Origin of the sequence: Variovorax atrisoli (assembly GCF_014195185.1) — a bacterium.
GTDB classification, from domain to species: Bacteria; Pseudomonadota; Gammaproteobacteria; order Burkholderiales; family Burkholderiaceae_C; genus Variovorax; species Variovorax atrisoli.
This window is the reverse complement of record NZ_JACIBG010000010.1, coordinates 1-55991: the sequence shown is the minus strand read 5'-3', so window position 1 is coordinate 55991 and position 55991 is coordinate 1. Positions and strand designations below refer to the sequence as shown.

The window sequence follows — 55991 nt, the reverse complement described above, 5'->3', positions numbered from 1 at the left end:
GCTGGCGGTGCAGAGGCGGTCGATCACGTAGCGGATGCTCACCTGCGCGGTGCTGTCCACGATGTCGTTGGTCGTCTTGCCCAACGCGGCGAAGGCGGTGTCGTCCAGCAACGCGGTCGGCATGCCTTGTGCGTTGGTGTCGAGCTTGCTTGCCTTGAAGTTCTCCGCCGGCACGTCTGCCGTCGCGGTGGCCAGCGTGCCGCCGGTGGCGAACTTGGCGAGCACGGTCGAAACCGCCCTCTCGCCCTGGTTGACAAGGTCGCGCCTGAAGGCCAGGTTGCCGGCCGATGTCAGCGAAGTTTGCATGGAACGCACGACTGCGACGCCTCCCGCAAGCAGGATCACGAGGACGATGAGGCAGAAGAGCAGTACCACGCCGCGCTCACGCTTCGCCAGTCTTCCAGGCACGGACAGATTCTTCATGGCAGCAGCAGCATGTTTCGCAACGGAACCGTGAAATCGACAACCCTGTAGCGGTAGTTCAGGTCGTCCGTGCCGGTCAGCTTGACGGTCTGCGCGAGCGACTTCTTCGATGCGTCCACGGCGTCGGAAAACAACGTGATCGAGCTGGCAGAGACGGTGTCACGCTCCTTGCTCGCGCTGCGCAACACAAGCGCGATACGCACCGCCACGATCTGCCTGATGGTGGCGGTAGTGGCCATGACGGTGGCGATGTCATAGCCGGTTGCCCCAGGATCGGCCCACGCATCAAGGATGCCATCGCCGTTGGTATCCAGGCCGTAGAGGGCGTGCATCTCGATCACGCCATCGGCGAGCGCCTGCGCACTTGTGATACCTCCGATCTGCAGCAGGTCGTAGCCGTAGAGCGTGCGGTTGTCCCCCACGCCGAAGAACTGGAACTCCACGTTGCCATTTGCAGGGTTGCCCAGCGGAGTGACGTAGGTCGAGGTGCTGGCCGCAAGGCCTTGCAACGAAGTGCTCTTGCCAGCGGTGTAGTAGGTACCACCGAGCGTGAGCACCTTGGCCGAGGTGCCCGAGACCTGCTCGATCAGGCAGTCCGCGGTGCCGTTCTGGCTCACCAGCACGAGATCACCGGTGGAAATGCCGACTGTGTTGTCCATTGAAAGCGTGGTGGCACTGCCAGGGTCGGTGAGACCGCGCGGCACGCCGCCGGCCACCGCATCACCACCCATCACCACGAGCACGTCGGAGCCTGCGTCGGACTGATTTTTTGCAATGAGTACCGGTGCGACGCGCAGTTCGTTCGCTGACTTGAAGTTCTTCGCAAAGGGAGCGGGAAAGGCGCTGGCCGGCAGCAGAGAGGCCGCGTTCAGCTTGCAGCCGAACACGCCTCGATCCGTCGGCAGGGTGGACTGGGCCAGGCTCGATCCGGCACTGCGTACCGCCCGATCTAGCAAGTAAGCGGCGTATGCGCCGGCTTGGTCCATGTCGTTGGTCGAGGTGGTGGTGCGCCTCTTTCCTTCCCCGATCGTGATCACGCTCGTGACGGCCAGCGTCACAATCAGCCCGATGGCCATGGCCACCAGCAGTTCTATCAGCGAGAGACCGCGCTGCCGCACCGGCAACGGCCTGGAGAAGGCAGGCCTCATGGCAGCGTCACCCGAGTGATGAAAGTGCTGCTTTGCTCGGTGCCCGCGCGCGAGGGTGCCTTCCAGGTGATGACGATATCGGCGCTGTTGGCGCCCGCTGACTTCACGGCGATGGCGCCATTCGGCAGCCCCCCCTGGTCCGGCGCGCTCGCGCGTTTCTGCCAGGGCGATCCGGCGCTTGTGTCCACGGCGGAGACGGACTTGGCCAGCCACATCGCGCTGGCGGCATCGCTGGCGAGCAAGGCAGCGCGATTGCGGTCTTCGGCATCGGTCGACAACGTGATGGCACGCGCCTGCAAGCCGACGAGGCCGAGCACGCCGAACGAGAAGATCAGGATCGAGACCAGCACCTCCAGCAGCGCGAAACCCTGCTGCGGCAGGTTCCCCCGCATGGAGCAGCGAGTAAAAGCAGGAAGTCTGTTCTTCTTCATGGGCAGCCGTCGGGAGAATCGCTGAGCTTGCGGGCCGGGTCGCACATGCGGATCTGGCCGCCGAGCGTCAATAGCACCCGCAAGGGGCGGTCTGCGCCCGGAGACAGGAAGACGTCGTAGGTCTGTACAGGGTGATCCGTATCGCAGCTCGCGCCGTTCACGCCGGTATCGGTGTTCGCAACCACGCGGCCCATGGAGTTGAAGCAAACGGCAGCGGGGCCCGTGATCTGCACGCCTGAGGCCACATCGGAAAGCACGCCGGACTGCACGAACGCACTCTTCGCGTCCAGGCTCGACTTGGAGACGTTGATCGACCAGCCGCTGCCGTTGGCGGCGGCCGTGAGGCTGGTCTGAGGTGCTGCGCTGTTGGTCAACGAGAACACCATAGGCCGGCTGCGGCGCAGTGCCTCCGACTGGGCGAAGCGCAGCCCGTTCTGCAGGGAGTCTCCTACGGTACGCACCTTGTTGTTGTTGACCCAGGTGGTGAACGCGGGCATCGCCAGCATCGCGAGGATGCTCAGCAGCACGATCGTCACCATCAGCTCGATGAGAGTGAAGCCCGCTGGCAAGCGAGCGTTCACGCGGGACACACCTGCCCCCTCCGCGTGACCCAGGCCGTAGCGCAACCTGTCCATCCCGACACGCCCGTTATCGTGGTCGCCTGTACACCGAGTTGGTTCACCGTGAACGTGAATCCGGCGGTCGGTCCGCTACCCACGGCCTGAAGCGTATAGCTCGTCGAATCCGAGGCTGCGCACGACAGCGTGAAGTAGCCGGCAACGTTGCTCTTGCTGCAGGGAGGAACGAATGCACCGGTCTTGAGGTAGGTGCGGTTGTCCTGGTAGAAGCGCTCCATGTCGGCGCGCAGAGCCGCGAGGCCATTGGTGCCGTCGACCAGTTGGCCGCGCAGCACGTAGTCGCGATAACTGGGCAGTGCGACTGCCGCGAGGATGGCAACGATGGCCACTGTGACCATGACCTCGATGAGCGTGAAGCCGCCGTCCTTCACTCGGCGCACAAGCTCCCCGCTTTCCGACCGTTCCGCCGCCCTCAACGACCTTGTCCGCATCCGCTTTCCTCCGTGGACCAAGAAATTCATTCAACCCCGAACCCAGGGAACTCATGAAAATGAATGAATTGGTCCTGCGTTCGAAAGCTCTTCCAATTCAGAAAACCCATGTATGCCCGCATGAACGAGCGAATTGGATTCGCCGATGCACAAGCCTTAAGCCCGATGGCAGGTGACAATTGTTTACTGTTGTGTGGCTTTCTACTAGCGATCTGGATGAGATTCAGCCGCTCAACTTTCGAACCAATTGACGAGCGAGATCACATCGAGCGCACCAAAACAAGGCGAGGCACGCCAATTTGGTTCATCGCTGCGCTATCTCGAATTGCGCATGGATTTAGCGATATTGATCGGACGCAGTGGGAACTGGCGTCCACTCCTGCAGACTGAGCTTTTCGACCGCCATGTCCACGAACGCCGTGACCGCCAGCGGCCGTTGCTGGCGGCTCGGGTAGACCACGCTCATGCCTCGCCCTGCCCGCATGTATTGGGGCAGCACGGGCACCAGCCGGCCCGACGCCAGTTCGGCCGCGGTCAGGATCGCCGGCAAGGCGACGATGCCCAGTCCTGCGCAGGCTGCCTCGCGCAGTGCGACGTGGGTGTTGCTGCTGAAGCGGCCGCGCACACGCACGTCTTCCTCGGAGCCGTCGGGACCCTGCAGGCGCCAGGTGGCGAAGCTGCCGGTGGCCGGCGGCTGCGTCACGCATTCGTGCTCGCTCAGTTCGCGAAGGTCGCGCGGCACGCCGTTCGCCGCGATGTAGGCGGGGCTGGCAAGGAGGCCCCCGTAGCTCGTGAAGATCCGGCGCGCCACGTAGCTCGAATCTTCGAGCGCTCCGATGTGGAACGCCACGTCGATGCGGTCGGCGATGAGGTCGGCCGGCAGGTCGCTGAGCACGAAGTCGATCTGCACCAGCGGGTGCGCAGCCATGAAGGCCGACACCCAGCTCATGTCGAAATACTCGAAGAAGCTGGCCGAAGCGGCCACCCGGATCGCGCCGCTGGGCTCCTTGTTGACCGCCACATGCGACTGCCCGGCCTCGATCAGTTCCTCGACCGCCGGGCCGCAGCGTTCGTGGAATGTCTGGCCGGCGCTCGTCAGCGTGAGCTTGCGGGTCGAGCGCTGCATCAGGCGCGTGCCCAGGCGCGCCTCGAGCTGCTGGATGCGCCGGCTCACCGTGGCCGAGGGCACTCGCAGGTGCCGCGCGGCCTCCGCGAAGCTGCCCAGGCGCGCCACCTGGACAAACATGGCGACTTCGTTCAGATCGAGCAAGGGATTCCTTCCTTGAATGACTGCTGCAAAAGGCTTGGGGTCCAACAATTCCACTATTGCTATCGATCGATATTCAAATTGCGATCAATACGGCGCGAATAGCGGTGCGATATGCCGACCCTGCGCGCAAGCGCGGCGGCGAATACTGAGCAACAACTGACTTTCCGCAATTGGCGGACGTCTTAATGGATAAATTCCGCGAGTCTCAATGACATTGCGGCAATATTCATTGCCCGGCAGTTTATAAATATCAACAAACGATTGATCTAATCCATCACCCACCATCGAGGTCGGTTGGCCCGCAAGACCTCGCGTTCGGATTTCCAATGCAAGCTTTCCCCGATGCCCAGGCGCTGCGCGCGCCGCGCTCCCTGGACGACCTGCTCCTTTACCGCCTCTCCCGTGCCATGCGCGCGGGCAGTGGCATGGCGACGCGCCTCGTCGAAGGCGGCTTCGGCATCACGCACCGCGAGTGGGGAATGATCGGCATGCTCGCGCAGATCGGAGAGATCACCTCCTCCGCGTTCGCCGAGCGCCTGCACCTCGACCGCGTGCGCACCTCGCGCGGCCTGCGCAGCCTGGCAGAGAAGAAGCTGGTGGAGCGCCGGCGCGATGCCGACGACGGCCGCGAAGTGCACGTGCGGCTGAGCGCCGCGGGCCGGGAACTGTGCGACTCGGTGTTCCCGCGGATCGCGCGCCTCAACATGGACCTGCTCGAAGCCATCGACGAGGAACACCTCGACGTCTTCCTCACATGCCTGCGCCGGCTCGAACTGCGCGGCAAGGAACTGAGTGCGCTGGGCGTGGTGCCCGAGAAGGCCGACCGCCGCTCCGGGGGCACGCGCCACAGGTGGCCGGGCCGCAGCGCCTGAGCGGGCCCGAAGCGCGATCGTTGGGAGATCGTCGGAAATTTGACAGTTCCGGCGCTGACCGGTGCCTACCATCCGGCACCACATGAACACCGACACCAGGAATGACCATCCGGCCCGGCGCACCCGGCGCGCCCTGCTGACCGGCGGAGCGCTGCTCGCGGGCGCGGCGGCCGCGGGTGCCAGCTACGTCCTCACCCACGCCGACCAGCCCATCGCCATGGCCGACTTCACCGACCTTCCCCGCGCCATGCGCACCCTCGAACGCCTGCGCACCACACCGCTGCACACCCGCTCCGGCTGGGACCTGGCCCAGGTGCTGCACCACAGCGCGCAGAGCGTCGAGTACTCGCTGGACGGTTTTCCGCAGCTCAAGCCCGCGTGGTTCCGCGCCTCGCTGGGCCGCACGGCGTTCGCGGTGTTCTCGGCGCGCGGAAAGATGAGCCACGGGCTCGAAGAGCCCATCCCCGGCGCACCGGCGATCGCCTCAGGCCAGCCCCTCGATGCGGCCGTGGACCACCTGATGAGCGCGCTGGGCCGCTTCGAGCGGCACCGCTCGGCGCTCGCACCGCACTTCGCCTACGGCGCGCTCGGCAAGCCGGAGTACACCCGAGCGCATCTCATGCACCTGGCCAATCACTGGGAGCTGGTGGACGCCGGCTGAGGCGCGGAGTGTCGCGGCGCGCAGGTGATCCTCGTCGTGGCAACGCCTTGCGCTCCTTGATGGCGTGCCTGCCCCTTGGCTTTGCCTGCCGGAGGCGTCGTTCACGCACCGGCGGGTATTCTCGGCTCCTCGAAGACCCGACGGAGACAAGGCGGTGGACATCTACATGGAACAAGGCGGCGAAGGCCCCGACCTGCTTCTGATGCTGCACGGCATGGGCGCGACCGGCGCGGTGTGGTCGCCTCTGTGCGCGGACATGCGCACCGGCGCAAGCGCCGCCTGGCAAGGCCGCTGGCTGGCGCCGGACCTGCCCGGCCACGGCCGCTCCGCCGCCCAGGATTCCTATGCCATCGGCCAGCACGCCGCGAGCGTGGCGCGCGCGGTGTTGCCGCACATCCAGCCCGGCGGACGCCTCGTGGTGCTCGGGCATTCGCTGGGCGGCGTGGTCGCCCTTGCGCTCGCCACCGGCTGGTTCGGCCTGATGCCTCAACGCGTGTTCGCGGCCGGCATCAAGATCGCGTGGAGCGACGAGGAGCTTCGCCGCATGGAGGCGCTGGCGCTGCAGCCCGCGAAGCTGTTCGCGACGCAAGCGGAGGCGCAGGAGCGCTACCTGAAGGTGTCCGGCCTCGCGGCGGTGGCCGGCGCGGCATCACCGGTGGCTGCGCGAGGTGTCGCCCGAGAAGGCGAGAGCTGGCGCCTGGCGATGGATCCGCGCGCCAATGCGGTCGGCAAGCCGCCGCTGTCCGAACTGATGTCGCTGGCGCGCTGCCCCGTCCATCTCGCCCGCGGCGGCGACGATGCGATGGTGACGCTGGCGCAGACCCGCTCTCTCGATCCCGACGCCATGGACCTCGGTGCGCACGGCCACAACGTGATGGTCGAGGGACCCGACAAGATCCGCGACTGGATGGCCTCTTTCGCCTGAGGCAGGCGCCAGGCGACAGGCGGCCGGAGCGCCGCTTTCCTTCTTCGCTTCCTCAGCGCTGCGCTTCGATCCGGCGGATCGTTATCGCGACCTCGGCCGCCTCGGCGGCACGCGCCCTCAACTGCCCGCACCCGCCGTCGATGTCCTGCCCCGCCGACTGCCGCAGCTTCGTGAGAATGCCGCGCTCGTGCAGCGTGCGGGCGATCTGCTTGCAGCGCTCCCACGACGGACGGTTGAACGCCACGCCATCCACGGCGTTGAAGGGAATCATGTTCAGCACGCCCCACTTGCCAGAGAGCAGCCGCACGATGCCGTCGATCTCGTCCTGCCCGTCGTTCACGCCTTCGAGCAGCGTCCACTGGTACTGGATCGGGTACCCGCTGGCACGCGCATAGCGTTCGCCAGCCTCGACCAGCTCCTCGGGCGTCATGCCGGGCGCGCGCGGAAGCAGCTTCCTGCGCAGCTCGGCCTTGGTGGTGTGCAGCGAGAGCGCCAGCGCGGGCCTCACGCGCTCCTTGGCGAGTCGCTCGAACACGCGCGGATCGCCCACCGTGGAGAACACCAGGTTCTTGTAGCCGACGTTGCCCACGGTGCCGAGCAGCTCGATGGCTTCGAGCACGTTGTCCATGTTGTGCGCCGGCTCGCCCATGCCCATGAACACCACCTTGCGCACCGGCCTGCGCATGCGCGCGAGCGCGACCTGGGCAATGATCTCGGCGCTTCCGACCTGGCGCAGCAGGCCGTCGCGGCCCGTCATGCAGAACTGGCAGCCGACCGCGCAGCCCACCTGCGACGAGACGCAGAGCCCATCGCGCGGCAGCAGCACGCTTTCGACGGTCTGGCCGTCGGCGAGGGCCACCAGCAGCCTCTCAGAGCCATCGGCACCCGGATGCGCCGCGACCACGCGCGCCAGCCCCGCCAGCTCGGCCTCGATGGCAGGCAGCGCCTCCATCAGCGGCGCGGGAAAGAAGCTCGCGGGCAGGCGCCTGCCGCTGTTCCTGGGCAGGGCGTGGGACCACAGCCGCAGGATGCGCTGTTCGTGGCTGGGGCCGGCTCCGGCTTTTCGCAGCCGCTCTTTCAGTTCGTGGATTCGCATGCGCCCTCTGGGGCTGGAGGCTCTGCGCGCATGCCGGGCGTACCGGGTGCGCTGCGGGGTGGTCGACAAGCCCCGGATTGTGCACCTCTAGAACAGGCTGCCCTGCCCCGCAGCCCCCGGCGGCCGGAACGCGGAAAGATCGAGCGGGATGCGCTCGCGGTTGTAGCCCAGGCGGTTCGCGGCCTTCTGGAAACGCTGGTGGATCAGGTCGGCCCACAGGCCCGAGCCCTTCATGCGGGTGGCGAAGTCGGCGTCGTAGTCCTTGCCGCCGCGCATCTCGCGGATGCGCGCCATGATGCGGTCGGCGCGCTGCGGGTAGTGCAGCGCCAGCCACTCCTTGAAGAGCGGCGCCACCTCCCAGGGCAGCCGCACCACCGTATAGAAGGCGCTGCGCGCGCCCGCCTCCCAGGCGGCCTCGAGTACCTGCTCCATGTCTTCGGTGACGAAGGGAATCTGCGGCGCCACGCTCACTCCCACCGGCACGCCGGCCTCGGTGAGCGCGCGGATGGTGCGCAGCCGGCGGTGCGGTGCGGCCGCGCGGGGCTCCAGCTTGCGGGCGAGGTCGCCGTCGAGCGTGGTCACGGTGACGTACACGGCCGCCAGATGGTCGGCCGCCATGGGCGCGATCAGGTCGAGGTCGCGCTCGACGGCGCTCGACTTGGTGACCAGCGCGAACGGATGCCGCGCCTCGCTCAGCAGCTCGATCACCGAGCGCGTGAGCCGCAGCTCGCGCTCGATGGGCTGGTAGCAGTCGGTGGCGGTGCCGATGGCGATGTAGTTCGGGCGATAGCTGCGGCGCCCGAGTTCGGCGCGCAGCACCTCGACGATGTTGCGCTTGGCGATCAGCTTGGTCTCGAAGTCGAGGCCGGGCGACAGGTTGAGGTAGCTGTGGGTCGGACGCGCGAAGCAGTAGATGCAGCCGTGCTCGCATCCCCGGTACGGGTTGATCGAGCGGTCGAAGTAGATGTCGGGCGAGTCGTTCTCGTTGAGCGCCGACTTCACGTCCTCGAAGCGCACCTCGGTGGCGATGGGCTGGAGCTCCTCGGCTTCGGCCGCGCCTTCCTCCAGCGTGCCCCAGCCGTCGTCGAAGGCGTTGCGCTCGTCCTTGGAGAAGCGGTGCGCGATGTGCGTGGCCGCGCCGCGGCCCTTGATGGCGTGGATGGGAATGAAGGCGGCTGGCATGGTCGGCGATTCCTTGGCAACTCGATTAACTGTTTATTCATACAGTATTCCACCGATTCACCGTCGCTGCCGAATTTTTAATTTCTGTCTTGACAGAAATTTCGAGAATCCTAAACTCGGCGCCATGGAACTCACCGACATCCAACGCAAGTTCGTCCTGCACTGGGGCGAAATGGGCTCGCTGTGGGGCGTGAACCGCACCGTCTCGCAGATCCATGCCCTGCTCTTCGCCCACGGCAAGCCCATGAACGCCGAAGAGCTGTGCGAAACCCTCGGCGTGGCCCGCTCCAACATCAGCAACAGCTTGAAGGAGCTGCAGGCCTGGAACCTGGTCCGCGTGACCCACACACTGGGCGACCGGCGCGACTACTTCGAGACCAGCGTCGACGTGTGGGAGCTGTTCCGCACCGTCGTTCGCGAGCGCAAGGAGCGCGAGTTCGACCCCACGGTGCGCGTGCTGCGCGAGCTCGTGGCCAGCCCCGACTTCCAGAAAGAGCCCGCCGATGCGCAGGACCGCATCCGCTCGACGCTGGAGCTCATGGAAAAGCTCGCCACCTGGGCCGACGAAATGCTGCGGCTGTCGCCTGGCACGCTCGACAAGGTGCTGACGCTCGGCGCGAGCGTGCAGAAGTTCGTGCGCGGCGATTCGTCGCAAGGCGGCAAGGGCGCGGGCAAGGGCGAAGACCCGGACGCGCACCATGCCAGCCTTCCCATGATCTGAGGTCTCTTTTTTTGCCCGTTAATTTCTGTTTTGACAGAAATATCGATAACAAGGAACAACATGAGCCGCACCGCCGTTCCAGTCCCCCCTCTGACGATCTATTTCGATGCGAGCTGCGCGATCTGCTCCGCCGAAATGGGCGCGCTCAAGGCACGCGACACGGCGGGCCGGCTGAATCTGGTCGACTGCTCGCCAGCCGATTTCACAAGCGGCCCTGCACCGCGCGAGACGCTGATGGCCGCCATCCACGTCGTCGACGCCGAAGGCCGTGTGCACGTCGGCGTGCCGGCGATCCGCATCTGCCGCGCGGCGGTGGGCCTGTCCAGCGGCGGCGTGCTGCTCGACCTGCCGCTGGTCGCGCCGCTGGCCGATCGCGCCTATGCGCTGCTGGCGCGCAACCGCTACCGCATTCCACGCTGGCTGGCCGCGAGGCTGGCGGGGCGCGTCGCGCCGTCCTGCAATGACGGCAACTGCCGCATCTGAAGAAGAAACGACCACCCGAGGGAACCGCCATGCCGACCGTATTCCAGCCCGACTTCCGCCTGCCGCACGAGACTCGCGCGCACAGCCACTCCGAGAACACTCTCACCCCCGAAGACACCCAGGACTACTTCACCGAGGTAGCAACCGACTACAGCGCCTGGAGCCCCAGCTACAACATGCACTTCGGCTTCTGGCGCGCGGGCCTGAACCCGCTGCGCCGCGAAGGCATGCTGGTCGAGATGAACCGCATGGTCGGCCGTGCGCTGCGCATCGACGCCGCACTCTCGGGCGGCGACATCCACCGATGCGTGATCGACATGGGCTGCGGCGCCGGCGCCACCGCGCGCACGCTGGTCGGCGACCATGCGTCGCTCTATGCCGTCACCGTGACCAACGTGGCCGTGCAGAACCGCATCGCCGCGAAGCTCGACGCCGCCGCGGGCGTGGCACACCGCATGGCCCACATCGAGGCCGACTACACCCGCACCGGCCTGCCCGCCGCCCAGGCCGACGGCGCATGGGCGCTCGAAAGCGCCTGCTATGCCGCCGGCACCGACAAGGCCGACTTCGTCCGCGAAGTTGCGCGCCTGCTGAAGCCCGGCGCGCGCCTCGCGGTGGTCGACGGCTTCCTGCTTCGACGCAAGCCCGGCGGCATCGCTGGCTGGCTGCACCGCCTGTGGGCCGACAGCTGGGCCGTGCCCACGCTGGCCGTGCGCGAAGACTTCGTGGCTGCGCTGCATGCCCATGGCTTCGAGGATGTCGAGGTGAAGTCGCTGCGCTGGCGCGTGGCGCCGAGCGCGCTGCACATCCCGGTGCTGGCCACCCGCTTCACGCTGGCCGAGCTCTGGAAGGCACGCGGCAGGCTCAGCCCGTGGCGGCGCAAGCACATCGTGGCGAGCTACTGCGCCCTGGCGCTGGGCATGTTCTGGCGCGACTTCGACTACTGCATCGTCACCGCCACCCGCCGCGCCGACTGAGGGCTCGACAGCAACACAAACAAGACAGACGTACAGACAGAGGAGAAGAGCCTTCCATGCAGAACGACTCCGAAGACAGCAGGCTCGCCGAGCTGCCCCCCAACCAGCCGCAGCCCGCGCCGAACGAAGAAGCACGGCCCAGGCCCGTTCGCGGCATGCCCTTCGGCTGGTTCTGGCCGATGGCCATCGGCGCGGCGGTCGCGCTCGTGCTGCGCCTGTTCTTCAGCAGCGCGCCCGGCAAGCCCTACTCGGCCATGCTGGCTTCCTTCGTTTACTTCGTGCCCGCCGTGTGCGGCGCGGTCACGGTGTACATGGCCGAGCGCATCGAGCGCCGCAGCTGGGGCTACTACATCTGGGCGCCTTGGGTGGCGACCTCGCTCTTCGTCGGCGGCACGCTGCTGGTGTTCATCGAGGGGCTGATCTGCGCCATCGTCATCGTTCCGCTCTTCGCCACCATGGGCAGCGTGGGCGGCCTGGCGATGGGCATCGTGTGCCGCGTCACCAACTGGCCGAAGCAGGCCGTCTACAGCTTCGCGATGCTGCCACTGGTGCTGGGCGCCATCGAGCCCCAACTGCCCAACCCCGACCGCTACTCGGACACCTCGCGCGCACTCTTCATCGCCGCGCCGCCCGAGCGTGTGTGGCACGAGCTCAACGCAGCGCGCGACATCCGCCCCGCCGAAGTCGGCGACGCCTGGGCCTACCGCATCGGCGTGCCGATGCCGGTATCGGGCGTGACCGTCGACACGCCCGAGGGCCGCGTGCGCCAGGTGCGGTGGCAGAAGAACGTCCACTTCGAGGAGGTCATCACCGAGTGGGAGCCCAACCGGCTGCTGAAGTGGCGCTTCCGCTTCTCGCCCGACTCCTTCCCGGCCGGCGCGCTCGACGACCACGTGATGATCGGCGGCCAGTACTTCGATCTGCGCGACGCCACCTACACGCTGACGCCGCGCGACGGCGGCACCGAGCTGCGCGTGGCGGTGTCGTGGCGGCTGAGCACCAGCTTCAACTGGTATGCCGACCGCGTCATGCACCTGCTGCTCAACGATGCTTCGGAGAACATCCTGCGTTTCTACAAGGCGCGCGCCGAAGCCACGGCGACTGCGGCCGTTCGATGACGGTGCAACCCGTCTTCCAGCAGGCGCTCGGCCCCGCGTGGGACCGGCTGGGCGAGGTCATCCGCCGCCACTATGCGATGAGGCCCTTCTCCGACGATCACGTCTGCGTGCGCGGCACCATGGACGAGGTCTGGCACGCGCCCTGGGCCGAGCTGCTGATGCCTTTCGGGCGGCTGTTCGGCGCGCTGGTGCCGCACCAGGGCAAGGAAGTGCCCATCGAGGTGCACTACCGCTGCCGCCCCGACGCCGCCACGCTCCACTGGGACCGCGTCTTCCGCTTCCCCGGCAGGGCGGCCTTCCATTTCCGCTCGCACATGGAACACGATGCGGCACGGGGCAGCGAGGTGATCGAGTACGTGCGCTTCGGCATCGGCATGCGCCTCGCGGTGAGCGCCGAAGAAGGCGCGCTGGTTTTCCGCGACCTGGGCTATGTCTGGCGAGTCGCGGGGCTGCGCGTTCCGCTGCCGCTCGGGCTCTTGCTCGGCACCGCCTATGTCGAGGAGCGGCCCGACCCCGCCGACGCAGACCGCTTCACCATGAAGATGCTGCTGCGCCACCGCTGGCTGGGCGAGGTGTTCCGCTACAGCGGGCGCTTCAGCCTCGGAGCGCGAACGGGATCACAATGAGCGCACCATGCCCCGCCGTCCAGAAAACCTCTACGCCCAGTACCACGCCCACGTCTATTTCGGCCCCGACACGCTCGCGCAGGCCAAGGCCCTCTGCGAACGCGCGGGCCGCGAGCTGATGGTGGTGGTCGGCCGCGTGCACGAGCGGCTTGTGGGCCCCCATCCGCACTGGAGCTGCCAGCTCGCCTTCGACGCCGCCGAGTTCGACCAGGTCATCGGCTGGCTCGAAGCCAACCGCGACGGGCTCGACGTGTTCGTGCACGGCGTGACCGGCGACGACCTCGCCGACCACACGACGCATGCCATGTGGCTGGGCGAGGAAAGCGAGCTCGACCTGCGGATGTTCCGGCGCTAGACCTCTTCCCGCGCCTCTTTCCGAGACTCTTCCCGGGCCTCTTCCTCGATGCCGGCGCCATGCACCTTGAAGAAGGTGGCGCCCTCCACCTTTTGCCCGATGGCCTTCTCGTAGGCCGCGCGCACCTCGTCGGGCTGCCCGGCCTGGCCGAAGAAGTCCTTCAGGTACGGCCCCAGCAGCGGATGTGCCGCCAGCTCCTTGCGCGGCAGGCCGTTGATCATCTCGTCGCGGCATGCCGAGGGCAGGAACACATTGCGGTTCTTCTCCGGATCTCGGATCAGCCCCTTGGGCTCGTGCGCCGGATCGGCCTGCACCGCCTCGAGCTCCTCGAAGAAGCGGCGCCGCATCATCACGATGCCCTTGTCGCTCTGCCCCAGCTTCTCGCGCGTGCGGTCGGTGACGGTGCCCTGCCCCACCCACACCACGAAGTCCTGGTTGGCGACGTGGCTGGTGATCCAGCGGCCCGTCGCCGGGTCCTTGATCGGTCCGTACCACGACGGGATTCGCTCCTGCACGTAGGGCTCCTGCTCACTGGGCACGCGGCTCAGCACCCACAGCACGCTCAGCGTGTTGTGGTCGTCGATGGGCACGCGCCATTCGAAGTGATGGCCCAGGAAGAAGCCGTTGGGCCACAGCGTGACGCGGCCGGTGGTCCACATCACGTTGTCCTCGCGCTCGCCGCCGCGCAGGCGCTTGTAGACGAAGCCGTGCTCGAACTCCTCGAAGGCCAGCTTCAGGTGCGTGGGCACGTACGGCCCTTCGTCGCCCTGCAGGCGCGTGGTCCAGTTGTTGTGGGTCCACTCGAAGTGCACCGGGTCGATGGAGTTCTCCTGGCACTGGAACCAGTTGCAGGGGATCTCGGCGAACACCGCCTGCGCGAAGCCGTTCGCGCAGTTGAAGAGCTCCCAGTCGGGCAAAAGAGGCGCGGGCTGCGGGCCCATGTACGCCCACAGCAGGCCGGCCTTCTCCTGCACCGGGTAGGCCTTGATCCTCGTGTTCCTGCGCATGCGTGCGCCGGGGTCCAGCGTTTCCTCGAAGGGCTGGTGCACGCACTGGCCGCTCTGGTCGTACTGCCAGCCGTGGTAGCTGCAGCGCAGGCCGCACTGCTCGACGTAGCCGTAGGACATGTCGGCGTTGCGGTGCGGGCAGCGGCGGTCGACCAGGCCGTAGTTGCCGCTCAGGTCCTTGTAGAGCACCAGGTCCTCGCCCAGGATGCGAAGCGGCTTCACCGCCTTGTCGTCGAACTCGCTGGCGCCCGCGATCGGGTGCCAGTAGCGGCGCAGGTAGTCGCCCATCGGCTTGCCGGGGCCCACTTCGGTCAGCAGGCGGTTCTTTTCTTCGCTCAACATGCGCAGTCTCCTTGTTCCGTGTCGCTTGTCTTCTTCAGTCGGCGCGGATGCCGAACTCGCGCACCAGCCTGCCGAAGCGCTGGTCGTCGTCTGAAATCTGCTGCGCCAGCACCGCGGGCGCGCCGCCCACGGGTTCGATGCCGAGCGCGGCCATCCTTGCCTGCACATCGGGCATCTTCAGGATCTCGTTGAAGTGCCTGTTGATCGCCTGCACGACGTCCGGCGGCATCGACTTCGGGCCGAGCAGGCCCATCCATGCGCTCACGTCCACGTCCTTGAAGCCCAGCTCGATGAAGGTGGGCACCTCGGGCATCAGCTTCGTGCGCTGGCGCTCCGCCACGCCGAGCGGCACCAGCTTGCCCGCCGCGATGTGGCTCGCCACCGCGCCCGGCGTGATCCAGCCCACGGCGACATGGCCGCCGAGCACGTCGTTGACCACCGGCGCCACGCCGCGGTACGGCGCGTGCGTGGCTGCGATGCCCGCGTCCTTGTTGAAGAGCTCGCCCGCGATGTGCATCGGCGACCCCGCGCCCGGCGTACCGTAGCTCAGCGCCTTGCCCGCCTTCGCGCCGGCCACGAGCTGCGCGACGCTGCGGATGCCTGTCACCGGCGCGGTCACCAGCAGCAGCGGGATGTTGCCGGTCTTGACGATGGGGGTGAAGTCCTTCACCACGTCGTGCGCCACGCCGGGGCCGGCCTTCAGCACATGCTGCGCGATGGGAAAGGTGCTGGGCGTGAACAGCAGCGTGTAGCCGTCGGCCGGCGCCTTCGCGACCCAGGCGTTGCCGATCATCCCGCTCGCGCCGGGCCGGTTGTCGATCAGCACCGGCTGGCCGGTACGCTGCGACAGCTTCTCGGCATAGGTGCGCGCAATGGCGTCGGTGTCGCCGCCGGCCGGATAGGCGACGACGATGGTGATCGGCTTCGACGGCCAGGACTGCGCCATGGCCGCGGTCACGGCGCATAGCGAAAGAACGGCTGCTGCAGCGGCTCGGGCCGCGTTTCGCGGGTGAAACAACATGCTCTTTTCCTTCTCGGTGGGACGACGTTGGTGTCGTCCGCACTGTAGGAACGGGGCCGCGAAGCCAGAAGATATAGTTTCACTCAGTGAACCTTTTCCGGAGACCGGCATGTCGGACACCACCGGCGCGCAGAGCGTGAAATCCATCGATGCATTGCGCCGCGGGCTCGATGTGATGCTGGCCATCCAGCGCTCCTCGGCCGTGACGCTGCAGGAGTTGCACCGGCAGACGGGCCTGTCGAAGGCCACGCTGCTGCGCATCCTCAAGACGCTGCAGCAGGCGGGCTGGGCCGAGCGCAGCGAACACGACCGGCGCTACGTGCCCACTTCGGCCACGGGTCAGTCGGGGGCTGTGGCGGCGTGGCGCACGCGCCTGTCGGCACTGGCGGCGCCCGCGCGCGCCACGCTGCAGCGCGTGGTGCCATGGCCCATCGACCTGGGCGTGCGCGACGGCACGGCCATGCTCATCCTCGACACCGACAGGCCGCGCAACGGGCTGGCGGTCAACTACCGTGCGCTGGGCTTCCGCCCGCCGATGCTGCTGTCCTCGCTGGGGCGCTGCTATCTCTCGTTCTGCCCGGAAGACGAGCGCCGGGAGATCCTCTCCGCGCTGGCGCGTTCGCCCAACGACTTCGACCGCAGCGCGCGGCGCCCCGAGAACATCCGCCGCATGGTGGCGCATGCGCGCGACCTCGGCTACGTGGCGCGCGACCCGACCTCGACCAGCATGGATTCGCCCGACCGCTTCGGCGCGATCTCGGTGCCGCTGCGCCAGGGCGAGCGGGTGTTGGGCTGCCTCAGCTGCGCCTGGCTGCCGGCGGTGAAGAGCGAGCGGGAGATCGTGTCGGCCCACCTGGGCGACCTGCAGCAGGCCGCGCAGAACATCGAGCGCAGGCTAGCGCAGGCGGGCTTCGGGCCGCCGCCGGCAAGTCCATGAGGCGCGCCGCTCAGAACTCCGCGTCGAGCTCGTCGATCTCGTCGGGTTCCTGCTTCGCGGCCGCCACCCATTCCTTCATGGCGGGCAGCTCCATCACCCGCTTGCAGTACGCGGCGCAGACGCTGTCGAGCGCCACGTCGTAGCTCAGGAAGCGCGTGACCACCGGCGCGTACATCGCGTCGGCCATGCCGGGCTGGGAGCCGAAGAGAAAGGGGCCGCCATAGGCCTTGAGGCACTCGCGCCAGATGGCAACGATGCGGTCGATGTCGGCCTGCGCGCGCGACCACACCTTGAAGTTCTTGAAATGGGCCTTGATGTTCATCGGCAGCGCGCCGCGCATCGAGGCGAAGCCCGAATGCATCTCGCCGCAGATGGCCCTGCAATGGGCGCGGGCGGCGACATCGGCGGGCAGCAGGCCGGCCTTGGGCTTGATCTCGTTGAGGTATTCGCCGATGGCCAGCGTGTCCCACACCTTCACGCTGCCGTGCTGCAGCGAGGGCACCAGCATCGACGAAGACAGCAGCAGCATCTCGGCCTTCATTGCCGGGTCGTCGGGCGGAATCACCTTCTCGCTGAAGTCCAGCCCCGCCAGCCTGCACATCAGCCAGCCGCGCAGCGCCCAGGCGCCGTAGTTCTTGCTGCTGATGGTGAGTACGGGTTTGGCCATCTCGGAGCTCTCCTTGGGCGTTGCGCCTTTGGCTTTGCCGTGCAAGCCCCATGCCATGCGGCTGGCCCGCAACTTGCCTGCGCGAGGTTCATGCTGTACCGGGCCTACCAGAACCAAGCCGACCTGCTCTCCCCGGCACGGCTCGCGGCGCAGTACCTGGCCAAGGCGCTGTGGAAGGAAGGCACCGAGCGCACCATGATGCGGCGCATGGCGGCCCAGTTCGAGGTGTTCTCGCGCATGCGACTGACCCACACCCGGCCCGACTACGGCATCCGCAGCGTGGTGTCCGACGGCACCGAGGTGGCCGTGCACGAGGAGAAAACCCTCGTCTCCCCCTTCGGCACCCTGCTGCACTTCCGCAAGGACACCGATGCGGTGCATCCGCCCGTGCTGCTGGCCGCACCGTTGTCGGGCCATTTCGCCACGCTGCTGCGCGAAACGGTGCGCACTCTGCTGCGCGACCACGACGTCTACCTGACCGACTGGCACAACGCGCGCGACGTGCCGCTGTGGCACGGCGGCTTCGGGCTGGACGACTACACGCTGCAGCTCATCCGCTTCCTGGAGGCCGTCGGCCCTGGCGTGCACATGGTGGCCGTCTGCCAGCCCTGCGTGGCCGCGCTGGCCGCCACCGCGCTGATGGCCGAGGACGGCAACCCCGCCACGCCCCGCAGCCTGACGCTGATGGCGGGCCCGGTCGACTGCCGCATCAACCCCACGGCGGTGAACAAACTCGCGACCGACCGCCCCATCGACTGGTTCCGGCGCAACCTCATCAGCCACGTGCCATGGCCGCACGCCGGCATGATGCGGCGCGTGTACCCCGGCTTCCTGCAGCTGTCGGCTTTCATGAGCATGAACCCCGAGCGGCACAAGAAGCAGTTCGAGGACATGTACACCCACCTGGTCGAAGGCGACATCGAGAAGGCCCGCACCATCGGCACCTTCTACGACGAGTACCTGGCCGTGAACGACCTGCCGGCCGAGTTCTACCTGGAGACGGTGGAGCGCGTGTTCCAGACCTACGACCTGCCGCTGGGCAAACTCACCGTGGGCGAGCGAACCGTGAACCCGGCCGCCATCCGCCGCACCGCGCTGCTCACCGTGGAAGGCGAGCGCGACGACATCTGCTCCGTGGGCCAGACCGTCGCGGCGCAAGACCTCTGCACCGGCATCCGGCCCTACATGAAGGCGCATCACCTTCAGGCCGGCGTGGGGCACTACGGGGTTTTCAGCGGCAGCAAGTGGAACGCGCAGATCTATCCGCGCGTGCGCGAGACGATCCATGCAGCAGCCGAGTTGAGCGGCTGAGAGAGAAGAACAATCTGGCAAGGGCCGTGAGGCCTTTGTTTGCCCTTGTGCGCCGGTCTTCCTACACTCGGCCGCCATGCAACGCCAGCCCTTGATCCGCAGCACGCCGCGCGCAGTCTTCACTGCGCGGACCGCCGCGGGGTCGCACCAGACCCTCGCAGATCTCTGAGCCCGGCGGTCAGCCTCCTTCCACTTTCATCAGCACCTTTCATCGACCGCCGGGCCCAAGCCCCGCGCGGTAGCGCGCCCGCCCGGGCGCGCCGCGCCTTCCCCGCTGAATCCCTTGCCCGTCGCCAGCCGCTTCGCCGCGGACGGCGGCCGGCCTTGCCATGCGGAAAGAGCACTGACGATGAGCAACATCCAATCGATCCTGGCGGTGACGGATCTGTCGGCGCACGGCCTGCGCACTGTCGTGCGCGCAGCCTCCATCGCGGCGGCGCACGGCGCGCTGCTGAAGATCATGTACGCCCCCGCGGCCCTCGCGGGTCCTGCGAATGCCGATGCGGCAGGCGACCTTGGCGCCGTGTGCCTGGAGGTGGCCGAGCGCTTCGGCATCCTCGTCAAGAAGATCGACGACACGCGCGGGTTGCTAGAAGATGCCGCGCGCGAGGCGCACTGGTGCGACCTCGTGGTGATCGGCGACGAACCCGACCGCTCGCTCGCCGCCTTCTTCCGGGGCCAGCCGGCCGAACGGCTGCTGCGGGCGTCGCAGCGGCCCGTGCTGGTGACAAGGCTGCACGCACAGGCTGGCGGCTACGCGCGCATCCTCGTCGCCATCGACCTCATCGAGGAATCGCGCTCGCTGGTCGACCTGGCCTGCGACTTCGACGAACAGGCCGATATCGAGCTGTTCCATGCCTTCACGCCCATGCATGAAGGCAAGCTGCGCTATGCCGACGTGTCGGCGCACGCAATAGACGCCTACCGCCACGCCTGCGCCCGCCAGGCGCGCGAACGCATGCTGTGGCTGTCGGATGCGTCGAACGCGCGCCGCAACCGCGTGGTGTCGTCGATCGGGCGCGGCGATCCGGCTCGGCAGGCGGCCGTGCAGCAGCAGTACACGGGGGCCGACCTGCTGGTGGTCGGCAAGCGCAGGCGTTCGGCGCTGACGGATTTCCTGCTCGGCAGCGTGGCGCTGCGCGTGCTGAGATGGTCCACGGGCGACGTGCTCGTGGTGCCGCACGGCACGCAAGTTCGGCATGCTCCCTCACTCGCGCAAAGGGGCACGGCATGACCATGCTGGCACTGCCATTCCCTTTTCTTACGCTGCTGCCGGGCTGGCGCTTCAGGCCGGCCGAGCTTCGCATCGACGTGGCCCCGGGCAAGCCAGGCCCCGCGGACACGCTCGCGCCCGTCCACGAGCGCATGCGCGCCATGAACGACCGCCTGCAGGAGATGCCGGGCCTTGCGCTCGGCGACCCCGGCCTGCGCGCACGTTTTCGCGAGGCCGACGGCGAGTTGTACGTCTACATCGAGGACCTGCGCCGGGACATGCTCGTGGGCTACACCGTGTTCAATCGTCTGATCGAGCTGAGCCGCAGGGCGGATCGCCACGTCCGTGCGCCGCATTCGCAGTACCACCCGGCCTGGCAGCGGCGCGGGCTGGCTTCCGCCGTCTACCGCTGGGCACTGGACCGGGGCATCTGCCTCATGAGCGGCGCACGGCAATCGCCGGGCGCGCATGCGCTCTGGCAGCGGCTGGCGTGCCGCTACGAGGCCGGCTTCGCCGATCTGCGATGCAAGCAGCTGAACTATCTGGGCCGCGAGATCGATGGCGCCACGCTCGATGCGCTGCACACCCGCATGTTCCTGATCGGCGAAGGCTGGACGCTGGAGCGCTTCCGCTTCGAGACGCAGATGGGCTAGCGCCTCAGCGCCGCGCCCGCGCGCCCTTGCCGCTCACGCGCCGAACCGTCGCCTCGCCGGCCTGCGGCAGCCGCTCGCGCAGGAAGGCGATGAGCTCCTGCGCCACCACGTTGCGCATCGGCCCCGGCAGGTAGGCCAGCACCACGCGGCGCTCGACGCGCGGCTTCAGCAGCGGCACCACGGCCAGCTCGGGGTCGCGCAGCGACGAGGTGTACAGGCGCGGCATCAGCCCCAGGGCCTGGCCGCCGCGCACCAGCGCATAGAGCGTCTCGGAGTAGCTCACGCGGTAGGGCTGCGGCCCCTGCGCGAACTGCGCGCGCGCCGGGTTTCCCAGCGCCGGCATGCTTCCGCTTTCGAAGAGCACCAGCCGCTCCTTGCCGATGGCCTCCCAGCTCGCATCGCCGGCCGCCGCCAGCGGGTGGTCGCGCCGCACCACCAGCACGAGCGGGTCGCGGAACAGGTCGATGCAGGTGAGGCCACCCGGCGGCTCGGTGATGGCAGCCACGGCCATGTCGATCTGGCCGCTGCGCAGTTCGGCCAGCAGGGTGTTCGACGGGGCATCGCGCCAGGACAGCTCCACCTCGCGATGGCCGTCCTGAAGGTACTCGCTCGCCGCAGCCGCCACCCGCGCGCTGGCCGAGGGGATCACGCCGATGCGCACATAGGCCCGGCCGCGCTGCACCGTGCTCTCGATGTCGCGCAGCGCCACCTCGAAGGTGTTGACCAGGAAGTCGGTGCGCGCGAGCACCTCGGCGCCCACGGGCGTGAGTTCGAGCCGATGGGTGGACCGGGTGAGCAGCTCGGCGCCGAGCAGCTTCTCCATCTGCTTGATGGCGTTGCTCAGGGCCGGCTGGGTGATGGCCAGCCGCCGCGCAGCTTTGCCGAACTGGCCTTCTTCCACCAGCACAGAGAAGAACTGCAGCTGGCGCAGCGTGAGAGCGCGCAGGGGCAAGGCGGCCATGGCGAATCCCTGGTTATTGATTCAGTGAATCAAATTATAGAAATTCAAAATTTTCCTTATGGGCACGCCGTTACTAGACTGACCGCCATGATCAGCCCCACGTCCGCGCCCACCATCTCCGCAGCGCCCCTCACGCTGGAGGCGATGCTGCATGCGATGCCCAAGGCCGAGCTGCACTGCCACCTGTTCGGCACGGTGCGCCACGAGACCTTCAAGCAGCTCAACCGCCGCGCCGGCTCTCCGCTGGCCGACGACGAGATCGAGGGCTTTTACACGCGCGGCGAGAAGCCGGTCGGTGTGCTGCGGGTGCTGCGCGCGCTCGATGCCCAGCTGGTGCGCAGCGCCGGCGACCTCTACCAGCTCACGCTCGAATACCTGCAGGACGCCGCTGCCCACAACGTGCGCCATGCGGAGTTCTTCTGGAACCCGACCGGCACGGTGCATGAGTCGGGCATCGCCTACCCGCTCGCGCAGGGCGCCATCGTGCGGGCCATCCAGGACGCGAAGCAGGAGTTCGGCATCTCCGGCCGCCTCATCGCCGCCATCGACCGCGAGGCCAGCCCCGAGGCCGCCGTGGAGATGGTCGAATGGGTCAAGGCCCATCGCTGCGACGAAGTGATCGGCATCGGCATCGACTACCGCGAGGTCGACCGCCCGCCCGAGATGTTCGCCCGGGCCTATGCCGACGCGAAGAAGGCCGGCCTGAAGACCACCGCGCACGCGGGCGAGTTCGGCATGCCCTGGACCAACGTGCGCACCGCGCTCGACGAATTGCAGGTCGACCGCATCGACCACGGCTACACGGTGGTCGACCAGCCCGACTACGCGCGCAGGTGCGCCGAGCGCGGCGTGATCTTCACCGTCGTGCCCACCAACTCCTACTACCTGCGCACCCTGCCGCCCGAGCGCTGGGCGCTGGACCACCCCATCCGCCGCATGCCCGGCCTGGGCCTGCGCATCCACCCGAACACCGACGACCCGACGCTGCACAAGGTCACGCCCACGCAGGCCTGGCTGATGATGGTGCGCGACTTCGGCTTCGGCCTGGACGACCTGCGCGGCTTCATGCTCAACGGCCTCGACGGCGCATGGATCGACGAAGCGCAGCGCAGCGAGTGGCGCACGCAATGGAGCGCCGAGTTCGACGCGCTGCGCGCCCGGCTCGACACCGAACCCGCCCCCACCAACCACGAATGACCCACGCCATGAACACGCCCCGCCGCCTGCTCCTTGCCGCTGCGCTCTGCGCCGCCCTTCCCACCGCCGCCCTCGCACAGGCGGCATGGCCCGCCGCCAAGCCCATCACGCTGATCGTGCCCTTCACGGCCGGCGGCAGCGTGGACGTGAACGCGCGTCTCGTGGCGCAGCGTCTCGGCGAGCGGCTCAAGCAGTCGGTGGTGGTCGAGAACGTGGCCGGCGCGGGCGGCGCGATCGGCGTGGCGAAGGCGGTGAACGCGGCGCCCGACGGCTACACGCTGGTGGCGGGCCCCGACAGCGCCATCGCCATCGGCAAGCTGGTGAACCCCTCGGCCTTCCGCTTCGATCCGCTGAAGGACCTGGCGCCGGTGGGCATGCTCAACACGGCGCCGATGGTGCTGGTGGCACGGCCCGGCCTCGAGGCACAGACCTTCTCCGACTTCGTGAAGCTGGCCAAGGCCAAGCCCGGCAAGTACAACTACGCGACCTCGGGCGTGGGCACCGTGCTGCAACTGGCGATGGAGCTGCTGAAGGAGCGCAGCGGCATCTTCGTCACGCACGTGCCCTACCGCGGCGGCGCACAGATCGCCACCGACGTGATCGGCGAGCAGGTGGACCTGGCGATGCTGGTGAGCACCAGCGCGATTCCGCACGTGAACGGCAAGCGGCTCAAGGCGCTGGGCATCACCGGCAGCAAGCGGCTGGCCGCGCTGCCCAACGTGCCGACCTTCGACGAGATGCCAGGCCTCAAGGGCTTCGACATGGTGAGCTGGACCGGCATCTTCGCGCCCGCGAAGACGCCGCCGGCCGTGGTCGCGCAGATCAACCAGGAACTCAACGCGGTGCTGCAGGAGGAAGGCGTGCGCAGCAAGCTCGTGGAGCAAGGCGCACTGCCGGGCAGCGGCACGCCCGAGGCCTTCGCGAAGTTCGTGCAGGCCGAGTACGCGCGCAACCAGAAGATCGTGCAGACCGCCAACATCAAGGAGTGAGCGCGTGACCAGGCCCTTGCTGTCCCGCCGCGCCCTGCTGCTGGGCGCATCCGCCGCCGGCCTCGCGGGCGTGTCATGGGCCCAGAGCCCGAGCCCCGCCCAACTGGCGCAGGCACTCGCAGGCACCCCGGCCACCCGGCTGCCCCCGGTGACGGGCAGGCGCCAGGTCATCATCGACACCGACCCCGGCCAGGACGACGCCATCGCCTTGCTGATGGCCATGGCCGCCACCGAACGGCTCGACATCAGGGCGCTGACCGTGAGCGTGGGCAACCTGCCCCTGGCCGTGACCGAGAAGAACGCGCGCATCGTGCGCGACTGGGCCGGGCGGCCCGAGATTCCGGTCTACGCCGGCTATCCGCGCCCGCTGGTGCGCGAACCCATCTTCGCCGACGACGTGCACGGCAAGACCGGCATGGAAGGCCCGACGCTGCACGAACCCCGCGGGCCGCTGGAGCCGAAGCATGCGGTGCAGTACATCATCGAGACGCTGCGCGCCGCCCAGCCTAGGAGCATCACGCTCGTGGGCCTGGGGCCGCTCACCAACTTCGCGGCCGCGCTCAACTCGGCGCCCGACATCAAGCCGGCCATTGCCGAGATCGTGGTGATGGACGGCTCCTGGGGCGTGGGCGGCAACATCACGCCGGCCGCCACCTTCAACGTGTATGCCGACCCCGAGGCCGCGTCGATCGTGTTCCGCAGCGGCGTGCCGGTCACGGCCATGTCGCACGACGCGGCGCGCCGCGTACTGCTCACGCCAGAGCGCATCGCGCCCTTCCGCGCCATGCGCAACAACGCCGGCAAGGTGGTGGCGGACATCTTCGACTCGATGATGGCCTACGGCGTGCGCCGCCGCGGCGTGGCGGTCGGGCCGATCTACGACCCGTGCGTGATCGCCTATCTGCTCGAGCCCGAGCTCTTCAAGGGCGCGAAGGTGAGCGTGGATGTGGAGACGAAGGGGGAGTTCACGACCGGCGCGACGGTGGTCGACTTTCGCGGCTACAACCGCCGCACGCCCAATGCGCTGTGGATCAGCGAGGCCGATACCGAGGGCTTCTACGCCCTGCTGCAGGCGCAGATCGCGCGGCTGCCCTGACCAGGGCCTGCCGCGCAAGGGGATGCCGGCAGGTCAGCCGGCCTTCTCGTCTTCCTCGGGCCAGTCGCGGATATAGGCCTTGAGCATCTTGTTCTCGAAGTTCTGGCTGTCCACCACGGCCTTGGCCACGTCGTAGAAGCTGATCACGCCCATCAGCATGCGCTTGTCCATCACGGGCATGTAGCGCGCGTGGCGCTCCAGCATGATGCGGCGGATCTCGTCGAGGTCGGTTTCCAGGGTGCAGGTGACGGGGGCGTCGTCCATGGCCTTGCGCACGAGCGTGGTGCCGACCTGGCCCCCGTTGGCGACGATGGTCACGATCACCTCGCGGAAGGTGAGCATGCCGACCAGGTCGCCGTGTTCCATGACCACCAGCGAACCGATGTCCTTTTCCGCCATCGTCTTGGCGGCTTCTGCCAGCAGGTCGTCTGGCGTGATGGTGAAGAGCGTATTGCCCTTGACGCGAAGGATGTCGCTGACTTTCATCGTTTTGCTCCTCTGGGGACTCAATCTCGGCTATCTCGGCGGGCGTGCCGTTTTTGAATATAGCCCACAATCGACGCCGACCTGAGCGCCCCTGTCGCGCACGCTGAATTGCAGACGTAACGGGGCTTTGCCAGGAGACAACAGCTCAGACACGAGAAAGGCCCTCATGCCCGGATATTCCGACCCCGGTTTCGACACCCTCGCGCTGCACGCCGGCGCCGCGCCCGACCCCGCCACCGGCGCGCGGGCGGTGCCGATCCACCTGACCACCTCCTTCGTCTTCGAATCCAGCGACCACGCGGCCGCCCTGTTCAACCTGGAGCGCGCCGGCCACGTGTACTCGCGCATCAGCAACCCGACCAACGCAGTGCTGGAGCAGCGCGTGTCGGCGCTCGAGGGCGGCATCGGCGCCATCGCCACCGCCAGCGGGCAGGCGGCGCTGCACCTGTCGGTGGCCACGCTGATGGGCGCGGGCTCGCACATCGTGGCCAGCACGGCCCTGTACGGCGGCTCGCAGAACCTGCTGCACTACACGATGCGCCGCTTCGGCATCGAGACCACCTTCGTGAAACCCGGCGACCTCGACGGCTGGCGCGCCGCGGTACGCCCCGAGACCAAGCTCTTCTTCGGCGAGACGGTGGGCAACCCCGGGCTCGACGTGCTCGACATTCCGGCCGTGGCCGACATCGCCCACGAGGCGGGCGTGCCGCTGCTGGTCGATTCCACGCTCACCTCGCCCTACCTGATCAAGCCCTTCGACTGGGGCGCCGACCTGGTCTACCACTCGGCCACCAAGTTCCTCTCGGGCCACGGCACCGTCATCGGCGGCGTGGTGGTCGACGGCGGCAGCTTCGACTGGGAGAAATCAGGCAAGTTCGCCGAGCTGACCCAGGCCTACGACGGCTTCCACAACATGGTGTTCAGCGAGGAAAGCACCGTCGGCGCCTTCCTGCTGCGCGCCCGCCGCGAGGGGCTGCGCGACTTCGGCGCCTCCATGAGCCCGCACACGGCATGGCTGATCCTGCAGGGCATCGAGACGCTGCCGCTGCGCATGGAGCGCCACATCGACAGCACGCAGAAGGTGGTCGAGTTCCTCGCGAGCCACCCCTTCGTGTCGCGCGTGGGACATCCGCTGATCGAATCGCACCCGAGCCACGCGCTCGCGCAGAAGCTGCTGCGTCACGGCGCGCGCGGCGCCGGAGCCGTGTTCAGCTTCGACATCAAGGGCAGCCGCGCCCAGGGCAAGGCCTTCATCGAGGCGCTGAAGCTCTTCAGCCACCTGGCCAATGTAGGCGACTGCCGCAGCCTGGTGATCCACCCCGCGAGCACCACGCACTTCCGCATGACTGACGAGGCGCTTGCCGGTGCGGGCATCTCGCAGGGCACGATCCGCCTCTCGATCGGCCTGGAAGACCCGGCGGACCTGATCGACGACCTCAAGCGCGCCCTGAAGGCCGCGGAAAAGGCGGGTGCCTGAGATGAACTACACCGTCAACGGCCACGCCGCCTACTGCTACACCGGCGGCAAGCCCTTCGATGCGGCCAAGCCCACGGTCGTCTTCATCCACGGCGTGCTCAACGACCACAGCGTGTGGATCCTGCAAAGCCGCTGGTTCGCCAACCACGGCTGGAACGTGCTCGCGGTCGACCTGCCCGGCCACTGCAAGAGCGAAGGCCCGCCGCCGGCCAGCGTGGAAGAGGCGGCGCAGTTCGTGATCGCGCTGCTCGACGCGGCGGGCGTGCAGAAGGCAGCGCTGGTCGGCCACAGCTTCGGCTCGCTGATCGCACTGGAAGCGGCGTCGCGCGCGCCGGAGCGCATCACGCAGCTTGCGATGGTCGGCACGGCCTATCCGATGGCGGTGTCGCCCGCGCTGCTCGAAAGCTCGCTGAGCGACCCGCAGCGCGCCATCGCCATGGTCAACACCTTCTCGCACTCGCTGCTGGCGCCGCCGCCCTCCTCGCTCGGCCCCGGCACCTGGCTCTACGGCAGCTCGCGCGCGCTGATGCGCCGCGTGCTCGCGAGCAACCGCGAGGCGAATGTGTTCCACATCGGCTTCAAGGCCTGCAACGACTACGCGAACGGCGAGGCGGCCATCGAGAAGGTGCAGTGCCCGGTGCTCTTCCTGCTCGGCGATGCCGACCAGATGACGCCGCCGCGCGCCACCAAGGCGCTGGTGGGCAAGGCGCGCAACGCGAAGGTGGTGACGGTCAGCGCGGGCCACTCGCTGATGAGCGAGGCGCCCGACGAGGTGCTGTTCGCGCTGCGCGACTTCCTGAACGCCTGAGCCCTACTCCGCCGCGATGCCAGCCCGGTGGGCGAGCGCGCGGTAGCGCGAGATCTCGCCTTCCATCTGCGCGCGGAACGCCGCCGCGCCGATGGCCACCGGCTCCATGCCCTGCGCGCGCAGCTGGGCCTGCAGAGCCGGGTGGCTCATGGTCGCGACGACGGTGCGGGCGAGCTTGTCGATCACCGGAGCCGGCGTGCGCGCCGGGGCGGCGAAGCCGTACCAGGCATCGAAAGTGGCCTCGGGCAGGCCCTGTTCGGCCAGCGTGCGCACCTCCGGCAGCATGCTGGAGCGCGTCGCGCCCACGATGCCCAGCGCGCGCAGCTTGCCTGCGCGCACGTGCGGCGCCACCGCCGCCACGGTGTCGATGGCGATCTCGACCTCGCCGCCGATCACCGCCAGCGCGCTCTGGCTGCTGCCCTTGTACGGAATGTCCTGCAGCTGGATGCCCGCGGCCAGCGCGAACAGCTCGCCCGACAGGTGGGGCCCCGAGCCGGAGCCGAAGGTGGCGTAGCGGATGCTCTTCGGCCTCGCCTTGGCCGCCGCGACGAGTTCGGGCAGCGACTGCCAGGGCTGGCCCTTGCCCACCACCAGCACCAGGGGCGTGCGCGCCACGATGGCGATGGGCGCGAGGTCGCGCACCGTGTCGTAGGGCAGCCTGGCGCGCAGGGCCGGGTTCACGCTGAAGCTGGTCGAGCCCGACAGCAGCAGCGTGTAGCCATCGGGCGCGGCCTTGGCGACCGCGTCGGTGCCGATGATGGTGGAGGCGCCGGGCTTGTTGTCGATCACGACGGGCTGGCCGAGCTGTTCCGACAGCGTCTGCCCCATCGCCCGCGCAACCAGGTCGGTGCCGCCGCCCGGCGGGAAAGGCACGACGAGCTTGATCGGACGTTCGGGCCAGGCCCCCTGGGCGAAGACGGGCGAATGAGCGCCCGGCACGGCGCAAGCGGAAAGAAGCAGGCCGAAGCGGCGACGGGAGATGGCGATGTCCATGGTGCGTGTCAGGAGAGAGTGGAAGCGGATTGCGCAAGCCGGCCGGCGGCCCATGGCGCGAGGCCCGGCTCGCCCAGGTCCCAGTAGAGGCCGGCCATGATCTGCAGGCCCTCGCGCGCCAGCGGCGCGAGCAGGTGTTCGTTGGGCGCGTGCTGCGAGCAGGCCGGGTACGAATGCGGCACCCACAGCGTGGGCAGCCCGAGCAGGTCGGCGAACACGTCGTTCGGCAGCGAACCGGCGAGGTTGGGCAGCAGGTCCAGGCGCTGGCCGCTGCTTTCCTCGATGGAACGACGCGCCCAGCCCACCCAGGGGTTCTCCACGTCGAGCCGTGTCGCGGCGCCGGTCAGCGTGACCTCCACCTCGACCTGGCCGAAGCCGTGCGCATCGAGATGCGCGCGCACGATCTTCTGCAGGTCCTGCCAGGGCGTGCCGACCACGAAGCGCAGCTGGCAGTGCGCCACCGCCTCCGAGGGAATCGCGTTGACGGGCCGCTGCGGCGAGCCTGCGCCGAGCGCCAGCACCTCGATGGTGTTCCAGGCCACCAGCCGCTCCGCCGGGCTCAGGCCGGGCTCGCCCCAGCCTTCGTCGACCTCGGGATCGTCCGCGCCGCCGCCGATGGCGATGCTGGCCAGCGCATCGCGCACCGCCTGTGTGACCGGCGGCGGGCGAAGCGCCTCGACGAGGATTCGTCCGCGCGCATCCACCAGCGAAGCCACCGCATGGCTGACGACAGTGCCCGGATTGACCAGCACACCGCCCCAGTTGCCCGAGTGATAGCCGCGCGGCCGGGCGCGCAGGCGCAGGCTGAAGTTGACCGCGCCGCGTGAGCCTAGGAACAGCGTCGGCCGTGCCGCGCTCACGCGCGGGCCGTCGCTGGCGATGAACAGGTCGGCGCGCAGCTTGTCGCGCTGCTGCGCGCACACCGCGTGCAGGCCGGGCGAGGCGGCCTCCTCGCCCATCTCGACGAGCCAGGTCACGTTGTAGCCGAGCCTGCCGCCGCGGGCCTCCAGCGCTGCCGCCAGGCCGCCGATGTTGATGCTGTGCTGGCCCTTGTTGTCGGCCGTGCCGCGCCCGTACCAGCGCTCGCCGCGTGCCGTCAGCGCCCAGGGGGCGAGGCCCTCTTCCCAGTGCGCGTCCTGCCCGCTGACCACGTCGCCGTGCCCGTAGGTCATCACGGTGGGCAGTGACGGGTCCTCGATGCGGCGCGCGATGAGGAAGGGCCCGCCGCCGGGCACCGGGTTGGCGACCACCTCGCAGGCGAAGCCGAGTGCGGCGAGCGGCGGAATCATCTCCTCGCGCAGGTAGGCCTCGAGCGCAGGCGTGGCGGCGCCGGTGTCGCTCTCGGTGCGGAAGGCGACGCGGCGCTGGAGGTCGGCGAAGAAGCCGCCCTTGTCGAAGTAGGCGGCTGCGGCGGCGAGGCTGTCCTTGCGTTGCATGAAGAGTCCCTTGTCTTTCGGTCCATCGGGACAGCAAGTACAAGGCCTGAAGGCCGATGCTTCCAGCATCGTTTTGGCAAGCTAACATTGCCTTGAAGGCAATACGTCGGCCACTTCCACCCCTGCCATGACGCTCCCGCTCCTTAGCATCCCGATGCGGCACTTCCTCGAAGTGGCGCGCAGCGGCTCGGTCAACCAGGCGGCCGCGCGCCTCTTCGTGGCCTCATCGGCGGTGAGCCGGCAGATCGCCAAGCTGGAGGACAGCCTGGGCACGCCGCTCTTCGAACGACATGCGCGGGGCATGGCGCTCACGGCAGCCGGCGAGCGGCTGGCGGCGCACCTGCGCAATGCGCAGATCGACATCGAGCAGGTGATAGAGCAGGTGCGCGACCTCGGCGGTCAGAGCGCGCGGCGCATCCGCATGGCCTGCACCGAAGGCTTCGCGGGGCACTTCATGCCGTTGGTGATGCGCAGCTTCGAGTCGGCCAACCCGGGCTGCCAGCTGGAGCTGCACGTGGGCTCGCCCGACGGCGTGAGCGCGCTGCTGGCGCGCGGCGAGACCGACATCGCGCTCAAGTACGTGGTCGCGCCCGAGCCCGGCCTGAAGATCGAGCACTCGGCCACCGCGCCGGTGTACGCAGTGCTGCGGCCCGACCATCCGCTGGCACGCCAGCGCGTGGTGTCGGTGGCAGACGCGGTGCGCTATCCGCTGGCCGTGGGCGACAAGGGCGTGACCGCCCGCCAGCTCTTCGACCAGGCCTGCAGCCTGCAGGGGCTGCAGTACCGCGCGCTCTTCGTGAGCAATTTCTCCTCGGTGCTGCTGCCGCTGCTGCGCACGCCCGATGTGATGCTCTCGGGCCTGGTCACGGTGATGCACCTGATCGACGACGGCACGGTGGTGGCGCGGCCTTTTGCAGAAGCGCCGCTGCAGCAGCGGCAATTGCAGGTGCTGGCGCTCGAAGGCCGCACGCTGCCGCCGCTGGCGCAGGACTTCGTGCGGCACCTGGTCGCGGCCATCGCCAGCGCGGGGCGCCGCAAGCTGGGGCGCGCGCAGGCTTCCGGCGCAACGAAGAAGGAGATCAGCCCAGGGCGTTGATGTCGGCGGGGTCGAGGATCGGCTTCGGCGCACCGTTGCGCGCCACCGCCAGCATCGCGCGTCCCACCTTCTCGGTGGTCGTCACCCGGTTCGGCCAAAGCCGAAAGGCCAGCCCGAGCACCGGCTTGAGCACGACGATGGCCGCGTCGTACACCGGCGTCTTCGAGCGGATGCCGTGCAGCGGCTGGATCATGCCGGGACGGAACATGTAGGCCGCCTTGAACGGCAGGCGCAGCAGCGCGTTCTCGGTCGCGCCCTTCACGCGCGCCCACATGCTGCTGCCGCGCTCGCTGCTGTCGGTGCCCGCGCCCGTCACGTAGGTGAAGGTCATGCCCGGGTTGAGCCGAGCGAGCACGGTGGCGGCGGCCAGCGTCAGGTCGTAGGTGATGCGCCTGTACTCGGGCTCCTTCATGCCCACCGAGGACACGCCGAGGCAGAAGAAGCAGGCATCGAAACCCTGCAGCTGCGATTCGACGTCGCCGTAGTCGTACATGTTCCTGTGGACCAGGTCGCGCAGCTTCGGGTGCTGCTGCCCCGTGGGGTTGCGGCCGATTGCGACGACGCTTTCCACGTCGGGCGCCAGCAGGCATTCACGCAGCACGCCCTGCCCCACCATGCCGGTGGCGCCGAAGATCAGGACTTTCATGGGAAAGGCTCCAGCCGGTCAGACCGCGAAGACTGCGGGCTTCTTGTTCAGCACGGCCAGCAGCAGGTCGACGTCGAGGCTGGAGGGCTGCGGCGCCTGCAGCGCCGAGAGCATGCGCGAGAGCGTCTCGGCATGCGGCAGCAGCGGACCCAGGAAACGCGTGCCATCGGAACCGGCGACCAGCAGGGTCGGGAAGGTCTCGACGTCGAAGGCATCGGCGATGTCGGCATGGTCCTCGATGTCGACCCAGGCGAAGCGGAACTGCGGATGCGCCCGTGCCACTTCCTGGAGCAGCGGCCGGTAATCGCGGCAGGTGCCGCACCACTCGGCGCAGAGGCAGACGACCCAGGGCGCATCGCCGGCCGGACCGGCGGACTCGGGGGTGCTCGGAAGGCTTGGAATAGCGCTCAAGGCTGATGCGTCGGTGGTGTGATCGGAAGGCCGGATGGTGCGGCCGGGAGGTCGTGGCTATTATGGACAAAGCCCTCCCGAAGGGTACAGGAGACTCGCACGATGAACACCACGACCGCCCCCGCATCTGCCGTCGATCCGCGCCAGTTCAAGAGCTTCGCGGAGTTCTATCCCTTCTACCTGACCGAGCACGCCAACCTCACCTGCCGGCGGCTGCACTTCGCCGGCTCGACCATCTCGCTGCTGTGCCTGGTGGCGCTGGTAGCCACGCTCAATCCGTGGTGGCTGCTGGCAGGCCTCTTGGCTGGATACGGCTTCGCCTGGGTCGGGCACTTCGGCTTCGAGAAGAACAAGCCGGCCTCGTTCAAGCGGCCGCTCTATTCATTCATGGGCGACTGGGCGATGTACCGGGACATCTGGCTGGGGCGCGTAAGAATCAACTAACCCCCAGGCTTGCCCACTTCGCGTGGTCGTCCTCCCCTTGCAGGGGGTAACACCGGCGGCCCGGCGGAGCCGGTTCCGCGGTGTTCCTGGAACAATCCCATCAAATCAACAGCACGTCGCCCAGCCGCAGGGAGCGCAGCGGACCCTTCTGCCAGAGGTCCTCGAGCGGTTCGGCCTGCGGCATCAGCAGTTCCTTCAGCAGCGGCTCGATGGGCGTCGAGGGGTCGGCGAGCAGCACGTAGCGCGGGTCCTCGTTGGCGGGCTCTTCCGCCAGCGGCGCGATCCAGTCGAGCGCCACCAGCGTCTCGAGCACCGGCGCGAGCTGCAGCGCATCGACGCGCATGCGCGTCACCAGTTCGGTCGCGCCCATGCCCTTGGCCGGCGTGGCCTGCGCACGGGCCAGGTGCTGCAGCGTCTCCATGGCCAACTGCATGGGCCAGCCGGCAGTGCCGCCGCGCCGCGCGACGCCGGTCAGAAGGCTGGGCAGGTAGGCCGCGATGACCGCGCCGAGCAGCACGATCACCCAGGCCACGTAGATCCACACAAGCAGGATCGGCACCGTGGCGAAGGCGCCGTACAGCACCGAGTAGGTCGGCACCAGGCTCAGGTAGTAGCCCAGCACGCGCTTGGCGATCTCGATGGCCGCCGCCACGAAGATGCCTCCGGCCCATGCATGCGACCAGCGCACGTTGGTGTTGGGCACGTAGTGGTAGAGCGAGGCCATGCCGACCGCGAGCAGCAAGAACTCGAAGGTGTCGAAGAACAGCTTCACCATGCCGCGTCCCACCACGTCGCTGGTGGCCGCAACCACGTACGAAGTGGTGGAAAGGCTCACCGCGAGGATGATCGGCCCCAGCGTGATGGCCGCCCAGTAGATCAGCACCCGCTGCGCGAACGGCCGCGGCGAGCGCACGCGCCAGATGTTGTTGAGCGTCTTGTCGATGGTGAGGATCAGCGCGATGGCGGTGATCAGCAGCACGATCAGGCCCGCGATGCCGAGCCCGCTGGCCTTGCTCGCGAACTGGTTCAGGTAGCCCAGCACCTGCCGCGCGATGTTGTCCGGGATAAGGCTCTCGATGAGCCAGCGCTGCAGGCGGCCCTGCATCTTCGCGAACATCGGGAACACGGTGAAGAGAGCCAGCGCCACCGTGAAGAAGGGCACCATCGCGATGGTGGTGGTGAAGGTCAGGCTGCTGGCCGTGAGGCCGAGCCGGTCCTCGCGGAAGCGCTCGCCGAGCACCGCTGCGGTGTTGCGCCACGGAAAGCGCGAAAGATCCCTCCAGAGCTGCCGTCGATTCATGGCCGGTATCATAGGAGTTGAACTCTCCCCCAGCCTCCGCGCACTTCGTGTCGCTGCGCCAACCCCCTCGCCGGGGCAATACCAGCGGCTTGGCAAAGCCGGTTCCGCGGTCTCCCGTTCATGAATGCCAATTCGCCGCTAGCACCATCCTCCGTTCGTGCCACCCGCTGGGCCGCCGTGGGCAGCCTGCTCGGCCTGATCGTGCTGGGCCTGGCCTGGGAACTGTGGCTGGCGCCCCTGCGACCCGGCGGCTCGCTGATGGCGCTGAAGGTGCTGCCGCTGGTCATTCCGCTCGCGGGGCTGTGGAAGAACCGCATGTACACCTACCGCTGGGTCAGCCTGATGATCTGGCTCTATTTCACCGAAGGCGTGGTGCGCGCCTGGAGCGACACCAGCGGCGTGAGCCAGGTGCTCGCGCTCGTCGAGGTGCTGCTGTGCCTCGTGCTCTTCGCCGCCTGCGCCTGGCATGTGCGGCTTCGCCTGCGCCACGCCAAGAACGCTGCCCGCCAACTGGAGGCTTCCGCCCAATGATCACTGCCACCACTACCGCTTCTTCCACAGCCCTGATCGAACGACTGCGCGCCATCGTCGGCGCCTCGCACGTGCTCAACGAGGGCGACCTCACCGCCTACGAGCAGGACTGGCGCAAGCGCTCGCGCGGCAGGTCGCTGGCCGTGGTGCGTCCGGCCAACACGCAGCAGGTGGCCGACGTGGTCAAGGCCTGCGCCGCGGCCGGCACGGCCGTCATTCCACAGGGCGGCAACACCGGCCTCGCGGTCGGCTCCATTCCGGACGACAGCGGCACGCAGGTGGTGCTGAGCCTGCAGCGCATGAACGCGATCCGCACCATCGACGCCGCCAACCTCACGATGACGGTGGAGGCCGGCTGCATCCTGCAGACGCTGCAGGAAACCGCCGAGAAAGCCGGCTACCTGTTCCCGCTGAGCCTCGCGGCCGAGGGCAGCTGCACCATCGGCGGCAACCTCGCGACCAACGCGGGCGGCACGCAGGTCGTGCGCTACGGCAACACGCGCGAGCTGTGCCTGGGCCTGGAGGTGGTCACGCCGCAGGGCGAGATCTGGGAGGGTACCAGCGGCCTGCGCAAGGACAACACCGGCTACGACCTGCGCGACCTGTTCGTCGGCAGCGAGGGCACGCTGGGCATCATCACCGCGGCGACCATGAAGCTCTACCCGCTGCCCGCCGCGCAGCTCACAGCCTGGGCCGCGGTGCCGTCACTCGACCACGCGGTGACCCTGCTGGGCCTCGCCCACAAGCACCTGGGCCCCGGCCTCACCGGCTTCGAGGTGATGGGCAAGTTCGCGCTGAGCCTGGTCGACAAGCACATGCCCCAGCTGCGCGTGCCCTTCATCGGCGACGATTCAGTGCCCTACTGCGTGCTGCTGGAGAACTCCGACAGCGAATCCGAGGACCACGCCCGCGCGCGCTTCGAGGCGCTGCTCGAAACCGCCTTCGAGGACGGCTGCGTGACCGACGCGGTGGTGGCCGAGAACCTCACGCAGGCGCACCAGCTGTGGCACATCCGCGAGAGCATTCCGCTCGCACAGGCCGAGGAAGGCCTGAACATCAAGCACGACATCTCGATTCCCGTCTCGCGCATCCCTGCCTTCGTTCAGGAGACCGACGCGCTGCTGGCGCGCGAGATCGCCGGCGTGCGGCTGGTCAACTTCGGCCACCTGGGCGACGGCAACCTGCACTACAACGTTCAGGCGCCGGAGAACGTCGATACCAAGGCCTTCCTGAAGAACGAGGAAGAGCGCATCAACACGCTGGTGTACGACGCGGTCGAGAAGTTCGGCGGCTCGTTCTCGGCCGAGCACGGCGTGGGTTCGCTCAAGGTCGACAAGCTCGAGAAGCACAAGTCGCCGGTGGCGCTGGAGATGATGCGGGCGATCAAGCGGGGGCTTGATCCGAAGAACATCCTGAATCCCGGGCGGGTGATCCGGGTCTAGGCAGACCTGCGGCCCGCGTCCGCCCAGGCCCGCTCTTTCCCGGCGCGAAGCAGCCGGGCGATCCGTGACGCGCCGCAGTCATGTCTGGAGCCAACAATTCGGTGATACACTCCAATAAGAATAGTTCTTATTCACCAACCCCGGGGTCTTCGAAGCCAAGCGCCTGCACGGCCTGCACGCCTCTTCCCATGCGGAAGTCGGGGCAGTCTTGTCGACGCGTTCGGGCACGCAGCCCCGGGACCCATCGTCGATGCTTGCGAGAAGGCGGCCGGATGCGCGACCTCGTCCAGGAACTTGTAGCTCACTATGCGGACTTGCGCCGGCAGCTGACTCGCGACCTGAGAGATCCGCACTACGCGGCCGACATCGCGCAATCGAGCTTCGAGCGGGTCTACACGGCAGCCCTCAAGGCGCGCGGCGGCAATCGCGGCGATGCCCCGTCCGACCTGCTGGACTCCAATGCCAACGCCATCGAATCGCCGCGGGCCCTGCTGTTTCGCGTGGCGCGCAACCTGTGCGTCGACGACGCTCGCCGGCGCAAGGTCGCTCAGGAGTGGGCCGGCACGCATGCAGGCATCGGCACGCAGCAGACGGCGCAGTCCAGCGAATACGTCGTGGCCCAGCAACGGGTTCTGGCGCGGGTGGTCGAAACCATGGAACAACTGCCGCCGCGCCGGCGCGAAGTCTTCCTGCTGTTTCGCGCCTACGGCCACACGCGCAGTGAAATAGCGCAGCGGCTGAACATCACCGAGATGGCCGTGGCCAAGCACCTGCTGCGCGCCACCATCGACTGCTCGCGCGTATTCGCCGAACTGCGCTCGGAGCTGATCGAACCCCAGGTCGTGCTGAGCCGGCCGGGCTTCGACGCGGCATTGGCAGAAGACTTCTCGTGAACGGCGGCAGCATGGCGGTCGGCGCTCCTCCGCGCGAACGGCTGATCGAGCGCGCGCTCGCGCTGATCGTCGAAGGCGAGATCGCCACCGGCGAAGCCGCGGGCCGCGCCCGCGCGTTGCTCGACCAGTGGCGCAGCAAATCGGCGGAGCACGCGGCAGCCGTGCAGGAGGCGCACGAGCGCTGGGATGCGCTCGGCGGCATGGCAAGCGACCTGCGCGCGCACTTCGACGAACCCGAAGCCGCTCTGATGGCCAACGCGGCAGCTGCCGCCACGACGTCGACGCACCGCCAGCAGCGCCGCAAGATGCTGCTTTCGGTCGCGGCCTTCCTGGGTACCGGCCTGGTCGCGGGCCGAGGCGTGCAGTGGTACTGGCAGCAACCAGTGTTTCGCGCAGCCTACGAAACCCGGACCGCGCAGATGCTCAAGGTGACGCTGACCGACGGCCGCGGCGATGCGTCCGGCAGCCAGCTCGACCTGGCGCCGCAGAGCGCGATCGATGTGACGCTCTATCGCCAGCGCCGTACCGTCGACATGGCGCACGGCGAAGTGCGCTTCGAAGTGGCGCGCGACACGACCCGCCCCTTTCACGTCCGCACGCGCGGTGCCAGCATCGAAGTGGTCGGTACCGCATTCACTGTGCGCGACCGCGGCGGCCCGCTCACAGTGGGCGTGGAGAATGGCCATGTGCGCGTGCGCGTGTCGCCGCGGGACGGCGCCACCGGCGCGGAAGCGGAAGTAATCGATCTGCGCATGGGCGATTTGCTGGAAATCCAGGACGGCCACGCAGCTGCCGTGCGGCAGACGGACACGGCCGCCCTGTCCGCCTGGCGCAGCGGCTGGCTGGTCTTCGAGAATACGCCGCTCGGCGACGCCCTGGCCGCAGTCAACAGCTATCGCGCACGCCCCATCGTCAGCACGAACTCTCGCATCGACGCGATGCGACTGTCGGGCCGCTTCCGCACCAACGATTCCGATGGCCTCGTTGCCGTGTTGCCGACGATCCTGCCCCTCGCCACAGAACCACGGCCGGATGGCAGCGTGGCCCTGCGAGTGCGCTGAGCCGGTCGGTCCTTCGCCGCCTGCCCGACTCTCAGGCGCCGGGCACGTTCCCGACAGGGTGGCCGGACTGCGCCAAGCCCCACTCCGCCAGCGCGATGTCGAGCGCACGCAGATGGCGCGGGTCCTTTCCCAACCACTGGGCCAGTTGCTCGGCGTTCTGCAAGCTCGGTGACGCATGCACGCAGGCAAAGAGCGACGCCGCGGTGCGAATGCACTCCGCGGGCACGAGCGTGCGCATGACCGGCCGGTCGCGCTTCATTCGAGCCCGCCCGTGGGCGGATGAAAATTCCTGCGGTGACTGACGACCAGCGCGGCACCCGCGAGCGCCCAGAGGCGCAGGGCGCGATCGAATGCGCGCGGATGCGCCTGGTCCTCCCGCAACCAGTGCGTCAGCTTCAACGCGCCCGTGCGGCATGGGTTCTCCCTGAGGTCCATGTAGAGACGCCATGCGGTTTCCTCGGCGTACTGCGCCTTCGGATCGTTTTGCGGGACCACTGCTACTCCAGGCGCTGTGTTGTTGATTCGGAACGACGACCGTCGAGGCCGATGCAGGGCCGGGAATGCCGGCGCGCAAAGGCGTCTCCTGAAAATGACGTTTCGAAAACCGGAATGTTCAGCCGGGCGTTTCCGCACCCGTCGTGGGCTGCAGCACGGGAGGCCCTGTGACCTGCTGTTTCTGTTGCTGCTCCCGGGATTTCAGGTACGCCTTGCGCTTGCGCAGCCAGATCACGACGCCGGTCACGCTCAGCATCGCTACCACCAGGCCCATCACGGAAATCAGGATGCGCCCCGGCAGCCCGAGGATGCGGCCCGAGTGCACCGGGAACTGTGCCTGCACGAAGATATCGGCGGCCGTGCCCTTCCACGGCTCGCGGATGCCGACGAAGCGCCCGTCGACGCCATCGATATACAGGATCCGATGTCCGACGCCGCCTGACCCATGCTCGTCTTCCGGCGCATAGAACTGCGCGCCGTAGATGCCGAAAAGCTCGGCATAGAAGAGCTCCCCCACGGGTTCCTGCCAGCCGAGACGCTGCGCCTCCTGCGTTACCTTGCCGAGCACATCTGCATAGCCGAGCCGGGGGATCACCGGTTTTTCCTCGGGGGCGGGCTGGCGTTGCTCGAAAGGCATGGGCGTCACGTCGGACACCAGCGACATTGCAGGGAAGAACACCTCCCGGTACAGATTCAGCGAGAAGGCGGTGAACGCCACGATGAACAACAGCGCCCAGGTCCACAGGCTACCGGCGCGATGCAGGTCGAAATTCAGCTTGTATGAACCGCCGCGCCAGCGGACCTTCCACGCCGGCTTCCAGCGTTGCCACCAGGCCTTGGCTCCGTCGGCTGCGCGCGCCTCGCCCGCCGCGGGCTTCTTCGGCCGGCGCATCGGCAGCGTCAGGTAGAAGCCGGTGAAGCAGTCGATGGTCCAGACGAGCGCGATCGCGCCCATCAGCCATACGCCCCAGCGATCGATGCCCCAGAACTTCGGCAGGTGCAGGCTGTAGTGCAGTACGTAGAGAAACGAGACGAAGTTCTCCTTGCTGATCGGCCAGACCGCACCCCATTCGCGCCGCCCGAGTTCTTCGCCGGAAGCCGGATCGATGAAGACCTGGTTGAAGCCGGGCTTGAACAACTGGCCGGTGGCGGGATCGACACGCGCCTGAACGCTGAAGGCCAGCGAATGCCCCGGCTCGACGGCCATCGGCAGCGCCGATACCTGCACCTGCGGATGCCGCGCCTCGATCTGCCTGGCCAGCTCCAGCGACGACAAGGCCGACCCGGTCGTGCGGGCAGATGTGAGATGCGGATTGAGCCATTCGTCGATTTCGTGGTCCCACGAAATCACGGCGCCAGTCAGGCCGGCGACGAACAGAAATGCGGCCATCAGGAGGCCGGCCCAGCGATGCAGGGCCACGAGCATCAAGCGCATTCGGTATGTCCTTCATCGGCGGCGGGCGCGACACCCGTGCACCGGGGCTCCTGCCATCCACCGCCCATTGCACGGTAGAGCGAGACCCGTGCCTGCAGACGCGCCATGCGCAGCTGCACCGAAAGATCCTGCGCGGCGTAGAGAGTGCGCTGCGCATCGAGCAATGCGAGCAGGGTCTCGGCGCCAGCGCGATAGCGGGCTTCGGACAATTCGGCCGCACGGCGCGCCTCGGCAAGCTCGGCTGCTTGTGCAGCGGCCTGCGCATCGATCGCCGACACACCATTCAGCGCGGTCTCAGCATCCGCGAACGCACCGACGATAGCGGCCCGGTAGTCGGCCAGCAGTTCTTCGCGCTTCGCCTCGGCCAGTTGCCGATTGCCGGCCAGACGCCCTCCGTCGAAGACCGGCGCCGCCAGACCGGCAGCCAGGCCGTAGAGCGGATTGTCGAAGAGCCTGCCGAAACGGCTTTCCCCGGTGCCCACCGTCGCGCTCAGGGAAACGGTCGGCAGCAGCGCGGCGCGTGCCGCCAGCACGTTGGCGTCGGCGGCGGCCAACCGGGCTTCCGCGCGCGCGATGTCCGGGCGGCGCACCAGCAGGGCAGAGGGCGCGTCCACGCCGATGACGGGAACCTGAAGCGCGTCGAGCCGCGGCCCTTGCAGTTCGAACGCCTTTGCCGTGGTGCCCAGCAACAGTGCGAGCGCAGTCTCCGCATCGCTGGCCTGCTGACGCAACGCCGCGTGTGCGCGCCGCTGTGCAGCCACCAGTCCACGCTGCTGCGCGAGATCCAGCGGCGACACGGCGCCGGCGCGGCTGCGCGCCTCCACCAGTGCCAGCACGCGACGCGCATTGTCGAGATTGCGCGTGGCAATCTCGGCGCGCTCACGCAAGGCCAGCGCAAGCAGCCAGCTGCCGGCGACGTCTGCCGTCACCGTGAGCCGCACCGTGTCGCGGTCGAAGGTGCTGGCGCGCGAGCCTTGCAGCGCCTCGTCGCGCAACGCGGCGCTTCGGCCCCACAGGTCGAGTTCATAGTTGGCGGCAAAACCCGCGGCATAAGTGCTGCCGGCGACCGTGGCGTCACCGCCTAGGCGCCCCTCGCGGCCGATGCCGAGGCTGGCCGTGACCTGGGGCTGCAGTGCCGCGCCGGCGATGCGCGCCCGCGCATCGCCCTGCCGCACCCGCGAGACAGCAGCGGCCAGATCGTTGCTTTGCGATTGGGCGCGCGCAATCACCGCGTCGAGCTCCGTGCTGCCGAAGCTGCGCCACCATTGCGCATCGATCGGACCCGTGGTGTCGTCGACCTGCGCGTGACGCCACACGGAGGGAAGCTCCACCGCGCGCTCGGCACGGTCGCCGTGCAGCGCACAGCCGGACGTCAACGCCGCGCACAGCAAGGCCATCCAACAGGCAACGTAAACCGGGCGCGTCCTGGGCATGGTCACTCTCCCGCCAGTGCCACCACAGGGTCAAGCCGCGCGGCATTGCGCGCCGGCATGAATCCGAAGATCAGGCCCGTCAGCACTGCGCAGCCGAAGGCCCCCACGCTCGCCGCCAGCGAGAACAGCACCGGCACGCCGGCCAGCATCAGCCCCACGACGATGCCCAGCCCCGCGACGACGCCCACGGTGCCACCCACCGAAGTCACCAGCACCGCCTCGGTCATGAACTGCCGAAGGATGTCGCGCTGGCGCGCGCCCGTCGCCATGCGGATGCCGATCTCGCGCGTGCGCTCGCGCACCGTCATGAGCATCACGTTCATCACGCCGATGCCGCCGACGATCAGCGACACGATGGCGATCAGCCCCAGCATCAGCGTCATCGCGCGCGCCGTCTCGGTCTGCACGCGCAGCGCCTCGACGCGGTTCCAGATGCGCACTTCGCGGCCGGCCTGCTGGCGCGCCAGCTGCGCCTCGATGGCCTCCGCCGTCTCCTGCGCCCGCTCGATGTCGCGCACCTGCACGGCGATCCACGTCGGATGCGGGTGACCGTAGATCCGCGTCGTTGCCGCGGACAGCGGCACCACCACGCGGTCGTCCTGGTCCTCGCCGTCGTTGGCGCCCTTGGCGGCAAGCACGCCGACGATCTGGAACGGCACCTTGTCCACCAGGATGTCCTGGCCGACGGGGCTTTGACCGTCCGCGAAAAGCAGCTTGCGCACCGTCTGGCCGATCACGGCGACCTTGGCGACGCGCAGTTCGTCGTCCGCATCGAACATCACGCCTTCGGCCACGCCCCATCCGAGCACCGGAGAGAAGTCGATCGTGGCGCCGCCGCCTTCAGTCAGGTGGTCGATGTTGCCGCGCCGCACCACCACCTTGTCCTCGATGTAGGGCGCCACGCCCTCGACGTTGGGCAGCATGCGGAGGGCCTCCGCGTCGGCCAGCGTCAGCGGCGCGCCGGGATTGCGGGTGCTCGCGACCTGGGCCGAGACGAACATGGTCCGCGTGCCGAAGGTCTCAAACTGCGCCATCACCTTCTTCTGCGAGCCGCCCCCGACCGCGAGCATCACGATGACCGATGCCACGCCGATGACGATGCCCAGTAGCGTGAGCCCGGTGCGAAAGCGGTTGCTCCACATCACGCGCCACGCCGTGCGCGTGGCCTCGCGCATGTCGGCCGCCATGGAGGCTCCGCCGCGCGATGCCTGCAGGTCGGGCATCTCGATGTCGACCGCAACGGCCGGCTGCTCCATGCCGCCCGAGTCCTCGACGATGCGCCCGTCGCGGATCTCGATGATGCGCCGCGCCTGCGCCGCCACCGAGCGGTCGTGGGTGATGAGGATCACGGTGTGCCCCGCGTCCGCCAGCTCGTGCAGCAACGCCATCACTTCGGCGCCGCTCTTGCTGTCCAGGGCGCCGGTGGGCTCGTCCGCAAGGATGATCCGCCCACCGTTCATCAGCGCACGCGCGATGGCCACGCGCTGCTGCTGGCCGCCCGAGAGCTGGTGCGGCCGGTGGTGCAGCCGCGTGCCCATGCCCAGCCGTTCGAGCAGGGCAACGGCACGCGTATGCCGCTCGGCTTCCGGCATTCCGGCATAGAGCGCGGGAATCTCCGTGTTCTCCAGCACCGATTCGCTGGGCACCAGGTGGTAGCCCTGGAACACGAAACCGAAGGCCTCGCGGCGGAGCCACGCGAGCGCATCGCCGTCGAAGGTGGACACGTCGCGCCCGTCGAAGAGGTAGCGTCCCGCGCTGGCCCGGTCGAGGCAGCCGAGGATGTGCATGAGCGTGGACTTGCCGGACCCCGAGGCACCGACGATGGCGACGAACTCGCCCGCGTGCAGCTGCAGGGAGATGCCGTGCAGCACCGTCACGGCGGGGCTGCCGCCTTCCGCGCCGCCCTCCCCTTCGCGGCCACCGTACGACTTGCGGATGTCCTGCAACTCGATCAGGGGCCTGGGGGTCTCCCCGCGCGCGGGCTTCCGAGGCGGTGTCATTCCTTCGCCGCCTTGCCCACGACGATGCGCTCGCCGGCCTGCGCCCCTTCGAGCACCTGCGCCGCCAGGCGGTTGCGCACACCGATGCGCAACTCGCGCCGCTCCACCTTGCCGTCGGCGCGCAACACACGGGCGGTGAAGCGGTCGGCGCTGCCGGCCACGGGCACGAGTGCAGCCAGCGGCACAGTGAGCACGTCCTTCTCGGCGTACTCGACGAACGATACTTTCGCGGTCATCTGCGGCATGAGCTCGCCGTCGGCGTTGTCGACATCGAAGAGCGCGGTATAGACCACCACCTTGCTGGACGCGGCCGACTGGCGCGCTCCGCTGTCGCTGTTGCCGGACTTGTTCTCCGGCAGCGGCGGCGCAGGCAGCAGCTGGCGCACCTTGCCTTGCCACTGGCGCCGGCTTTCGCCGAGCGTGGTGAAGTAGACCGGCATGCCCGCCTTGATGCGACGCACGTCCGCCTCCGACACCTCGGACCACACAGTCATCGACGACAGGTCGGCGATGCGCAGCACATTCGGCGTCTGGTAGGCGGCATTCAGCGTCTGGCCTTCGCGCGCCTCGACGGACACGATGGTGCCGGCCATCGGCGCGTAGATACGGGTGTAGCCGAGCCTGGCCTCGTCGGCCTTCAGCGTGGCCTGGGTCTGCGCGATCTGGGCTTCGAGATTGCGCACTCGCGCGGCGGCGGAAGCCAGCGTGGCCTCCGCACTCTGCACGTCTTCTTCGCGCGTCGCACCGTCGGCAGCCATCTGGCGCTGCCGCGCCTGTTGCTGCTGCGCGAGGCGGTGCTGCGCCTGCTGGTCCGCCAGCTGTGCCCGCTGGCCCGCGAGCGACGCCCGGCCCGCGTCGACCGTGGCCTGCTGCACGCTCGGATCGATCTCGACCAGCAACTGCCCCTTGGCGACGATGTCGCCGGGCTGCGCCCGCAGCTTGAGGATCTGGCCCGAGACCTGCGCGCCCACGTCCACATAGTGCCGCGGCTGCAGCACGCCAAGCGCGGTTACGCTCGATTCGATGGTCGTCCGCGCCACTGCCACCGACTCGACCTCGGCAGCGGAGCCGCGCCCCCAGAGCATGCCGGCGCCCGCCACGGCCGCCAGCGAAACGAGCGACAGAGCCACCGCGTAGCGGCGACCGGCGCGCTTCGGGGCACCGCTACTGACACCACTGTTCATCCCGCCACCCCGCTAGGCCGAAAGACGCTGCGTGCGCGGCCGGGAATGAAAGCCGGCCAGCGGCAGCATTCCGGCGCCATGGCCGCCGGGCTCTCCGAACTGCGACTCATACGGACCCTGTGGCGTCGCACCCTGGCTCCGGCACGTCGAGCAGGGGCCGTGGATCTGCACGTCGAACGCACCGGCCGACGGCAACCCCCGGCTCAGCGCCACGCGCATGAGCACCTCGCGCAGATCGCGGTCATGAACCTCGGCGACGGCTCCGCAGCCGCCGCAGCGCATGCGCACGCCGCAGGGCTCGGCGTCCGGCATCTTGTAGCGGAACACCGCCAGAGCACCGCCGCGGCTTCGCACCCATTCGCGCATGATCAGGCCGCTCTGCTCGAACTCCTTGAGGATGCGGTAGACCGTCGTCAAGCTCACCGAGGTGCCGCGCAGCAGCATGCGGCGGAAGACTTCTTCGCCTCGCTGCCACTCCTCACCGGCATCCGCGAGGGTCTGGAGCACGCAGACGCGCACCGCGGACGGTCGCAGGTTGGCCGCCCGCAGTTGCGCCAGGAAGGCGGGACGCGGCGGCTGCGGCAGGGCTTCATGTGCTTGCGGTTGGTCGTTCACGCGGCGAGGCTTTCGAGTCGGGGCCGGGCGCGGTCTTCCGCGATGCACCCCGCGCGCATGGTGATCACGCGGTCGGCCAGGTGGAAGTAGCGGTCGTCGTGCGAGATCACGACCAGCAGGTGCCCCTTGGCACGCAGCTCGGGCAGCAGCTCGGTGTAGAACAGATGACGGAAGGTCGGATCCTGGTCGGCCGCCCATTCGTCGAACACCAGCACTGGCCGCCCTTCGAGATACGCATGCACCAACGCCAGGCGCTTGCGCTGGCCGGTGGAAAGATCGGTGGTGGTGAACAAGCCATCCTTCACGGAGACCTTGTGCGCGATCTCCAGGCGTTCGAGGTACGGCAACGCAGCCTCGGGCAGGCCGGCAGAGGACGCGCCGCCGGAGCCGTCCGCCACCAGATCCTCGAAGAGGTAGAAGTCGGAGAACACGGTGGTGAAGAGCTGCCTGTAGTCGTCCCGGGCCTCGGGCGTGACGACCTTGCCGTCGACGAATATCTCCCCGCCTTGCGGCGCATAGAGGCCCAGCAGCAGCTTGATCATGGTAGTCTTGCCGGAACCGTTGTCACCGACCACGAAGACCAGCTCGCCCTTGTTCAACCGCAGGTCGACGGGGCCCAGCACGAACGCGTCGCTGCCCTCCGCGGCGTCGAAGGCATAGCGCACTCCGCGCAGTTCGATGGCGCTGCCCAGGCGCACTTCGCTAGGCGCGCGGTCCAGGTGCAGATGCGGCTCGGGGCTTGCGAAGCGCGTCGACAGGTCGGCAATGCGCTGGAACGCCACCTTGGCACGGCCCACGCCCGGCAGCGCGCCTGCGATCTGGTCCATCGGCCCCTTGAGGAACAGCAGCACGAGAACGAAACCGCTCAGCACCACGGGATCGGTGTTGCGGAAGGCCGCCCAGCCCAGGATCAGAGCGATCAGCAGGAAGAACAGCGCCGAACCGAAGGCCGTGGCGATCACGTAGGTGTTGATCGCCCGGCTGTTGACGGTGCGGATGCTGTCGACGATGCGTTCGATCTGCCCGCCGAACACCAGCGCGCGGCGCGAGCGATGCATGCGCAGCTCCTTCGCACCCTCGCTGATGCCGCGGTAGGCCTTGTGCAGTTGCTCTTCGTAGTCGCGCGCCTTCCAGAAGCCGGCCACGCCGCGGGTTTGTGCCACCACCTGTATGGAGATGCCGATGACCAGTGCCACCATCAGCACGCAGAACAGCGGAAACGACAGCACCGCCAGATAGGTCAGGCATCCCAGGGCAATGGCCAGCGAGATCAGCGTCGCGGAGAAAGCGAAGGCCACGTCGCTGATCATGTCCACGTCCTGCGACAGCACGGGCATCAGCCGGTGCGTGCGATAGCGCTCCAGCGCATCGATCGGCGCCGACAGGATCTTCTGGGCCAGGCTCTTGCGGATCTGCGAGACGAGTCGCTGCCCGACGAGATTGGTCGAGACGTCCGAGACCACGCGACCGATCAGCGACACCGCGCACAGCGCAACGAAAGTCAGCAGCAGGCCGCCGGCGAGGCCGCCGGACGTGTTCAGCACCTTGTTGATCGTGGCCAGCAGCAGTACGGTGGCCACGCCGGCGGCGATGCCGGTGAACGACGACAAGGCCATCCATGGGAGAAAGGGCCTCAGCAGGCGCCTGATTTCGGCGGCATCGCCATTCGAAGATGTCATGCGAAAGTCTTTCCGCCCCTGGGGCGACAACGACCCGGCAGCGTGGACCTCCAGCGACCGGACGGGTAACGAATGGAAGACGACCGGGCGGATGGCCAGGGTCGCCGGCAGCTCGGAGCCGCTCCCCATTCAACGGGCGACGCTCCGAAATGTTCATGCGGCCTCAGCGTGAACACCGGAGCCCTCCGTCCGTCCTATCTGCATGCACGCCGAATTCCATTTGCCTTCCGAGTCCCGGACCGGGCCATGATTGCGCTGCTGGAACCCCTGTTCCAGGGAGAGCACGCGAGGCATGGCGAGGCCCTCCATTGCGCGCCGCAGCCGCCCGCCAATGCCATCGGGGTGGCCGATCTGCTGCACGACCCCGCCCTGCTGACCGACCTGCTATATCGCCAGGCCCGACATCTCGGCGCCGATGCCCGCGATCTGCGGGCGGTAGCCTCCGCATGGAGCCTGGAGTACTTGGGCATGTGGCTGCCGCCAATGGTGGCTGCAGCCAGCGTGCTGCAGCATGCCTTTCCGGCGGCGCCGGAACAGGTCTGGGTGAGCTTCGACGAAGCCGGCGATCCGCTCGGCTTCCACATCCGCGACCTGGGCCGGCCGATGCCAGGCGCCAGCACTGCGCAGCGCTATGCGCCGATGTTCTGGCAGCACCTGGAGCCGCTCTTCGCAGCCATCAGCCGCCTGACGAAGCTCGCGCCAAAGATTCTCTGGAGCAACACGGCGCGGCACATCGAGACCATCCTGAACGAAGCACTGGCCATGACCGGCTGCGCGGCGCCGATCACGCAGGACCGGGACCGGCTGCTGCGCGACGCGACCTGGCCGCAGGCGCGCGTCCATCCCCTGTACGCGCCCCGGCGGGAGGTGCGCAGGATCGAGGCCGGCCGCTGCGAAACCCTGACGCTGTACCGGCACTGCTGCCTGAACCACCTGCTGCCCGGCGAGACGCACTGCGGCCCATGCCCGCTCGCACCTGCGTACCGCAGGGACCGGGCCGAAGCGGAAGAACGGAACGCCTGAGCGGCGCATGAGCCCTCGCAGATGAACAGATTCACGGCTGCCTCGTCTTTCTCAGGCGGCGGCACATCAGCCACCACTTCAGACCAGACCAACATCGAACGCCCATGTCCAAAGCCAAACTCGTCTACATCCTGTCCCTGAGAAATGCCGCGGCCGACCAGGCCGGCCAGTTCATCGACTACAAGGGCGAGCGGCGCTACATGAAGTCACCGCTCGAATACCTCGCCGAGGCGCTGGACGGCACGTCGCTGGGCGACGCGTATTCGCTCGAGGGGATCATCTACGACGACGACCAGAGTTCGCCGCGCGACCGCAAGTCGCTGCAGGACTACGGCTTCGCCTGCGAGCCGGGCAAGAAATGGATCTTCCCCGCTGACCTGCGCACGCAAGGCAAGCGGCTGAACGACATGCTGCACCCCATCGCGTCGACCTACCGGCAACTGCCCCTCGACGCCCCCGACCGCGCCAAGGGAAAGAGCGACTTCGAGCGCCGCCTGTACGACAAGCTGGTGGAACTCGAGGCCGACGTCGTCGTGCTCGACGGGCTGCTGGTGATCCTCGACGAACTGGTGCGCCCGGGCGCGCCGTTTCACCGGCGGATCGCGAATATCCATCCCGGCATCACGCGCATCGAGTCGCCCTATGAGCGCCGCGGCGCCCACGCAACGCTGGACGCGCTGTACGGCGCGCAGGGCAAGCGGGTGATCGACTGGAACACCCTCGAGAAAGTCGATGTCGCCCCGGTCACCATGACCGGCGCGTCGTTCCACTACGTCGACAACGGCATCGACTCCGGCGAGGTCATCTTCGACGTGCTCGACACGAAGATCGAGCCCGGAGAAACGATCCTGGAACTGCGCTGGAACAACTTCAACAACAGCCTGTTTCCCGCGCTGCACCAGGGCCTGGCCCTGCTGGCCGAGACCACCATGGCCCCGGTTGCCGCGTGAACACCCGAGCGCACCCGGCGCCATGTCCAGCAATTTCCTGGGCGATTGCCTCACTCGCGCATGCGAGCCCTCTTCATACACAGGAGTCGATCTTCAATGCAACACGTCCATGATCTGATCGGGATCGGGTTCGGCCCGTCCAACATCGCGCTGGCCATCGCGCTCGAGGAAAAGCGCCATGCGGGCCGCCCGTTCGACGCCCTGTTCATCGAGAAGCAGCTGAGCTTCGCCTGGCACCCGCACATGCTGCTGGACCATGCGCACATGCAGATCTCGTTCCTGAAGGACCTGGCGACGCTGCGCAACCCGACCAGCCGCTTCACCTTCATCAACTACCTGCACGAAAAAGGCCGACTGACGGACTTCGTCAACCTCAAGAGCTTCTTCCCGAGTCGCCACGAGTTCAACGACTACCTGTCCTGGGCCGCGGAGCAGTTCGACGACGCCTGCGCCTACGGCGAAGAGGTGTTCGAGGTGCTTCCCGAGGAAAAAGGCGGCGAAGTAGCCCTGCTGCGCGTGCGCTCGCGCAACCACTCGGGCAAGCTCGTCGAGCGGCTGACGCGCAACCTGGTGGTCGGCATCGGCGGCATGGCCAACATTCCCGACAGCTTTCGCACCCTGCGGAACGACCCGCGCGTGTTTCATTCCAGCACCTACCTGCAGGACATCGCACAGATCGGCAACCCGCGGCGGGTGGCCGTGGTGGGCGCGGGGCAAAGTGCAGCCGAGATCTTCATGGACCTGCAGGGCCGCCCCGGCACGCCGCAGGTCGACCTCATCACGCGTGCCCGCTCGATCCGCCCGGCGGACGACAGCCCCTTCGTGAACGAGATATTCAACGCCGAGTTCACCGACTACACCTTCAGCCGCTCGGAGGCCGAGCGCGCGGCACTGCTTGACGAGTTCTGGCATACCAACTACGCCGTGGCCGACCTCGAGCTGATCCAGCAGATCTTCAAGTCCTTCTACCAGCAGCGGGTGATCGGCGGAAACCGGCTGCGCCTCCTGCGCCGGCACGACATCCGCGAAGTGACTGCCGACGGCCACGGCGTGCACCTCACGCTGTGGGACCAGAACGCGATGCGCGAAAGCACCATCAGGTACGACGCAGTCGTGCTCGCCACGGGTTATGCAAGGGAGCATCACAAGACGCTGCTGTCGCCGCTGGACCCGTACCTGGGGGACTACTCGGTCGACCGGCATTACCGGCTGCAGGGCACGCCTGACTTCCGCCCGGCCATCTACCTGCAGGGCGCCTGCGAGGATTCGCACGGCCTCAGCGACACCCTGCTGTCGGTCACGTCGGTGCGTACCGGAGAGATCGGCAGCGCCCTGCTCGCGACGCCGGCCGGTCCTGCCGTCCAGGTGCACCAGGAGCACCAGGAGCACGAAGCGATCGGAACCTGAGTTTTTTCGGGCATCGGACCCCGGGGTGAAAAAGTTACGACGGTGTGTCTCTGTTTTATGAGTTCGAACGTCTTACTCATAAAAGCGCCAGAGACCGGAAATCGGGCCGGCATCCGCGCCTGAAGGTAAATACGTCTTACTTTTAATTGAAACCCTGGAGTCCCTGACTTATGCGTCCCTTGCCTCGTCAACATCTACTGAATGCCGCGCTCGCTGCCACCTTCGGAACTGCCCTCGGCTTGCTGAGCCCCGTTGCCATGGCTCAGACGCCGGGTCAGGCGGCCGTGCAGGTGTTCGAGGTCAAGGTGCCGGCACAGCCTGTGGCAACGGCACTGAACGAGCTCTCGCGGCAGACCGGCGTTCAGGTCTTTGCCGCAGGCGACGTGGTGGCCGGCGTCGGCTCCCAACCGGTGTCGGGCAGGCTGACCGTGGCGCAGGCCCTGGAGACCATGCTCGCAGGCACCGCCCTGCGCGCCACCCGGACTGAAAACGGCGGCTACGCCGTCCGTCGCGCCGCGGACGTGCCGGCCTCTTCCTCCTCGACGCTCCCCACCGTCACCGTTCTCGCGGAAGGCGAGGCCGAAACGGCTTCGGGCCCGCTCAAGGGCTATGTCGCCAAGCGCAATGCCGTCGGTACGAAGACCGACACGCCGATCATCGAAACCCCTCAATCGATCTCGGTCGTCACATCCGATTTCATCGAGGCCACCGGCGCACTGCGCCTGAAGGACGCGCTGGCCTACACGCCCGGCATCAACGTGTCGCCATGGGGTGCGGATTCGCGCTTCGACTGGACCATCATCCGCGGCTTCGACGCGCAGACGCCCGGCTACTACCTGGATGGCCTGCAGCTGCGCAACAACAACGGCTGGGCCGTCTGGCAGACCGAGAACTACGGCACCGAGCGCATCGAGGTCCTGCGCGGCCCGTCGTCTGTGCTGTACGGGCAGACCGGCCCCGGCGGCATGATCAACGTGGTCAGCAAGCGTCCGACCGAGGAGCCGCTGCGCGAACTGCAGGTGCAGCTCGGCGACAACTCCCGCCGCCAGGTCGCGGGCGACTTCTCGGGCCCGCTCGACGAGCAGGGCAAGGTGCTGTACCGCATCACCGGGCTGGTGCGCGACGCCAAGCTGGACGCCAGCGGACTGCCGAACGACCGCACGTACATCGCGCCGTCGCTCACCTGGAAGCCGTCGAGCGACACCTCGCTCACGCTGCTGTCGCACTACCTGCGCATCCGTGACGGCAGCTCCTACGGCAGCTTCCCGGAAGTCGGCACGCTGCTGCCCAACCCGAACGGCAAGTTCTCGCCGAAGACCTACGTGGGCGAGCCCGGCTTCGACCACTTCAACCAGGACCAGTGGATGGTGGGCTACCTGCTCGACCACCGCGTGAACGACACCTGGACGCTGCGCCAGAACGTGCGCTACGGCTCCATCAAGGTCGATTACCGGCAGGTCTACAACGCGAGCAACTTCGTGACCGTCAACCCCGACGTGCCTTCGGACCCGGCCAACTTCCGCACGCTGAGCCGCTTCCCCTTCGGCAGCAAGGAGAGCGCGCGGCTCTTCACGATAGACAACCAGGCGCAGGCCAAGTTCAAGCTCGGCGACTGGCAGCACACCTTCCTGTTCGGCGTCGACTACCAGCGTTCGCGCAACTACCAGCGCACCTACAACGCCGGCACGGTCTCGAACATCGACGGCTACAACCCGGTGTACACGAACGACGTCGTCCCCCTGGACCCGTGGTTCGACGCCAAGACCAGCCTTGAGCAGACCGGCTTCTACCTGCAAGACCAGATCAAGTGGGGCAACTGGGTCGCCACGCTGGGTGGCCGCTATGACACCGCGACCGCCCGCCTGAACAACTACCTCGACGGATCGACGACGCGCATCACGGACCACAAGTTCACGAGCCGCGCGGGCCTGGTCTACCTGCATCCGAGCGGCTGGGCGCCGTACATCAGCTATTCCGAGTCGTTCTCGCCGACGGTGACGATCGACCCCGAGACGAGCAAGCCGCTGAAGCCCGAGACCGGACGCCAGTATGAAGCCGGCGTGCGCTACCAGCCTCTGGACGGCAAGAGCAAGTACAGCGCAGCGATCTTCGACCTGCGCCGCCAGAACTACATCACCTACAACTCGACCTACCAGCCGAAGCAGACGGGCGAGATCCTGGTGCGCGGCCTCGAGCTGGAAGCAGCCTTCCAGCCGGTCAAGAACATGAACGTGATCGCAGCCTACACCTACACGCCGAAGGCGGTGGTCACGGCCAGCAGCACGGCGAGCGAAATCGGCAAGCAGATGCAGGCCGTGTCGCGCAACCAGCTGTCGGTGTGGACGGACTACCGTTTCGATTCCGGCATCAAGGTGGGCCTTGGCGCGCGCTTCATGGGCTCCAACCACGGCTACCAGGAGTCCGCGGCAGCCAAGGTGCCGTCGTACACGCTGATCGACGCACTCGTCGGCTACGACTTCCAGCGCTGGAGCCTGGCGCTGAACGTGCGCAACCTGACCAACAAGACCTACATCAGCAACTGCAGTTCGGGTAGCTGTCGCTACGGCGAGCTGCGCAAGGTCGTCGCTACGGCAACCTACCGTTTCTGACGGGGACGCGCCGGCCGGGAGCGCGTCAGCTCCCGGAGACCCTTCTTATCCTGTCTTCTCAAGACAAAAACGGCCTTCATTTCTGAAGGCCGTTTTTCTTTCACTTTCCTCTTCTCAATTTCTGTTTGTCTGCTCGCGTGCGTGCGGGCCGTGACCCGCACGCGATCGCGCTACGCCAGCACCTCCGTGCGTGCCAGGTGCTGCCTCAGGCTGGTGAGCATCTGCGGGTGTCGGATGATGCTCAGGTGATCGGCGTCGGGCACGATCTCGGACGACAGCACCGGGGCGCTGTCCGACCAGTTCCTCAGCACGCCGCGTTCCTGCAGCGACGCATCCGCGAGAAAGACGTGCATGGGCACGTCGATGCGGTCGTAGGCGTATTGCTCTGCCCGCAGGCGCTTGTCGAGCCGGATCCACATTTCGCATTCCAGCGATTCTTCGCCCGGCCCGTCGAGGGGGAACTCGCGGCCGGCAAACAGCATTTCCTCGAGCACGTATGCGCGCTCGGAGCCACCCATCCGCGCCAGCAGTTCATGCCAGCGGTCGGCCATCTGCGAACGTGCCAGCCAGGCGGCCAGTGCCTCCTCGGCCTGCCGGCGCTGCACGTCTGTGAGGGTGCGCGTGGCCCGCAGGGCGGTGTTCTCGAAGACGTCGACCATGCCTACGAATTCGATCTCGACGCGACCCTGCAATTGGCGCACCACCTCGAACGCAAGATCGCCACCCGACGACCAGCCGAGCAGCGCGCAGCGCCCCTGCAAGGCAGTCGCCGCAATGAAGTCCGCGTACTCCGCGGCAATGGCCTGGACATCGAAGCCGCGCCAACGCTTTCGCGTGAAGACGTGGCAAGCGAAACCGTAGACCGGCCGGTCATCCTGCAGTGCCTGCGCCAGCGGCAGGAACTCGCGTGAGTTGACCATCAGGCCCGGCAGGCAATAGAGCGGCGTTCCGCTGCCTGTTGCGTTTAAGCAGACGGCGTTGTGCTCCTGCTCGAACTTCTGGCGCAGGCGAGCCGCGAGATCCCTCAACGAGCCGCTTTGCATTACGTCGATCAGGGACAGCCAGCTTCCGCCAGGAACGCTCTCGCGAATGCGAGCGATGAGCTTGAGGCTGATGATGGAGTCGCCGCCGAGTTCGAAGAAGTTGTCGTTGCGGCCCACACGGGTCACTCCGAGGACTTCGGCCCAGATGGCTGCCAGGGTCTGCTCGACCTCGCCCTCGGGCGCCTCGTACGCCCTGTCGCTCGTGAACTCCGGTGCAGGCAGCGCCTTGCGGTCCACCTTCCCGTTCGCGTTCAGCGGCAGCGCCTCCAACTCCACGATCACGCTCGGGACCATGTAATCCGGCAGCACCTCGCCCAGCTTCTGCTTGAGCACTGCCGTATCGATGCCTTGGCCCGAGACATAGGCCACCAGCCGGGTCCCGGCCGGGCCCTCGTTCGCCACGACCACCGCCTCCCGGACCTCCTCCTGGGCCTGCAGCCCCGCCTCGATCTCCCCCAGCTCGATGCGGAACCCACGCACCTTCACCTGATGATCGATCCGGCCCAGGTATTCCAGCTGGCCCTCATTGTTCCACCGCACCAGGTCCCCCGTGCGGTACAGGCGCTGCCCCTTCTCTGTTGCGATGAAGCGCTCCGCGGTCAAGGCGGCTCGCTTCAGGTACCCCCGAGCCAACCCCTCCCCACTGACATACAGCTCCCCCGCCACCCCCTGCGGCACAGGCCCCAGCTGCCCATCCAGCACCTGCATCCCCAGGTCCGGGATCGCCACTCCCACCGGACTGCGCTGCTGACCCAGGTCCGCCCGCGTGATGCGCCGGTAGGTCACGTGCACCGTCGTCTCGGTGATGCCGTACATGTTGATCAGCTGCGGGCTGCCGTCCCCGTAGCGCTCGATCCAGGGCCTCAGCCGCTGCGGGTCCAGCGCCTCGCCTCCGAAGATCACCGCGCGCAGCGCCAACCCTCCCTCCAGCGCCTGCGGCAGTGCCACCAGCTGCCCAAAGGCCGATGGTGTCTGGTTCAGGATGCTCACGCGCTGCGCGCGCAGCAGCTGCAGGAAGTCCTCCGGCGAGCGGCTCACCCAGAACGGCACGACCACCAGCTTGCCCCCGGTGCACAGCGCTCCGAAGATCTCCCACACCGAGAAATCGAAGGCGTAGGAGTGGAACATCGTCCAGACATCGTCTGGCGAGAAGCCGAACCAGTGCTGCGTGGCGTCCAGCAGTCGCGTCACGTTGCGGTGGCACAGCTGCGCGCCCTTGGGGCGGCCTGTGGAGCCCGATGTGTAGATGACGTAGGCCAGGTTCTCGCCGTGCAGCGCGACCTGCGGGTTGCCGTCGGGCTCGGACGCGGTATCGAGCGTGTCGAGCGGCAGCACCTGGAGTGATTCAGCTCCGGGCAGTGCGCCCAGGTGGCTCTGGGTCAGCAGCAGCTCGATGCCGCTGTCTTGCACCATGTAGGACAAGCGGTCCGCCGGGTACTCGGGGTCCAGGGGCACGTAGGCACCGCCGGCCTTGAGCACCGCCAGGATACCCACCACCATCTCGATGGAGCGTTCCACCGCGATGCCCACCCGACTCTCGGGCTTCACGCCCAGGGCGATCAGGCGGTGGGCCAGGCGGTTCGCCCTCGCATTGAGTTCGCCGTAGCTCAGGGACTCATCGCCGAAGACCAGTGCAGTGGCATCCGGATGCTGCGCCGCCTCGCGCTCTATCCGGCTGTGGATCGGGTCGCCGACTGAGGATTCCTGAGATTGGTGTTGCGATCCCCATGCCGTCAGCTGACTGAGCTCGGCATCGGAGATCACATCCAGTTCGCGAATGGGCTGCGCAGGATGCTTCTCCAGTGCAGCCACGATCCCGTCGATGGCCATGCGCATGAAGCCGCAGATACGCTGCGCACTCACCGCTTCGTGAATCTGCGCCACCAGCTCGAAGTCCTTGCCCAGATCATCCACCGACATGCCGAAGGGATAGTTGGTGCGTTCCTGTCCACCAAGATCGTCCATGCCTTCCCACATGGGCACCGCATCCTGGCCTTCGATCACCTCGGGCTCCGGGCTGTACCGGTAGTTCAGCAGTGCCGAGAACAACGGCGTGCCCCCCGGCAGCGCACTGCAGCGCTGCGCCAGCGACAGGTTCGCGTGCTCATGGTGCAGCAGCTGCGTGAGTGCCTCGTGCGTCTGCCTCACGCACGCCAGCACATCCCTCGCTCCCAGCCTCACCCTCAGCGGCAGCGTGTTGATGAACAACCCCAGCGCCCTCTGCGCCCCCTCCCCGCCCTGCATCCGGCCGAACAGCACCGTCCCGAACACCACGTCGTCCTTGCCCGTGGCCTTGCCCAGCACCAGCGCCCACGCCAGGTGGAACAGCGTCGCCGCGCTCAC

General features: G+C 67.9%; 55 protein-coding genes (1 of these 55 running past the window's edge). 28 read left to right on the top strand and 27 right to left on the bottom strand.

The annotated features are described in order from the left end of the window. The 6 genes from FHY06_RS29155 to FHY06_RS29130 form a co-directional block, all read right to left on the bottom strand. Window positions 1–423, bottom strand: the 5' portion of a protein-coding gene (locus FHY06_RS29155; protein ID WP_184607180.1) for a pilus assembly PilX family protein. The gene continues 177 nt to the left of window position 1, outside the view; only the first 423 of its 600 coding nucleotides appear in the window; the start codon lies at window positions 421–423; its stop codon lies beyond the left edge, outside the window. Continuing rightward, window positions 420–1571 carry a PilW family protein gene (locus tag FHY06_RS29150; protein ID WP_184607179.1) on the bottom strand — a complete coding sequence of 384 codons (1152 nt, stop codon included), beginning with the start codon at window positions 1569–1571 and terminating at the stop codon, window positions 420–422. Before FHY06_RS29150 ends, FHY06_RS29155 begins: the two co-directional genes overlap by 4 nt. Then, window positions 1568–2002 carry a type IV pilus modification protein PilV gene (gene pilV, locus FHY06_RS29145; protein ID WP_260310755.1) on the bottom strand — a complete coding sequence of 145 codons (435 nt, stop codon included), beginning with the start codon at window positions 2000–2002 and terminating at the stop codon, window positions 1568–1570. The genes FHY06_RS29150 and pilV overlap by 4 nt, the downstream gene beginning before the upstream one ends. Further along, the gene (locus FHY06_RS29140; RefSeq protein ID WP_311733751.1) at window positions 1999–2583 is read right to left on the bottom strand and encodes a GspH/FimT family pseudopilin; all 585 of its coding nucleotides are present in this window, start codon (window positions 2581–2583) and stop codon (window positions 1999–2001) included. Before FHY06_RS29140 ends, pilV begins: the two co-directional genes overlap by 4 nt. Continuing rightward, window positions 2580–3011, bottom strand: a complete 432-nt coding sequence (locus FHY06_RS29135) for a type IV pilin protein (RefSeq protein ID WP_311733750.1) — start codon at window positions 3009–3011, stop codon at window positions 2580–2582. The genes FHY06_RS29140 and FHY06_RS29135 overlap by 4 nt, the downstream gene beginning before the upstream one ends. Before the next feature lie 397 nt (window positions 3012–3408). Continuing rightward, a complete protein-coding gene (locus FHY06_RS29130; protein WP_184607176.1) occupies window positions 3409–4341 on the bottom strand; it encodes a LysR family transcriptional regulator in 933 nt (310 codons plus the stop codon). A 326-nt stretch (window positions 4342–4667) separates the two neighbouring features. Here FHY06_RS29130 and FHY06_RS29125 point away from each other — a divergent pair, with 326 nt between their 5' ends. The 3 genes from FHY06_RS29125 to FHY06_RS29115 all read left to right on the top strand — a co-directional run bounded on the left by FHY06_RS29125 (window position 4668) and on the right by FHY06_RS29115 (window position 6799). Then, window positions 4668–5213, top strand: a complete 546-nt coding sequence (locus tag FHY06_RS29125; protein ID WP_019655783.1) for a MarR family winged helix-turn-helix transcriptional regulator — start codon at window positions 4668–4670, stop codon at window positions 5211–5213. 82 nt (window positions 5214–5295) lie between these two features. Then, the gene (locus FHY06_RS29120) at window positions 5296–5874 is read left to right on the top strand and encodes a DUF1569 domain-containing protein (protein ID WP_184607175.1); all 579 of its coding nucleotides are present in this window, start codon (window positions 5296–5298) and stop codon (window positions 5872–5874) included. Between the two features lie 154 nt (window positions 5875–6028). Continuing rightward, the gene (locus FHY06_RS29115; protein ID WP_311733749.1) at window positions 6029–6799 is read left to right on the top strand and encodes an alpha/beta fold hydrolase; all 771 of its coding nucleotides are present in this window, start codon (window positions 6029–6031) and stop codon (window positions 6797–6799) included. A gap of 52 nt (window positions 6800–6851) precedes the next feature. On the opposite strand, the gene FHY06_RS29110 is transcribed toward FHY06_RS29115, so the two are convergent. Both FHY06_RS29110 and FHY06_RS29105 read right to left on the bottom strand, forming a co-directional pair. Next, a complete protein-coding gene (locus tag FHY06_RS29110) occupies window positions 6852–7895 on the bottom strand; it encodes an RNA methyltransferase (RefSeq protein WP_184607174.1) in 1044 nt (347 codons plus the stop codon). 87 nt (window positions 7896–7982) lie between these two features. After that, window positions 7983–9077, bottom strand: a complete 1095-nt coding sequence (locus FHY06_RS29105; RefSeq protein WP_126185049.1) for a PA0069 family radical SAM protein — start codon at window positions 9075–9077, stop codon at window positions 7983–7985. Window positions 9078–9201: 124 nt separating this feature from the next. On the opposite strand from FHY06_RS29105, the gene FHY06_RS29100 reads away from it, so the two are divergent. Genes FHY06_RS29100 through FHY06_RS29075 form a run of 6 tightly spaced genes read left to right on the top strand, consistent with a single transcriptional unit; the run spans window position 9202 to window position 13357 of the window. Next, entirely contained in the window at window positions 9202–9798 is a 597-nt protein-coding gene (locus tag FHY06_RS29100) for a GbsR/MarR family transcriptional regulator (RefSeq protein WP_184607173.1), read from the top strand. A 60-nt stretch (window positions 9799–9858) separates the two neighbouring features. Further along, window positions 9859–10281 carry a thiol-disulfide oxidoreductase DCC family protein gene (locus FHY06_RS29095; protein ID WP_019655777.1) on the top strand — a complete coding sequence of 141 codons (423 nt, stop codon included), beginning with the start codon at window positions 9859–9861 and terminating at the stop codon, window positions 10279–10281. Between the two features lie 29 nt (window positions 10282–10310). After that, the gene (locus FHY06_RS29090; protein WP_184607172.1) at window positions 10311–11258 is read left to right on the top strand and encodes an SAM-dependent methyltransferase; all 948 of its coding nucleotides are present in this window, start codon (window positions 10311–10313) and stop codon (window positions 11256–11258) included. Window positions 11259–11314: 56 nt separating this feature from the next. Beyond that, window positions 11315–12376, top strand: a complete 1062-nt coding sequence (locus FHY06_RS29085; RefSeq protein WP_184607171.1) for an SRPBCC family protein — start codon at window positions 11315–11317, stop codon at window positions 12374–12376. After that, window positions 12373–13002 (top strand): DUF4166 domain-containing protein, encoded by a 630-nt coding sequence (locus FHY06_RS29080; protein ID WP_184607170.1) that lies wholly within the window; start codon window positions 12373–12375, stop codon window positions 13000–13002. Before FHY06_RS29085 ends, FHY06_RS29080 begins: the two co-directional genes overlap by 4 nt. A 7-nt stretch (window positions 13003–13009) precedes the next feature. After that, window positions 13010–13357 (top strand): DOPA 4,5-dioxygenase family protein, encoded by a 348-nt coding sequence (locus tag FHY06_RS29075; protein WP_126185054.1) that lies wholly within the window; start codon window positions 13010–13012, stop codon window positions 13355–13357. Here FHY06_RS29075 and FHY06_RS29070 read toward each other — a convergent pair. After that, on the bottom strand, window positions 13354–14706 hold the full coding sequence (locus tag FHY06_RS29070) for a Rieske 2Fe-2S domain-containing protein (RefSeq protein ID WP_184607169.1): 1353 nt from the start codon (window positions 14704–14706) through the stop codon (window positions 13354–13356). The two genes, FHY06_RS29075 and FHY06_RS29070, sit on opposite strands and share 4 nt — an antisense overlap. Before the next feature lie 34 nt (window positions 14707–14740). Next, a complete protein-coding gene (locus FHY06_RS29065; RefSeq protein ID WP_184607168.1) occupies window positions 14741–15727 on the bottom strand; it encodes a Bug family tripartite tricarboxylate transporter substrate binding protein in 987 nt (328 codons plus the stop codon). Between the two features lie 109 nt (window positions 15728–15836). Between FHY06_RS29065 and FHY06_RS29060 the strand changes: the two genes are divergently transcribed. Beyond that, a complete protein-coding gene (locus tag FHY06_RS29060; RefSeq protein WP_132751744.1) occupies window positions 15837–16664 on the top strand; it encodes a helix-turn-helix domain-containing protein in 828 nt (275 codons plus the stop codon). A gap of 10 nt (window positions 16665–16674) precedes the next feature. Here FHY06_RS29060 and FHY06_RS29055 read toward each other — a convergent pair whose 3' ends face one another. After that, entirely contained in the window at window positions 16675–17331 is a 657-nt protein-coding gene (locus tag FHY06_RS29055) for a glutathione S-transferase (RefSeq protein ID WP_026346511.1), read from the bottom strand. Window positions 17332–17421: 90 nt separating this feature from the next. Between FHY06_RS29055 and FHY06_RS29050 the strand changes: the two genes are divergently transcribed. The 3 genes from FHY06_RS29050 to FHY06_RS29040 all read left to right on the top strand — a co-directional run bounded on the left by FHY06_RS29050 (window position 17422) and on the right by FHY06_RS29040 (window position 20508). Then, window positions 17422–18642 carry a polyhydroxyalkanoate depolymerase gene (locus tag FHY06_RS29050; RefSeq protein WP_019655768.1) on the top strand — a complete coding sequence of 407 codons (1221 nt, stop codon included), beginning with the start codon at window positions 17422–17424 and terminating at the stop codon, window positions 18640–18642. 349 nt (window positions 18643–18991) lie between these two features. Next, the gene (locus FHY06_RS29045; protein ID WP_184607167.1) at window positions 18992–19876 is read left to right on the top strand and encodes a universal stress protein; all 885 of its coding nucleotides are present in this window, start codon (window positions 18992–18994) and stop codon (window positions 19874–19876) included. Next, window positions 19873–20508, top strand: coding sequence for an N-acetyltransferase (locus FHY06_RS29040; protein ID WP_184607166.1), 636 nt, complete (start codon window positions 19873–19875; stop codon window positions 20506–20508). The genes FHY06_RS29045 and FHY06_RS29040 overlap by 4 nt, the downstream gene beginning before the upstream one ends. Window positions 20509–20512: 4 nt before the next feature. Here FHY06_RS29040 and FHY06_RS29035 read toward each other — a convergent pair whose 3' ends face one another. Next, complete coding sequence (locus tag FHY06_RS29035; RefSeq protein WP_184607165.1) at window positions 20513–21469, bottom strand: LysR family transcriptional regulator; 957 nt, start codon at window positions 21467–21469, stop codon at window positions 20513–20515. Between the two features lie 87 nt (window positions 21470–21556). Between FHY06_RS29035 and add the strand changes: the two genes are divergently transcribed. The 3 genes from add to FHY06_RS29020 are packed head-to-tail and all read left to right on the top strand — an operon-like array spanning window position 21557 to window position 24751. Then, window positions 21557–22666 carry an adenosine deaminase gene (gene add, locus FHY06_RS29030; RefSeq protein WP_184607164.1) on the top strand — a complete coding sequence of 370 codons (1110 nt, stop codon included), beginning with the start codon at window positions 21557–21559 and terminating at the stop codon, window positions 22664–22666. Window positions 22667–22674: 8 nt separating this feature from the next. After that, entirely contained in the window at window positions 22675–23655 is a 981-nt protein-coding gene (locus tag FHY06_RS29025) for a Bug family tripartite tricarboxylate transporter substrate binding protein (protein WP_020723177.1), read from the top strand. A gap of 4 nt (window positions 23656–23659) precedes the next feature. Next, complete coding sequence (locus FHY06_RS29020) at window positions 23660–24751, top strand: nucleoside hydrolase (protein ID WP_184607163.1); 1092 nt, start codon at window positions 23660–23662, stop codon at window positions 24749–24751. Between the two features lie 33 nt (window positions 24752–24784). Here FHY06_RS29020 and FHY06_RS29015 read toward each other — a convergent pair whose 3' ends face one another. Then, entirely contained in the window at window positions 24785–25237 is a 453-nt protein-coding gene (locus tag FHY06_RS29015; protein ID WP_019655760.1) for a CBS domain-containing protein, read from the bottom strand. Between the two features lie 166 nt (window positions 25238–25403). Between FHY06_RS29015 and FHY06_RS29010 the strand changes: the two genes are divergently transcribed. Further along, window positions 25404–26714, top strand: a complete 1311-nt coding sequence (locus tag FHY06_RS29010; protein WP_126185062.1) for an O-acetylhomoserine aminocarboxypropyltransferase — start codon at window positions 25404–25406, stop codon at window positions 26712–26714. A 1-nt stretch (window position 26715) separates the two neighbouring features. Next, window positions 26716–27522, top strand: a complete 807-nt coding sequence (locus FHY06_RS29005; RefSeq protein ID WP_184607162.1) for an alpha/beta fold hydrolase — start codon at window positions 26716–26718, stop codon at window positions 27520–27522. A gap of 3 nt (window positions 27523–27525) precedes the next feature. Here FHY06_RS29005 and FHY06_RS29000 read toward each other — a convergent pair whose 3' ends face one another. Both FHY06_RS29000 and FHY06_RS28995 read right to left on the bottom strand, forming a co-directional pair. Then, window positions 27526–28515 carry a Bug family tripartite tricarboxylate transporter substrate binding protein gene (locus FHY06_RS29000; protein WP_184607161.1) on the bottom strand — a complete coding sequence of 330 codons (990 nt, stop codon included), beginning with the start codon at window positions 28513–28515 and terminating at the stop codon, window positions 27526–27528. 8 nt (window positions 28516–28523) lie between these two features. Then, complete coding sequence (locus tag FHY06_RS28995) at window positions 28524–29951, bottom strand: M20 family metallopeptidase (RefSeq protein ID WP_184607160.1); 1428 nt, start codon at window positions 29949–29951, stop codon at window positions 28524–28526. Window positions 29952–30078: 127 nt separating this feature from the next. Between FHY06_RS28995 and FHY06_RS28990 the strand changes: the two genes are divergently transcribed. Further along, window positions 30079–31047 carry a LysR family transcriptional regulator gene (locus tag FHY06_RS28990; RefSeq protein WP_132756404.1) on the top strand — a complete coding sequence of 323 codons (969 nt, stop codon included), beginning with the start codon at window positions 30079–30081 and terminating at the stop codon, window positions 31045–31047. Here FHY06_RS28990 and FHY06_RS28985 read toward each other — a convergent pair. Both FHY06_RS28985 and FHY06_RS28980 read right to left on the bottom strand, forming a co-directional pair. Beyond that, on the bottom strand, window positions 31031–31693 hold the full coding sequence (locus FHY06_RS28985; RefSeq protein ID WP_184607159.1) for an NAD-dependent epimerase/dehydratase family protein: 663 nt from the start codon (window positions 31691–31693) through the stop codon (window positions 31031–31033). The two genes, FHY06_RS28990 and FHY06_RS28985, sit on opposite strands and share 17 nt — an antisense overlap. An 18-nt stretch (window positions 31694–31711) precedes the next feature. Next, window positions 31712–32104, bottom strand: coding sequence for a thioredoxin family protein (locus FHY06_RS28980; RefSeq protein ID WP_019655753.1), 393 nt, complete (start codon window positions 32102–32104; stop codon window positions 31712–31714). A gap of 102 nt (window positions 32105–32206) precedes the next feature. Here FHY06_RS28980 and FHY06_RS28975 point away from each other — a divergent pair, with 102 nt between their 5' ends. Further along, window positions 32207–32548 (top strand): Mpo1-like protein, encoded by a 342-nt coding sequence (locus tag FHY06_RS28975; RefSeq protein ID WP_019655752.1) that lies wholly within the window; start codon window positions 32207–32209, stop codon window positions 32546–32548. Window positions 32549–32648: 100 nt separating this feature from the next. Here FHY06_RS28975 and FHY06_RS28970 read toward each other — a convergent pair whose 3' ends face one another. Further along, the gene (locus tag FHY06_RS28970) at window positions 32649–33860 is read right to left on the bottom strand and encodes a YihY family inner membrane protein (RefSeq protein ID WP_019655751.1); all 1212 of its coding nucleotides are present in this window, start codon (window positions 33858–33860) and stop codon (window positions 32649–32651) included. 108 nt (window positions 33861–33968) lie between these two features. Here FHY06_RS28970 and FHY06_RS28965 point away from each other — a divergent pair, with 108 nt between their 5' ends. The 4 genes from FHY06_RS28965 to FHY06_RS28950 all read left to right on the top strand — a co-directional run bounded on the left by FHY06_RS28965 (window position 33969) and on the right by FHY06_RS28950 (window position 37775). Beyond that, window positions 33969–34379 (top strand): DUF2069 domain-containing protein, encoded by a 411-nt coding sequence (locus FHY06_RS28965; protein WP_019655750.1) that lies wholly within the window; start codon window positions 33969–33971, stop codon window positions 34377–34379. Continuing rightward, complete coding sequence (locus FHY06_RS28960; RefSeq protein WP_184607158.1) at window positions 34376–35821, top strand: FAD-binding oxidoreductase; 1446 nt, start codon at window positions 34376–34378, stop codon at window positions 35819–35821. The genes FHY06_RS28965 and FHY06_RS28960 overlap by 4 nt, the downstream gene beginning before the upstream one ends. A 272-nt stretch (window positions 35822–36093) precedes the next feature. Continuing rightward, window positions 36094–36714 carry an RNA polymerase sigma factor gene (locus FHY06_RS28955; protein ID WP_184607157.1) on the top strand — a complete coding sequence of 207 codons (621 nt, stop codon included), beginning with the start codon at window positions 36094–36096 and terminating at the stop codon, window positions 36712–36714. After that, on the top strand, window positions 36711–37775 hold the full coding sequence (locus FHY06_RS28950) for a FecR family protein (protein ID WP_309936346.1): 1065 nt from the start codon (window positions 36711–36713) through the stop codon (window positions 37773–37775). Before FHY06_RS28955 ends, FHY06_RS28950 begins: the two co-directional genes overlap by 4 nt. Window positions 37776–37806: 31 nt before the next feature. Here the strand turns inward: FHY06_RS28950 and FHY06_RS28945 are convergent, their stop codons facing one another. The 8 genes from FHY06_RS28945 to FHY06_RS28910 all read right to left on the bottom strand — a co-directional run bounded on the left by FHY06_RS28945 (window position 37807) and on the right by FHY06_RS28910 (window position 46616). Further along, entirely contained in the window at window positions 37807–38034 is a 228-nt protein-coding gene (locus tag FHY06_RS28945; protein WP_184607156.1) for a hypothetical protein, read from the bottom strand. Then, window positions 38031–38270 (bottom strand): hypothetical protein, encoded by a 240-nt coding sequence (locus tag FHY06_RS28940; RefSeq protein ID WP_184607155.1) that lies wholly within the window; start codon window positions 38268–38270, stop codon window positions 38031–38033. The genes FHY06_RS28945 and FHY06_RS28940 overlap by 4 nt, the downstream gene beginning before the upstream one ends. Window positions 38271–38388: 118 nt before the next feature. After that, entirely contained in the window at window positions 38389–39705 is a 1317-nt protein-coding gene (locus FHY06_RS28935) for a PepSY-associated TM helix domain-containing protein (RefSeq protein ID WP_184607154.1), read from the bottom strand. Then, window positions 39696–41138, bottom strand: a complete 1443-nt coding sequence (locus tag FHY06_RS28930) for an efflux transporter outer membrane subunit (protein WP_260310753.1) — start codon at window positions 41136–41138, stop codon at window positions 39696–39698. The genes FHY06_RS28935 and FHY06_RS28930 overlap by 10 nt, the downstream gene beginning before the upstream one ends. 2 nt (window positions 41139–41140) lie before the next feature. Next, complete coding sequence (locus tag FHY06_RS28925) at window positions 41141–43138, bottom strand: ABC transporter permease (RefSeq protein ID WP_184607153.1); 1998 nt, start codon at window positions 43136–43138, stop codon at window positions 41141–41143. Further along, window positions 43135–44322, bottom strand: coding sequence for an efflux RND transporter periplasmic adaptor subunit (locus tag FHY06_RS28920; protein WP_184607152.1), 1188 nt, complete (start codon window positions 44320–44322; stop codon window positions 43135–43137). The genes FHY06_RS28925 and FHY06_RS28920 overlap by 4 nt, the downstream gene beginning before the upstream one ends. A gap of 12 nt (window positions 44323–44334) precedes the next feature. Further along, entirely contained in the window at window positions 44335–44937 is a 603-nt protein-coding gene (locus FHY06_RS28915) for a Fur family transcriptional regulator (RefSeq protein WP_184607151.1), read from the bottom strand. Then, entirely contained in the window at window positions 44934–46616 is a 1683-nt protein-coding gene (locus FHY06_RS28910; protein WP_184607150.1) for a cyclic peptide export ABC transporter, read from the bottom strand. The genes FHY06_RS28915 and FHY06_RS28910 overlap by 4 nt, the downstream gene beginning before the upstream one ends. Window positions 46617–46862: 246 nt before the next feature. On the opposite strand from FHY06_RS28910, the gene fhuF reads away from it, so the two are divergent. The 4 genes from fhuF (at window position 46863) to FHY06_RS28890 (ending at window position 52605) form a co-directional block, all read left to right on the top strand. Further along, window positions 46863–47639, top strand: a complete 777-nt coding sequence (fhuF, locus tag FHY06_RS28905; RefSeq protein ID WP_184607149.1) for a siderophore-iron reductase FhuF — start codon at window positions 46863–46865, stop codon at window positions 47637–47639. A gap of 104 nt (window positions 47640–47743) precedes the next feature. Beyond that, window positions 47744–48589: a formyl transferase gene (locus FHY06_RS28900; RefSeq protein WP_184607148.1), complete on the top strand. Its 846-nt coding sequence runs from the start codon at window positions 47744–47746 to the stop codon at window positions 48587–48589. Window positions 48590–48685: 96 nt separating this feature from the next. Continuing rightward, window positions 48686–49996, top strand: a complete 1311-nt coding sequence (locus FHY06_RS28895; protein ID WP_184607147.1) for a lysine N(6)-hydroxylase/L-ornithine N(5)-oxygenase family protein — start codon at window positions 48686–48688, stop codon at window positions 49994–49996. A 257-nt stretch (window positions 49997–50253) separates the two neighbouring features. Beyond that, complete coding sequence (locus tag FHY06_RS28890) at window positions 50254–52605, top strand: TonB-dependent siderophore receptor (protein ID WP_145758974.1); 2352 nt, start codon at window positions 50254–50256, stop codon at window positions 52603–52605. 170 nt (window positions 52606–52775) lie between these two features. Here the strand turns inward: FHY06_RS28890 and FHY06_RS28885 are convergent. Beyond that, window positions 52776–55991 (bottom strand): non-ribosomal peptide synthetase (locus FHY06_RS28885; protein ID WP_184607146.1); only part of this gene is annotated, 3216 nt, incomplete at its 5' end.

Bases quoted from the DNA above. Each gene is read 5' to 3' on its own strand.
- FHY06_RS29150 (WP_184607179.1), bottom strand. From the start codon at position 1,571: ATGAGGCCTGCCTTCTCCAGGCCGTTGCCGGTGCGGCAGCGCGGTCTC.
- pilV (WP_260310755.1), bottom strand. From the start codon at position 2,002: ATGAAGAAGAACAGACTTCCTGCTTTTACTCGCTGCTCCATGCGGGGG.
- FHY06_RS29125 (WP_019655783.1), top strand. From the start codon at position 4,668: ATGCAAGCTTTCCCCGATGCCCAGGCGCTGCGCGCGCCGCGCTCCCTG.
- FHY06_RS29120 (WP_184607175.1), top strand. From the start codon at position 5,296: ATGAACACCGACACCAGGAATGACCATCCGGCCCGGCGCACCCGGCGC.
- FHY06_RS29110 (WP_184607174.1), bottom strand. From the start codon at position 7,895: ATGCGAATCCACGAACTGAAAGAGCGGCTGCGAAAAGCCGGAGCCGGC.
- FHY06_RS29105 (WP_126185049.1), bottom strand. From the start codon at position 9,077: ATGCCAGCCGCCTTCATTCCCATCCACGCCATCAAGGGCCGCGGCGCG.
- FHY06_RS29100 (WP_184607173.1), top strand. From the start codon at position 9,202: ATGGAACTCACCGACATCCAACGCAAGTTCGTCCTGCACTGGGGCGAA.
- FHY06_RS29095 (WP_019655777.1), top strand. From the start codon at position 9,859: ATGAGCCGCACCGCCGTTCCAGTCCCCCCTCTGACGATCTATTTCGAT.
- FHY06_RS29090 (WP_184607172.1), top strand. From the start codon at position 10,311: ATGCCGACCGTATTCCAGCCCGACTTCCGCCTGCCGCACGAGACTCGC.
- FHY06_RS29085 (WP_184607171.1), top strand. From the start codon at position 11,315: ATGCAGAACGACTCCGAAGACAGCAGGCTCGCCGAGCTGCCCCCCAAC.
- FHY06_RS29080 (WP_184607170.1), top strand. From the start codon at position 12,373: ATGACGGTGCAACCCGTCTTCCAGCAGGCGCTCGGCCCCGCGTGGGAC.
- FHY06_RS29075 (WP_126185054.1), top strand. From the start codon at position 13,010: ATGCCCCGCCGTCCAGAAAACCTCTACGCCCAGTACCACGCCCACGTC.
- FHY06_RS29070 (WP_184607169.1), bottom strand. From the start codon at position 14,706: ATGTTGAGCGAAGAAAAGAACCGCCTGCTGACCGAAGTGGGCCCCGGC.
- FHY06_RS29065 (WP_184607168.1), bottom strand. From the start codon at position 15,727: ATGTTGTTTCACCCGCGAAACGCGGCCCGAGCCGCTGCAGCAGCCGTT.
- FHY06_RS29060 (WP_132751744.1), top strand. From the start codon at position 15,837: ATGTCGGACACCACCGGCGCGCAGAGCGTGAAATCCATCGATGCATTG.
- FHY06_RS29055 (WP_026346511.1), bottom strand. From the start codon at position 17,331: ATGGCCAAACCCGTACTCACCATCAGCAGCAAGAACTACGGCGCCTGG.
- FHY06_RS29050 (WP_019655768.1), top strand. From the start codon at position 17,422: ATGCTGTACCGGGCCTACCAGAACCAAGCCGACCTGCTCTCCCCGGCA.
- FHY06_RS29045 (WP_184607167.1), top strand. From the start codon at position 18,992: ATGAGCAACATCCAATCGATCCTGGCGGTGACGGATCTGTCGGCGCAC.
- FHY06_RS29040 (WP_184607166.1), top strand. From the start codon at position 19,873: ATGACCATGCTGGCACTGCCATTCCCTTTTCTTACGCTGCTGCCGGGC.
- FHY06_RS29035 (WP_184607165.1), bottom strand. From the start codon at position 21,469: ATGGCCGCCTTGCCCCTGCGCGCTCTCACGCTGCGCCAGCTGCAGTTC.
- add (WP_184607164.1), top strand. From the start codon at position 21,557: ATGATCAGCCCCACGTCCGCGCCCACCATCTCCGCAGCGCCCCTCACG.
- FHY06_RS29025 (WP_020723177.1), top strand. From the start codon at position 22,675: ATGAACACGCCCCGCCGCCTGCTCCTTGCCGCTGCGCTCTGCGCCGCC.
- FHY06_RS29015 (WP_019655760.1), bottom strand. From the start codon at position 25,237: ATGAAAGTCAGCGACATCCTTCGCGTCAAGGGCAATACGCTCTTCACC.
- FHY06_RS29010 (WP_126185062.1), top strand. From the start codon at position 25,404: ATGCCCGGATATTCCGACCCCGGTTTCGACACCCTCGCGCTGCACGCC.
- FHY06_RS29005 (WP_184607162.1), top strand. From the start codon at position 26,716: ATGAACTACACCGTCAACGGCCACGCCGCCTACTGCTACACCGGCGGC.
- FHY06_RS29000 (WP_184607161.1), bottom strand. From the start codon at position 28,515: ATGGACATCGCCATCTCCCGTCGCCGCTTCGGCCTGCTTCTTTCCGCT.
- FHY06_RS28995 (WP_184607160.1), bottom strand. From the start codon at position 29,951: ATGCAACGCAAGGACAGCCTCGCCGCCGCAGCCGCCTACTTCGACAAG.
- FHY06_RS28990 (WP_132756404.1), top strand. From the start codon at position 30,079: ATGACGCTCCCGCTCCTTAGCATCCCGATGCGGCACTTCCTCGAAGTG.
- FHY06_RS28985 (WP_184607159.1), bottom strand. From the start codon at position 31,693: ATGAAAGTCCTGATCTTCGGCGCCACCGGCATGGTGGGGCAGGGCGTG.
- FHY06_RS28975 (WP_019655752.1), top strand. From the start codon at position 32,207: ATGAACACCACGACCGCCCCCGCATCTGCCGTCGATCCGCGCCAGTTC.
- FHY06_RS28970 (WP_019655751.1), bottom strand. From the start codon at position 33,860: ATGATACCGGCCATGAATCGACGGCAGCTCTGGAGGGATCTTTCGCGC.
- FHY06_RS28965 (WP_019655750.1), top strand. From the start codon at position 33,969: ATGAATGCCAATTCGCCGCTAGCACCATCCTCCGTTCGTGCCACCCGC.
- FHY06_RS28960 (WP_184607158.1), top strand. From the start codon at position 34,376: ATGATCACTGCCACCACTACCGCTTCTTCCACAGCCCTGATCGAACGA.
- FHY06_RS28955 (WP_184607157.1), top strand. From the start codon at position 36,094: ATGCGCGACCTCGTCCAGGAACTTGTAGCTCACTATGCGGACTTGCGC.
- FHY06_RS28945 (WP_184607156.1), bottom strand. From the start codon at position 38,034: ATGAAGCGCGACCGGCCGGTCATGCGCACGCTCGTGCCCGCGGAGTGC.
- FHY06_RS28935 (WP_184607154.1), bottom strand. From the start codon at position 39,705: ATGCGCTTGATGCTCGTGGCCCTGCATCGCTGGGCCGGCCTCCTGATG.
- FHY06_RS28930 (WP_260310753.1), bottom strand. From the start codon at position 41,138: ATGCCCAGGACGCGCCCGGTTTACGTTGCCTGTTGGATGGCCTTGCTG.
- FHY06_RS28925 (WP_184607153.1), bottom strand. From the start codon at position 43,138: ATGACACCGCCTCGGAAGCCCGCGCGCGGGGAGACCCCCAGGCCCCTG.
- FHY06_RS28920 (WP_184607152.1), bottom strand. From the start codon at position 44,322: ATGAACAGTGGTGTCAGTAGCGGTGCCCCGAAGCGCGCCGGTCGCCGC.
- FHY06_RS28910 (WP_184607150.1), bottom strand. From the start codon at position 46,616: ATGACATCTTCGAATGGCGATGCCGCCGAAATCAGGCGCCTGCTGAGG.
- fhuF (WP_184607149.1), top strand. From the start codon at position 46,863: ATGATTGCGCTGCTGGAACCCCTGTTCCAGGGAGAGCACGCGAGGCAT.
- FHY06_RS28900 (WP_184607148.1), top strand. From the start codon at position 47,744: ATGTCCAAAGCCAAACTCGTCTACATCCTGTCCCTGAGAAATGCCGCG.
- FHY06_RS28895 (WP_184607147.1), top strand. From the start codon at position 48,686: ATGCAACACGTCCATGATCTGATCGGGATCGGGTTCGGCCCGTCCAAC.
- FHY06_RS28890 (WP_145758974.1), top strand. From the start codon at position 50,254: ATGGCTCAGACGCCGGGTCAGGCGGCCGTGCAGGTGTTCGAGGTCAAG.